Origin of the sequence: Methylobacterium terricola (assembly GCF_006151805.1) — a bacterium.
GTDB classification, from domain to species: Bacteria; Pseudomonadota; Alphaproteobacteria; order Rhizobiales; family Beijerinckiaceae; genus Methylobacterium; species Methylobacterium terricola.
This window is the reverse complement of record NZ_VDDA01000024.1, coordinates 1-56,840: the sequence shown is the minus strand read 5'-3', so window position 1 is coordinate 56,840 and position 56,840 is coordinate 1. Positions and strand designations below refer to the sequence as shown.

The 56,840-nt window shown below is 68.7% G+C and carries 53 protein-coding genes and 2 pseudogenes; 17 read left to right on the top strand and 38 right to left on the bottom strand.

Annotated features, from left to right (window positions below; translation table 11 throughout):
* Nucleotides 1-657: 657 nt before the first annotated feature.
* A pseudogene (locus tag FF100_RS38700) lies at nt 658-1,035 on the top strand (transposase domain-containing protein); the annotation flags it as partial.
* Between the two features lie 172 nt (nt 1,036-1,207).
* Here the strand turns inward: FF100_RS38700 and FF100_RS29700 are convergent.
* The 9 genes from FF100_RS29700 to FF100_RS29660 form a co-directional block, all read right to left on the bottom strand.
* Nucleotides 1,208-1,972: an ABC transporter permease gene (locus tag FF100_RS29700; RefSeq protein WP_139039491.1), complete on the bottom strand. Its 765-nt coding sequence runs from the start codon at nt 1,970-1,972 to the stop codon at nt 1,208-1,210.
* On the bottom strand, nt 1,969-2,748 hold the full coding sequence (locus tag FF100_RS29695; protein ID WP_139039489.1) for an ABC transporter ATP-binding protein: 780 nt from the start codon (nt 2,746-2,748) through the stop codon (nt 1,969-1,971). The genes FF100_RS29700 and FF100_RS29695 overlap by 4 nt, the downstream gene beginning before the upstream one ends.
* Nucleotides 2,748-3,728 (bottom strand): ABC transporter substrate-binding protein, encoded by a 981-nt coding sequence (locus FF100_RS29690; protein WP_139039487.1) that lies wholly within the window; start codon nt 3,726-3,728, stop codon nt 2,748-2,750. Before FF100_RS29690 ends, FF100_RS29695 begins: the two co-directional genes overlap by 1 nt.
* Before the next feature lie 329 nt (nt 3,729-4,057).
* Complete coding sequence (locus tag FF100_RS29685; RefSeq protein WP_139039485.1) at nt 4,058-4,564, bottom strand: helix-turn-helix domain-containing protein; 507 nt, start codon at nt 4,562-4,564, stop codon at nt 4,058-4,060.
* A 634-nt stretch (nt 4,565-5,198) separates the two neighbouring features.
* Complete coding sequence (locus tag FF100_RS29680; RefSeq protein WP_139039483.1) at nt 5,199-6,089, bottom strand: cyclase family protein; 891 nt, start codon at nt 6,087-6,089, stop codon at nt 5,199-5,201.
* A gap of 112 nt (nt 6,090-6,201) precedes the next feature.
* Nucleotides 6,202-6,813 carry an SRPBCC family protein gene (locus FF100_RS29675; protein WP_171070385.1) on the bottom strand — a complete coding sequence of 204 codons (612 nt, stop codon included), beginning with the start codon at nt 6,811-6,813 and terminating at the stop codon, nt 6,202-6,204.
* Between the two features lie 76 nt (nt 6,814-6,889).
* Complete coding sequence (locus FF100_RS29670) at nt 6,890-7,732, bottom strand: nitrilase-related carbon-nitrogen hydrolase (protein WP_139039480.1); 843 nt, start codon at nt 7,730-7,732, stop codon at nt 6,890-6,892.
* A gap of 3 nt (nt 7,733-7,735) precedes the next feature.
* A complete protein-coding gene (locus FF100_RS29665) occupies nt 7,736-8,134 on the bottom strand; it encodes a cupin domain-containing protein (RefSeq protein WP_139039478.1) in 399 nt (132 codons plus the stop codon).
* A gap of 3 nt (nt 8,135-8,137) precedes the next feature.
* A complete protein-coding gene (locus FF100_RS29660; protein ID WP_139039476.1) occupies nt 8,138-8,536 on the bottom strand; it encodes a cupin domain-containing protein in 399 nt (132 codons plus the stop codon).
* Nucleotides 8,537-8,645: 109 nt separating this feature from the next.
* On the opposite strand from FF100_RS29660, the gene FF100_RS29655 reads away from it, so the two are divergent.
* On the top strand, nt 8,646-9,278 hold the full coding sequence (locus tag FF100_RS29655) for a helix-turn-helix domain-containing protein (protein ID WP_139039474.1): 633 nt from the start codon (nt 8,646-8,648) through the stop codon (nt 9,276-9,278).
* 53 nt (nt 9,279-9,331) lie between these two features.
* Here FF100_RS29655 and FF100_RS29650 read toward each other — a convergent pair whose 3' ends face one another.
* The 4 genes from FF100_RS29650 to FF100_RS29635 are packed head-to-tail and all read right to left on the bottom strand — an operon-like array spanning nt 9,332 to nt 15,247.
* Nucleotides 9,332-11,602 (bottom strand): xanthine dehydrogenase family protein molybdopterin-binding subunit, encoded by a 2,271-nt coding sequence (locus tag FF100_RS29650; protein WP_139039472.1) that lies wholly within the window; start codon nt 11,600-11,602, stop codon nt 9,332-9,334.
* 2 nt (nt 11,603-11,604) lie between these two features.
* Nucleotides 11,605-12,087, bottom strand: coding sequence for a (2Fe-2S)-binding protein (locus FF100_RS29645; protein WP_139039471.1), 483 nt, complete (start codon nt 12,085-12,087; stop codon nt 11,605-11,607).
* Nucleotides 12,084-14,396 (bottom strand): xanthine dehydrogenase family protein molybdopterin-binding subunit, encoded by a 2,313-nt coding sequence (locus FF100_RS29640; RefSeq protein WP_171070384.1) that lies wholly within the window; start codon nt 14,394-14,396, stop codon nt 12,084-12,086. Before FF100_RS29640 ends, FF100_RS29645 begins: the two co-directional genes overlap by 4 nt.
* A complete protein-coding gene (locus FF100_RS29635; RefSeq protein WP_139039467.1) occupies nt 14,393-15,247 on the bottom strand; it encodes an FAD binding domain-containing protein in 855 nt (284 codons plus the stop codon). The genes FF100_RS29640 and FF100_RS29635 overlap by 4 nt, the downstream gene beginning before the upstream one ends.
* A 391-nt stretch (nt 15,248-15,638) precedes the next feature.
* Here FF100_RS29635 and FF100_RS29630 point away from each other — a divergent pair, with 391 nt between their 5' ends.
* The 5 genes from FF100_RS29630 to FF100_RS29610 all read left to right on the top strand — a co-directional run bounded on the left by FF100_RS29630 (nt 15,639) and on the right by FF100_RS29610 (nt 20,881).
* A complete protein-coding gene (locus tag FF100_RS29630) occupies nt 15,639-16,706 on the top strand; it encodes a BMP family ABC transporter substrate-binding protein (RefSeq protein ID WP_139039465.1) in 1,068 nt (355 codons plus the stop codon).
* A gap of 65 nt (nt 16,707-16,771) precedes the next feature.
* A complete protein-coding gene (locus FF100_RS29625; RefSeq protein ID WP_171070383.1) occupies nt 16,772-18,214 on the top strand; it encodes an ABC transporter ATP-binding protein in 1,443 nt (480 codons plus the stop codon).
* Complete coding sequence (locus tag FF100_RS29620; RefSeq protein ID WP_171070382.1) at nt 18,214-19,281, top strand: ABC transporter permease; 1,068 nt, start codon at nt 18,214-18,216, stop codon at nt 19,279-19,281. Before FF100_RS29625 ends, FF100_RS29620 begins: the two co-directional genes overlap by 1 nt.
* Entirely contained in the window at nt 19,278-20,171 is an 894-nt protein-coding gene (locus tag FF100_RS29615; RefSeq protein WP_139039459.1) for an ABC transporter permease, read from the top strand. Before FF100_RS29620 ends, FF100_RS29615 begins: the two co-directional genes overlap by 4 nt.
* Nucleotides 20,172-20,182: 11 nt before the next feature.
* Entirely contained in the window at nt 20,183-20,881 is a 699-nt protein-coding gene (locus tag FF100_RS29610; protein ID WP_139039457.1) for a cysteine hydrolase family protein, read from the top strand.
* Nucleotides 20,882-21,275: 394 nt separating this feature from the next.
* Here the strand turns inward: FF100_RS29610 and FF100_RS29605 are convergent, their stop codons facing one another.
* The 15 genes from FF100_RS29605 to FF100_RS29535 form a co-directional block, all read right to left on the bottom strand.
* Nucleotides 21,276-23,015, bottom strand: a complete 1,740-nt coding sequence (locus FF100_RS29605; RefSeq protein ID WP_139039455.1) for a thiamine pyrophosphate-binding protein — start codon at nt 23,013-23,015, stop codon at nt 21,276-21,278.
* 131 nt (nt 23,016-23,146) lie between these two features.
* Nucleotides 23,147-23,626, bottom strand: a complete 480-nt coding sequence (locus FF100_RS37370) for a MarR family winged helix-turn-helix transcriptional regulator (protein WP_171070381.1) — start codon at nt 23,624-23,626, stop codon at nt 23,147-23,149.
* A gap of 379 nt (nt 23,627-24,005) precedes the next feature.
* A complete protein-coding gene (locus FF100_RS29595; RefSeq protein ID WP_139039451.1) occupies nt 24,006-25,001 on the bottom strand; it encodes a flavin reductase in 996 nt (331 codons plus the stop codon).
* Between the two features lie 29 nt (nt 25,002-25,030).
* Nucleotides 25,031-25,240 (bottom strand): hypothetical protein, encoded by a 210-nt coding sequence (locus FF100_RS29590; protein WP_139039449.1) that lies wholly within the window; start codon nt 25,238-25,240, stop codon nt 25,031-25,033.
* A gap of 19 nt (nt 25,241-25,259) precedes the next feature.
* Nucleotides 25,260-25,667 carry a DUF4440 domain-containing protein gene (locus FF100_RS29585; RefSeq protein ID WP_139039448.1) on the bottom strand — a complete coding sequence of 136 codons (408 nt, stop codon included), beginning with the start codon at nt 25,665-25,667 and terminating at the stop codon, nt 25,260-25,262.
* A gap of 78 nt (nt 25,668-25,745) precedes the next feature.
* Nucleotides 25,746-26,312, bottom strand: a complete 567-nt coding sequence (locus tag FF100_RS29580) for a nuclear transport factor 2 family protein (protein ID WP_139039446.1) — start codon at nt 26,310-26,312, stop codon at nt 25,746-25,748.
* Between the two features lie 28 nt (nt 26,313-26,340).
* A complete protein-coding gene (locus FF100_RS29575) occupies nt 26,341-27,288 on the bottom strand; it encodes a PDR/VanB family oxidoreductase (protein ID WP_139039443.1) in 948 nt (315 codons plus the stop codon).
* Between the two features lie 121 nt (nt 27,289-27,409).
* Nucleotides 27,410-28,165, bottom strand: a complete 756-nt coding sequence (locus FF100_RS29570) for an SDR family NAD(P)-dependent oxidoreductase (RefSeq protein WP_139039441.1) — start codon at nt 28,163-28,165, stop codon at nt 27,410-27,412.
* Complete coding sequence (locus tag FF100_RS29565; RefSeq protein WP_139039439.1) at nt 28,162-28,653, bottom strand: aromatic-ring-hydroxylating dioxygenase subunit beta; 492 nt, start codon at nt 28,651-28,653, stop codon at nt 28,162-28,164. The genes FF100_RS29570 and FF100_RS29565 overlap by 4 nt, the downstream gene beginning before the upstream one ends.
* A 4-nt stretch (nt 28,654-28,657) precedes the next feature.
* A complete protein-coding gene (locus FF100_RS29560; protein ID WP_139039437.1) occupies nt 28,658-29,929 on the bottom strand; it encodes an aromatic ring-hydroxylating oxygenase subunit alpha in 1,272 nt (423 codons plus the stop codon).
* A gap of 35 nt (nt 29,930-29,964) precedes the next feature.
* A complete protein-coding gene (locus tag FF100_RS29555) occupies nt 29,965-31,149 on the bottom strand; it encodes an acyl-CoA dehydrogenase family protein (protein WP_246102528.1) in 1,185 nt (394 codons plus the stop codon).
* Nucleotides 31,146-32,381: an amidase gene (locus FF100_RS29550; protein ID WP_246102526.1), complete on the bottom strand. Its 1,236-nt coding sequence runs from the start codon at nt 32,379-32,381 to the stop codon at nt 31,146-31,148. The genes FF100_RS29555 and FF100_RS29550 overlap by 4 nt, the downstream gene beginning before the upstream one ends.
* A 127-nt stretch (nt 32,382-32,508) precedes the next feature.
* Nucleotides 32,509-33,270, bottom strand: coding sequence for an ABC transporter ATP-binding protein (locus FF100_RS29545; RefSeq protein WP_139039435.1), 762 nt, complete (start codon nt 33,268-33,270; stop codon nt 32,509-32,511).
* Nucleotides 33,267-36,122 carry a branched-chain amino acid ABC transporter permease/ATP-binding protein gene (locus tag FF100_RS38540; protein ID WP_139039433.1) on the bottom strand — a complete coding sequence of 952 codons (2,856 nt, stop codon included), beginning with the start codon at nt 36,120-36,122 and terminating at the stop codon, nt 33,267-33,269. The genes FF100_RS29545 and FF100_RS38540 overlap by 4 nt, the downstream gene beginning before the upstream one ends.
* Nucleotides 36,123-36,194: 72 nt before the next feature.
* Nucleotides 36,195-37,334: an ABC transporter substrate-binding protein gene (locus tag FF100_RS29535; protein ID WP_139039430.1), complete on the bottom strand. Its 1,140-nt coding sequence runs from the start codon at nt 37,332-37,334 to the stop codon at nt 36,195-36,197.
* A 575-nt stretch (nt 37,335-37,909) separates the two neighbouring features.
* Here FF100_RS29535 and FF100_RS29530 point away from each other — a divergent pair.
* A pseudogene (locus FF100_RS29530) lies at nt 37,910-38,050 on the top strand (IS630 family transposase); the annotation flags it as partial.
* Nucleotides 38,051-38,267: 217 nt separating this feature from the next.
* On the opposite strand, the gene FF100_RS29525 reads toward FF100_RS29530, so the two are convergent.
* Entirely contained in the window at nt 38,268-39,398 is a 1,131-nt protein-coding gene (locus FF100_RS29525; protein ID WP_139039428.1) for an FAD-dependent monooxygenase, read from the bottom strand.
* 358 nt (nt 39,399-39,756) lie between these two features.
* Between FF100_RS29525 and FF100_RS29520 the strand changes: the two genes are divergently transcribed.
* The 5 genes from FF100_RS29520 to FF100_RS29500 all read left to right on the top strand — a co-directional run bounded on the left by FF100_RS29520 (nt 39,757) and on the right by FF100_RS29500 (nt 44,433).
* The gene (locus FF100_RS29520) at nt 39,757-40,722 is read left to right on the top strand and encodes an ABC transporter substrate-binding protein (RefSeq protein ID WP_139039426.1); all 966 of its coding nucleotides are present in this window, start codon (nt 39,757-39,759) and stop codon (nt 40,720-40,722) included.
* Nucleotides 40,723-40,781: 59 nt separating this feature from the next.
* Nucleotides 40,782-41,543: an ABC transporter ATP-binding protein gene (locus FF100_RS29515; protein WP_246102524.1), complete on the top strand. Its 762-nt coding sequence runs from the start codon at nt 40,782-40,784 to the stop codon at nt 41,541-41,543.
* 3 nt (nt 41,544-41,546) lie between these two features.
* Nucleotides 41,547-42,296 (top strand): ABC transporter permease, encoded by a 750-nt coding sequence (locus FF100_RS29510; protein WP_139039423.1) that lies wholly within the window; start codon nt 41,547-41,549, stop codon nt 42,294-42,296.
* 49 nt (nt 42,297-42,345) lie between these two features.
* On the top strand, nt 42,346-42,897 hold the full coding sequence (locus FF100_RS29505) for a MarR family winged helix-turn-helix transcriptional regulator (protein WP_139039421.1): 552 nt from the start codon (nt 42,346-42,348) through the stop codon (nt 42,895-42,897).
* Nucleotides 42,898-43,314: 417 nt separating this feature from the next.
* Nucleotides 43,315-44,433, top strand: coding sequence for a M20/M25/M40 family metallo-hydrolase (locus FF100_RS29500; RefSeq protein WP_139039419.1), 1,119 nt, complete (start codon nt 43,315-43,317; stop codon nt 44,431-44,433).
* A 334-nt stretch (nt 44,434-44,767) separates the two neighbouring features.
* Here the strand turns inward: FF100_RS29500 and FF100_RS29495 are convergent, their stop codons facing one another.
* From FF100_RS29495 to FF100_RS29455, 9 genes are all read right to left on the bottom strand, one after another.
* Nucleotides 44,768-45,628, bottom strand: coding sequence for an ABC transporter permease (locus FF100_RS29495; RefSeq protein ID WP_139039417.1), 861 nt, complete (start codon nt 45,626-45,628; stop codon nt 44,768-44,770).
* Between the two features lie 52 nt (nt 45,629-45,680).
* The gene (locus FF100_RS29490) at nt 45,681-46,724 is read right to left on the bottom strand and encodes an ABC transporter substrate-binding protein (RefSeq protein ID WP_139039415.1); all 1,044 of its coding nucleotides are present in this window, start codon (nt 46,722-46,724) and stop codon (nt 45,681-45,683) included.
* An 89-nt stretch (nt 46,725-46,813) separates the two neighbouring features.
* Entirely contained in the window at nt 46,814-47,851 is a 1,038-nt protein-coding gene (locus FF100_RS29485; RefSeq protein ID WP_139039414.1) for an ABC transporter ATP-binding protein, read from the bottom strand.
* 1 nt (nt 47,852) lies between these two features.
* Entirely contained in the window at nt 47,853-48,689 is an 837-nt protein-coding gene (locus FF100_RS29480; RefSeq protein WP_139039412.1) for an ABC transporter permease, read from the bottom strand.
* Nucleotides 48,686-49,909 carry a metal-dependent hydrolase family protein gene (locus tag FF100_RS29475; RefSeq protein WP_139039410.1) on the bottom strand — a complete coding sequence of 408 codons (1,224 nt, stop codon included), beginning with the start codon at nt 49,907-49,909 and terminating at the stop codon, nt 48,686-48,688. Before FF100_RS29475 ends, FF100_RS29480 begins: the two co-directional genes overlap by 4 nt.
* Nucleotides 49,910-49,972: 63 nt before the next feature.
* Nucleotides 49,973-50,974: a 4-hydroxyproline epimerase gene (locus tag FF100_RS29470; protein ID WP_139039408.1), complete on the bottom strand. Its 1,002-nt coding sequence runs from the start codon at nt 50,972-50,974 to the stop codon at nt 49,973-49,975.
* 154 nt (nt 50,975-51,128) lie between these two features.
* Nucleotides 51,129-51,887 carry an SDR family oxidoreductase gene (locus FF100_RS29465; protein ID WP_139039407.1) on the bottom strand — a complete coding sequence of 253 codons (759 nt, stop codon included), beginning with the start codon at nt 51,885-51,887 and terminating at the stop codon, nt 51,129-51,131.
* Nucleotides 51,888-51,916: 29 nt separating this feature from the next.
* A complete protein-coding gene (locus tag FF100_RS29460) occupies nt 51,917-52,708 on the bottom strand; it encodes an aspartate dehydrogenase (protein WP_139039406.1) in 792 nt (263 codons plus the stop codon).
* Nucleotides 52,708-53,517: an alpha/beta fold hydrolase gene (locus tag FF100_RS29455; protein ID WP_139039405.1), complete on the bottom strand. Its 810-nt coding sequence runs from the start codon at nt 53,515-53,517 to the stop codon at nt 52,708-52,710. Before FF100_RS29455 ends, FF100_RS29460 begins: the two co-directional genes overlap by 1 nt.
* Before the next feature lie 217 nt (nt 53,518-53,734).
* On the opposite strand from FF100_RS29455, the gene FF100_RS29450 reads away from it, so the two are divergent.
* The 4 genes from FF100_RS29450 to dctP form a co-directional block, all read left to right on the top strand.
* A complete protein-coding gene (locus tag FF100_RS29450) occupies nt 53,735-54,397 on the top strand; it encodes a GntR family transcriptional regulator (protein WP_139039403.1) in 663 nt (220 codons plus the stop codon).
* A gap of 7 nt (nt 54,398-54,404) precedes the next feature.
* Complete coding sequence (locus FF100_RS29445; protein WP_139039402.1) at nt 54,405-54,950, top strand: TRAP transporter small permease; 546 nt, start codon at nt 54,405-54,407, stop codon at nt 54,948-54,950.
* 16 nt (nt 54,951-54,966) lie between these two features.
* Complete coding sequence (locus FF100_RS29440) at nt 54,967-56,238, top strand: TRAP transporter large permease (RefSeq protein WP_139039401.1); 1,272 nt, start codon at nt 54,967-54,969, stop codon at nt 56,236-56,238.
* Nucleotides 56,239-56,351: 113 nt separating this feature from the next.
* On the top strand, nt 56,352-56,840 hold a 489-nt coding region (gene dctP / locus FF100_RS29435), incomplete at its 3' end, for a TRAP transporter substrate-binding protein DctP (RefSeq protein WP_171070380.1).

Below are 56,840 nucleotides of genomic sequence, written 5' to 3'. Positions count from 1 at the left end.
CCCCTGACGCATGAAGGCGAGAGCGGTCGCAGCGTATGTCGGCATGGTTAAGGCATCGTAAGAGACGGCCTCGGACGCAAGGGGCCGCACTGGCGAGACGCCCGCCCGCGCGGCGCGTTCCCCGGATCGCGAGGGCCGGCGGCGGCGCGCCGTCCACCACTGATCGCCCGGGCTCCGGTCGACAGGTGGCGATCCGGCGTGAGGATCGGGATCGTTCCGGTTCTGACACCGCTGGCGGATCCTGAACCGCCCCCGGGTTTCCCCGGAGGTTCCACCCTCTGATACCGCAGCGCCGTCGAACGAACGCGGTCGAAGGCGCTGGCTAAGCCCGGACGGGCGTCGGCGCCGATGCGCCGGACGCCTTGGCATCGACGTGTCGATGCCAAGGCGCGAGGGTGTGGAAGGATGGAGCCATCACGAGGCGGACAGCCCCGTTTTCCCCTGAGGTGCGCGAGCGCGCGGTGCGGATGATGCGCGAGCACGGTTCGCGATGGTCGGCGATCCAGTCGATTGCGGCTCAGATCGGCTGTTCGGGTGAGACGCCGAGGAACGGGGTGTACCAGTCCGAGCGTGACCAGGGCGTGCGTTCCGGCCAGATGACGGATGAGCGCGAGCGGGCCAAGGCGCTGGAGCGAGAGGTTCGGCAAGCCAACGAGCTTCGTGCTGGACGCCCTGGAGCAAGCCTTGCCCGAGCGCCGTCCTGTCCAGGGCAGCGGGCTGGTTCACTACTTGGGCCGCGGCTCGCAAGACTTGGCTTGGCGCTACATCGAGCGCTTGGCCGGAGCGGGCATCGGGCTGCCGGTCGGCAGCGTCGGCGACAATGCCATGGTGGAGACGATCAACGGCCTGTTCAAGGCAGGGGCGATTCACCGACGAGGGCCGTGGCGCTCCTTCGAGGCGTTCGGGTATGCCACCCTGGAATGGGTCGGCGGGTCCAACCATCGCCGCATGCTCGCGCCGATCGGCAGCGTCCCTCCCGCCGAAGCCGAAGCGCGCTGTCATGCTCCCGTCGGCGACCCAGCCCTGGCGACCTGACCCACGGCAAACAGCCTCCGAGAAACCCGGGGCGGTTCACCAGGAGGGCCGATCCCACCGCTCTCGACCGCGCACTCAAGGTTGTCGCCGTCGCCACGGAGGTCTCGCAGCCAGACGCGGCGATCGTGGAGGCCGATCGCTTGCCTGCCCCCTGAGGGATGGCACAGGCCAGCTACCGTCCGCTCCAGTGCACGTAGCGGCGCTCGATCCGCGCCGACAGCACGTTCAGCGCGTAGCCGAGCGCACCGGCGGCGAAGATCGCCGCGTACATGCGCGGCATGTCGAAGATCATCTGGTTGTTCATGATCCGCTGGCCGAGGCCGTCGGTTGAACCGATGAACATCTCGGCCACGATGACGATGACGAGCGCGATGGAGATCCCGTTGCGCATCCCGACGAAGGTCTGAGGCAGAGATTCCCAGATCGTGACGTCCCGCATGACCGCCCAGGCGTTCGCACCCATCACGCGGGCGGTGAGTTGTCGCTGCTTGCGGGCGTTCATCACCCCGTAGGCGACGTTGAACAGAATGACGAGCGCCGCCCCGAAGGCGGCGACGGCGATCTTCGTCGCCTCGCCGACCCCGAACAGCACGAGAAAAAGCGGGAACAGCGCTGAGGCCGGGGTGGAGCGGAAGAAGTCGATCAGAAACTCGATCGCGCGATAGACGCGCTCCGATGCCCCGAGGGCGATTCCGAGCGGAACCGCGACCGCGACCGCGACCACGAAGGCCGCGATCGTGCGTAGGACGGTTCGGATCAGGTCGTTCCAGAGCGTGCCCTGCGCCAAGTCCTCAACGAACACCGACAGCGTCCGGACCGGCGACGGCAGCAGCACGGCATCGACCAAGCCGCTGCGCGCGACGAGGTCCCAGGTGAGAACCAGCAGGGCGAGGCCCGTGAGGGGCCGCAGCCGGGCGAGCAGCCTGTGCAGGGTCATCGGCGCACCTCTTCCTGGAAAATCCGCAAGCTTTCCGATTTGACCTGGATGAACTCGGGAGCGATCGTCGTGGCGGCCGTGCGCGGACGCGGCGCGCGGAAGGGGAGCCGTCCCGCGACGCGCGTCGGACGCTTGGTGAGGAGGAGCACCTCGTCCGCCATCGAGACCGCTTCGTCGAGGTCGTGCGAGACGAGCAACGTCGTGACCCTGCGCTCGCCGAGAACCCTCTGAAGGCGGTCGCGCAGAAAAAGCGTGGTTTCGTAGTCGAGGGCGGAGAACGGTTCGTCGAGGAAGAGGATAGACGGCTCGACGACCAGTGCGCGCATGATCGATATCAATTGCTGCTGTCCCCCGGACAGTTCATAAGGATATCGCGCGAGGTCGATGCGGACATCGAAGCTCGCCAGCAATCGCTCCACGCGGGCATCGCGCTCGCCGCGAGAAAGATCCAGGAATTTGAGCGGATAGCGGATGTTGTCGATCGCACGAAGCCACGGGAACACGGCTTCGCGGTAGTTCTGGAAGACGTAGCCGATCACGCTCTCGCGGATAGGCCTGCCGTCGAGGAGGACCGAGCCGGCATCCATGGGCAGGATCCCGGCGATCATGTTGATGAGCGTGCTCTTGCCACATCCGTTCGGTCCGAACACGGACACGAACTGGCCGCGCTCGATGGTCAGGTTGAAGTCACGGTAGAGTTCGATGCCGTGGAAGGACTTCGAGAGATTGCGAACGATGACGTGGGGCGACGCCTCGCAATGGCCCGGAGCCATCATCAAACGGGCTCCATCAGGGTTCTCACGTCGACCTTGCCGCCGACGACACCGATCGACATCCCGAAGTCGACGAAGGCTTGGAAGTCGCGAACCTGATGATCCGTCATCTTCTTGACTTCGACGAAGTAGCTCAGCGGCACGTCTTTCACGATGTCGGGTGGGACATTCATGTCGGAGACCAAGTAGCCGCGGACGCCGTCATCGGACGCAACGTCGGCGAGCGCGCGCGACCAGGCGCGCGCGAAGCGGGACGCGGCCTCGGGACGCGCCTTGAGCAGCCCGGTCGAGACAGCAGCGCCCGCAGCGTAGGCCTCCGCGGCCCGGTTGCCGATGATGTAGGTCGCAATGACGCCTGCTTCGAGGCGCCGCGCCGCCCCTTGCTGGATCAGGCTGGTCGCCACGGGTTCGAGCGTGTAGCCGCCGTCGAAGGCGCCGGACCGCAGGGCGCCGAGATGGTTGCCGAGCTGCATCTCCTGCATCTGATAGTCGGCGCCCTCGCTCAGCCCGACCTTCGCCAGGATCGCCTTGGCGAGGCCGATATTGGCCGGACCGGGCGAGGTGAAGAGCTTGGCGCCCCTGAGATCGGCCAGCGCACGGGCCGGGTGGCCCGGGCGCACGACGAACTGCTCGAAGACGTGGGTGCTGTTCTGGGCGACGAACGAGGTGTACTTGAGAGTGTTCGGCCGGCGGGCGGTGATGTTGGCGCCTTCCAGGGTCACGAGGTTCGACGTCGCGTCGATCGCGCCGGTGACGAGCGCCTGCACGATCAGGGCGGGCGTCCCCATGACGACGGTCTCGCAAGCGAGCCCCTCCTGAGCGAAGTACCCGCGTCTGAGCGCGACGAAGTACGGCAACGCTGCGCCGACCGGAAACACTCCGACTTTAAGCGGCTCAGCGGCGCTGATCGATCGCGCGCGCAGAAGAGCTGGCGCGAAGACGGCTCCAGGGACCAGCCTTGAGACAAAGGTTCTCCGATCCATGTTCGATCTCCGCTCTCGCACCGCATGTCCTGCAGGCCGCCCCGGTGGGACTGCCGCGAGCAGCGGGCCGCTCGATCATCGCGGCTCGAAATATTTGATACAGATAAAAAGCTTTTTGCAATATTGAAATTCGGGCAGTGGTGCGTCGCTCCTGACGCAGAAGCGGGCACGGGGGCGGCGCGCGGTGACACAGGCAGCAAACGGCGACGGCCGGATACGCGCATCGCTGGCCCAGTGGGCTCAATCGCGTTCGAGGTTGATCCAGAGCGTTCACACCATCTGCGTGCCGTGGTTCCAGGTGCGGCAGGGACGGCGCGAGCCGTCGGAGATCACGCCGCCCGCCCCGCGCACGACGCAGCTCCTTCGACCCCGACGGTCGGCTTGCCGTCCAGCACGAAGCCATACGCGACGCCACGATGAGCGACCGGCCGGTTGGCACGGCGCGCATGCGGCCCGTCCTCGTTCAGCGCCACTGCGATGCCGCGCGAGCGGCCCTCGCGGAGCAGGCGCCGGATCGCGTGCCGCGTGGTCCCGATCACCGGCCGCTCGGCCGCGCGCACGACGAGGCGCTCCTCCGGCGCCGGTTCGTTCGCGAGACGATCGGACATGGCCATGTCGAGCGCTTTGGCAACAACCACGAGGGAGCCGAGCGACGCGCGCCCGCGCTCGACCAGGCTCAGCATGGTCGGGCTGAGACCCGAGGCTTCCGCCAGCGCCTGCCGCGTCATCGACCGCGCCCGCCGCACCTCGCGGATGCGCACGCCGATCGCAGCGAGCGCACTCGCCGCAGCATCCGAGACCTCGTCCGCGGGTTTGGGTTGAGCTTCCTGAGCCACCGACCCTTGCCATCCTCTCGAACATCCTGAAATGCCGAAGGCTCGTGGTCGCGCTGCCGAGTGATTGCTGCTTGGCCTCCACCCTCGCCGCGTGCCAAATCTTGGATATCATTCAAATCTGCGCAACGATAGTAAAATTTTCTCCGGAATGCGATGGATCTGCCGCTCTTACGCGGCGATGGCGGCAACCGGTGGCAAGGCGAATCAATCATACCGGGGGCCCAAGATGCTGACGCATCGATGCGATCCCGGTCAGGCCCGAGATCGACGGGGCTAATGAGCCATCTCGAAGTTTCGACATCGGGCCCAGATGTCCGGGATCTTGGGCTTGGCAAAAATCCACGACCGTTGGTCTTACGAGCCGGTCGAGTCGGCGCGCTCAGGCCGCCTCTGCCCAAGGTTGAAGCGAGGCCTTGGGACCGGAGCGTGTCCGATCGCATCCGGCAAGGGAGCAGGCATGCCTTCGGCTGCCGGCACAATGCACGTACATTCGGCATCGAATATCGAATTCGACGCCGCTAATATTTGGTAAGATGTGGCGAAAACGGCGACAGCTTTGTTCAAGATAAGCATGGCAGCCTCCGATATCCGTGCCCGGCCCCGAGCGAGAGGGGAGCCGGGCACGGGCCGATTCTCAGCGGCCGTCCGGCCCACCGCTCATCAGTCCGGCGGCGATGCTGCGCGGGCCAAGGATCGCCTTGGCCGCGTCGCCGACGGCTTCCACGGCTTCATCCATGCCGTCGAAGCAGACGATCCGGCAGGGGCACGCTTCCAGCCCATCGTAGCGCCAGGGAAAGGCTCCGATGATGGAGCGTTTGTTCAGCATCAGTTCGATGTCGCCGCCGACGTTCTCGGCGTGGATCAGCCCCTCCTGGAAGGCGTAGGCGTGGAAGGGGAAGATCTCCTCCGTGACGGCGCGTCCCGAGCGCTTGTGGGTGTAGCTGTAGTCGCCGAAGAACTGATCACACGTCATGCCGACCTTCTGCTCGAAGCGCTTGGCAAGGTCGGGGCGCATGTGCCGGATCGACGTGTTCATGGCATGGTCGCCCGATCCGCAATCGATGCCGAACCACTTGATCTTCTTCTTCAGCATCCACTCGAGCAGTTCGATCTTGCCGCCAGGATGCATGCAGAAATAGCGGACGAGGTCCTGCTGCGGCTTGCCCTCCCAGTAGCGATGCCAGCCGGTATGGAGGATCAGGATGTCGCCCTCCTTGACCTCCACCGGTGCGCTCTCGATCATCTCGGGGGTGATGACGGCCCAGTCATCCATGTGCTGGGACACGTCGACCACGGCGCCCGGCCCCACCAGGAAGTCGAGCGGATAGGACGCCATGTCGCCCATGCCGTCGGTTCCGTGCATGGCGCCGTCGATATGAGTCCCGACGTGAAGCGCCGTATCGATGCGCTGGGCAACGATCTGCTTGGTCTGCAAGTTCTGCGCGTAATACATCTTGTTGCCGGCGTAGCCGACCCAGCCGGGGGTGTGGACGTTCATCAAGTGGGACAGGTCGACGATCTTCACGGAGCGGGTCTCCTTCAGCGTTTCATTCGGTCAAGGCTTCGCCGTCGCGATCCCGAAGGATCGGCGCTCAGCTCGGGAGAGAATGGATCCGAGGGTTGGGGCGGGGGCCGGATCAGACGTTCCGGCCTGCCTGCTCCCGTCGGATTATCGAAACGAACCACGCCTTGAGCGCGGCCAGGATCAGGCCGGGGGCGCTGACCGGGTTGGGTGCCGCGGCGACGGGCGCGGCAGCGGGCGGGCTGGTCTCGGACGCCGCCGGCGTGACCTGGGCGGATGCCGTCGGCGCCAGCTGGGCCTCCGCGTTCTGGACGAAGCTCTGGACGAGGACCCCGGCGACCTCGTTGAAGAGGCTGGTGCGCCCGAACTGGGCGATCGGACCGGAGAGCTGAATATCCGCCTCGACGGTCACCGTCGTCGCGTCGCCTGCCGCCTCGCAGGTGCAGGTCAGGGCAAGCTTGCCGCGGCTCGCGCCCTTGCGGTCGACACCCTTGCCGTTGGCCGTGACCACGTGGGCCGATTCGTCATAGGCCACGGCGGCATCGCCTTCGAAGCTCGCCTGGAACGGTCCCACCTTGGTGGTGACGCGTCCCGCGTGCCGGCCATCCTCCTTCGCCCCCAGGTACTCGGCTCCCGGCACGCAGGCGGCGACCCGAGGAATGTCGTGGAAGAAGGTCCAGACGCTCGGGAGCGGGCGTCCGACGGTGAATGCCTGCGTGATCTTCACGGTGAGTCCCCTTCCTGAATCCTGCTCGCACCAGGCTCGGACGACGCCGGTGTCCTGCACATCCTGCGGGTCGGCTTCAGCGACAGTCCGTGCCGATGCGAAGTCCGTCGACGTCGGTCCGCCGGTCGGCGCGCGGCCTGATCCGCTCGGACCGCTCCTGCGCGAAGTGGACCCGAGCCACGTCCCCATCGGCGACGATCATCGCCTGCGGGTCCGCACCGAGCGGACCCGCCAGGATCGTCCCGAACGGATCGACGACGAGGGACGAGCCGAGGAAGCGTGATCCCGCCTCGCTGCCGGCTTGCGAGGCGCAAGCCACGAAAACCTGGTTTAGGTTGGCCTGAACCACGGCTCCCTGCGCCTGGCCGATCATCGCGCCGGGCGGGAGCTCGGTCCGGTCGAACCCGCCGACCCAGGCCGTCGGGACCGCCGCGATCTCGGCGCCCGCCAAGGCCAGTCCGCGCAGGACCTCGACGAAGCGGAGATCGTAGCAGACGCACAGCCCGATCCGGCCGACCGGCGTCTCCGCCACCGGCAACCCCTTGTCGCCGGGGATGAAGACATCCTTCTCGCGGTCGGACAGGTGGAGTTTGCGGTAGTGGAGCCGCAATCCGTCCGGGCCGACGAGCACCGCGCAATTGTAGAGGCGGTCGCCCTCGCGTTCGCAGAACCCGCCCACGACATGCAGGCCGTGGGCGCGCGCGAGGCCCGACCAGAGATCGAGAGTGGCCCCATCGAGTGGCTCGGCCGCGTCTCGGAGCACGCCGGGCTCGACCGTGTAGCCCGGGACGATGAGTGCCGGCAGGACCACGAGATCGGCGCCGGCCGCCACCGCGTCCTCGATGGCCGCTCGACTGGCGGCCCGGTTCGCCTCGACCTGCGCGATGCGGCCCGTGACCTGCGCGACGGCGATCCGCATGGCTCAGCCTGGCGCTCGCGCATCGGCAGGCAGAGCTCCAACCTTCTTGAGGAGAGGCACGTCGGCCGGGCTGGGCCCACCCACGCTGACGATGCCGACGCCCTTGTCCGCCTTCACGGCGTGCTTCACGCCCACCGGGACATGGACGGCGCAGCCGGCATGGAACGGGAGGCTGATGTCGTTCGTGTAGTCCTGGATCGTTCCCTCGCCTTCGAGGATGAAGATCGTGTCCTCCGACTCGACGTGGACGTGCGGCACGTTCTCCTCGCCCGGTTCCAGCCGCACGTAATTCATGTTCGCGACCCACGCCCCGCTTCCGGGCCAGACGATGAAGCGGGCGTCCTTCGAGATCAGGGGAAGGCGCAGCGAAGGCGTGTCGCGGTGGAAGACTCGAATGGCCATGACCTACCTGGAGGCTCGTAGGGTCGCATAGAGTTCGGGATCCGCCGGGCACGGGCCGCCGAGAATCTTCATCCCGGTCGCCTCGTCCGCCTCGAAACGGTAAGTATCCCCGCGGTCGATATGGACCATCGCGCCCTCGATCAGTGCCGAGGTGACGCCGGCCGCCATATCGGTTACGACCCCGCTGCCCGATATAACGTAATAGACGCTGTCGGACGGGTGACTGAGCGAAACAGTCTTGCCGCATGGGGTCAGAGAGATCAGGTGAAATGTTCTGTAGATTGCGCCGCTTTCCGGCCACAATACGACTTTCGCATTGCCACCGCTCTCGACGATCGGTATCTCCTGGCAGCCGATTGCGCTGTCGATGACGCGGATGGCCCCCGCCGGGTCGGACGTCATATCCGCTGTTCCATTTTGAATTTCACTCAAACGTTTTTTGCATATATGTAAACTTCGTGCAAGCCGGGAACGCTCGCATCGCGGCGGTCGACCCAGAGGAACCAGACGAATGAGAACAGACCCCCCGCAGTGGGAGAGCCAACCGGACGAGCCCGCCGTCGCGACCGCCGCGGAGATCGCGGAGAGTACCGCCGCGACCCTGGCGACGATCGGCCAGCGCATCCGGGAGGCGCGCAATACGCGCAACATGACATTGCAGTCGCTCGCCGCGGCATCCGGCCTGAGCACATCGATGCTCAGCCTCGTGGAGCGCGGCCGGGCCTCGCCGTCCATCGGCTCCCTGATCGTCATCGCGAGCGCGCTCGGGATCACCATGTCGGAACTCGTCGCGAGCGAGCCGACGACGGACGAGAAGCTCGTCGTGCGTGCGGGCGAGCCTCCCGCCATCGAGACCGCCCAGCATGTCATCCGCCGGCTGATGCGGGATGACCGCGCCCGGGGCGTCACCGTGGCCGTGAACGAGTACCAGCCGCGCACGGGCAGCAACGACCGGCCGGTCACCCATTCCGGCTTCGAGTACGGCTACGTGCTGGAAGGCCGCCTCACCGTGGAGGTCGACGGGGCGGTCTACATTCTCAATCCCGGCGACCTGATCTCCTACCTGTCGCAGCGGCCGCACCGGATCTGGAACCACGGCACCACGATCGTGCGGACCCTGTGGTTCAACATCGATAGGCCGTAGGGGGATCGGTCGAGCCCGCGGCCTGCGGCGGGCCCAGATGTCGTCGGGCGATCTCATCGACCCGCCGGTGCGGCCAGGGCTCCATGGAGGAAGTCCGGCGTGATCGGCAGGCGGGATACGAGGCCGGGGCGCCCAAGGGCATCGTCGACGGCCGAAGCGATGGCGGCCCCCACGGCGGTGAGCCCTCCTTCGCCCGCGCCCTTCACGCCGAGGGGGTTGAGGGGGCTCGGCGCATCCTCGCGCAGCAGAACGTCGACGGGCGGCGCCTCGCGGCTCGTCGGCATCAGATAATCCGCGAAGCTGGTCGCCAGAGGCTGCCCGTCCGGGTCGTAGACGAACTCCTCCAGCAGCGCGCCGCCGATCCCCTGCACGGCGGCGCCGACGATCTGGCCCTCCACGAGCATGGGGTTGATGGCCCGCCCGATATCGTAGGCGACGAGATAGCGCTCGACCGAGACGCCGCAGGTCTCGCGATCGATACGGACCTGGGCCACATGCACCCCATAGGGGTAATTCATGTGGCTGGTCTCGAAGAGGCCCTCTCCCGTCAGGCCCTCGGCCGACTGGGAGGCGATGGTGGCAAGGTCGACCGAGGCACCGGTGTCGGGATGGAGGAAGGCGCCGTCGCGGTACGCCAGCACGGCAGGGTCCGCCTGGAGCAGGCGCCCGGCGATCCGGCTGGCCTGCCCGAGGAGGTCTTCCGTCGCGAGCTTGACGGCCGAGCCCGTCATCACCGTCACCCGCGACGCGTAGGCGCCGAAGCCGATCGGGATCTCGCGGGTCTGCCCGTGGACCACCGTCATCCGGTCGATCGGCACCCGCAGCGTCTCGGCGCAAATCTGCGCCATCGCGGTCTCGACGCCTTGGCCGATCGAGCAGGCGCCCGTCACGATCCGGACCGCGCCGTCTCCCGCGACGCTCACACGGGCGAGGTCGCGGGGGCCAAGGCCGCTCTTCTCCACGAAGAAGGCGAGGCCGAGGCCGACCGCCTCTCCCGTCGCCCGCCTCGCGGCGATCTCGTCCTTCAGCGCCGGATAGCCGAGATGGCCGAGAGCCCGCTCCAGGAGGTCATGGTACTTGCCCGAGTCGTAGACGACATGGGTTCCGAGCGCGTCGATGCCCCGGTCGAAAGGCATCGCCGTCTCGGGGATCAGGTTGACCCGACGCACGGCGACGGGATCGAGGCCGAGGCGATGGGCGATGGCGTCGATCAGGCGCTCGCGGGCGAAGGTGGTCTCGTAGCGGCCAGGCGCACGGTAGGTCCCGCTCGGGGTCTTGTTGGTGAGGCGGATATGCCCCTCCACCCGGTAGGCCGGGACGATGTAAGGGCCCGGCAGCAAGGCGGCGGCAAGGTCCGAGACCGTCGCGCCGTGGGTCCGGATATAGGCGCCCTGGTCGGTGAAGAAGCACACGTCGAGGCCGAGGATGAACCCTCGCCCGTCCACCGCCGCCCGCAGCCGGTGGCTTTGGTCGCGGGAATGGTTGGCGGCGATCTGGTGCTCGCGCCGGTCCTCGATCCAGCGGACGGGCCGCCTCAGCCGCAAGGCCGCCGCGCAGGCCAGCACATCCTCCGGGTAGATCTCGCCGCGGATGCCGAAGCCGCCGCCCACATGGCACTCGCTGAGCTGCAGCTTGGCCGGATCGCGGCCGAGCATCCGGGCGATGGCGTCCCGGTTGTAATGAACGACCTTGGCCGCACCGTGCAGCGTGAGCACGTCGTCGTCGCCGAGGATCGCCACCGCCCCGCGCGTCTCCAGGGGGATGCCGGAATGACGCCCGATGGAAACGGCGAGTTCGACCACCGCATGGGCCTGCGCGAAGGCCGCGTCGAGGTCGCCATAGCCCTTGCGCAGGACGGCCGGCTCGGTCCGCAGGGTCGAGGCGCCCGGCGCGAACTCGCCCGGCTCGGCGAGGGGGTCGAGGCATGGCGAGAGGTCGTCGATCTCGCAGAAGACGAGGTCGGCCGCGTCCTCGGCGGCATAGGGATCCGCCGCGAAGACCACCGCCACCGGCTCGCCGACATAGCGCACGAAGTCGCGGGCGAGGACGGGCTGGCGGTAGGGTTCGAGGCCGTCGATCTTCGTCATGCGGAAGTCGATCGGCGGCAGGTCCGCCACGTCGGCGGCGGTCCAGACGGCGAGGACGCCCGGACAGGCGAGGGCGGCGCTCGCATCGATGGCGAGGAGGCGGCCGAACGCGACGGGGGAGCGGACGACCCGCATGGTCACCTGCCCGGGAAAGGCGATGTCCGCCGCGAAGCGGCCGGCACCGGTCAGCAGGGGGCGGTCTTCCAGGCGCTTCAGCGGGCGGCCGATGCTGTGCATGGTCAGCGGCCCGCCCGCATGTCCTTAAGCGCCAGCGACACCGCCTTGGCGATGTTCTGGTAGCCGGTGCAGCGGCACAGGTTGGACGACAGGACCTCCATCATCGCCGCGTCGTCGATCGTCGGGTCGGCCTCGAACGCTCCGGCGACGAGCATCAGGAAGCCTGGCGTGCAGAACCCGCATTGCAGGCCATGCTGCTCCCAGAAATGCCGCTGAAGCGGGTGGAGCTCGTCGCCCTCGGCAAGCCCTTCGACCGTGCGGACCGCCAAGCCCTCCGCCTGGACGGCGAACATCAGGCAGGAGCGGACGGGCTTGCCGTCCACGATGACGGTGCAGGCGCCGCAGACCCCGTGCTCGCAGCCGAGATGCGTACCGGTGAGGCCGCAATCCTCCCGCAGGGCGTCGGCCAGGGATTTCCGGGGCTCGACCGTGACGGAATAGCTGCGCCCGTTGACGTCGAGAGTGGTGGCGAGCCTGTCGGTCATGTCCGGCTGTCCCTGGCGGAGCGGATGGCGGCGCGGATGCGCTCGGGCGTTGCGGGGATCTCGTTGATCTCGATGCCGAAGGGGCTGAGCGCGTCGACGATGGCATTGACGACGGCCGCCGGTGCGCCGATCGTTCCGCCTTCGCCGACGCCCTTCGCGCCGGTCAGGGTGGCGTCCGAGATCGTCTCCATGTGGAGGATCTCGATGGGCGGGATCTCGTGGATCGTCGGCGGCAGGTAGTCGGCGAGCGAGGCCGTCAGCAGGTTGCCGTCGGGATCGTAGACCACCTCTTCATAGAGCGCGTTGGCGATGCCCTGGGCGACTCCGCCGTGGATCTGCCCGTCGACGATCATCGGGTTGATCAGCCGTCCGGCATCCTCGACCACGAGGAACCGCTCGACCCGGACGCCGCCCGTTTCGACGTCCACTTCCACCTGCGCCACGTGGCAGGCGTTGGAGAAGGTGCCGAACGGATCGTAGAAGGCGCTCTGTCGCAGGCCGCCCTCCAGATCCGCGAAGAGATGGCTGCGGTGATGCGCGGCGCGGGCCACCTCCCGGATCGGCGTCGCGCGGTTCGTGCCCCTGACTCGGGCAAAGCCGTCCTCGAGCGCGATCTCGGCCTCGGTCGCCCCCATCATGCGGGCCGCGACGCCCCGCAGCTTGGCCGCGACCTTCGCGGAGGCGAGACGCGAGGCGCCCCCGGCGATGACCATGGAGCGGCTGGCGAAGGTGCCCCAGCCGTAGGGCGTGCGGTCGGTGTCGCCCGAAACCACCTGGACTTGGCCGGGCTCCACGCCGAGTTCGTCGGCCACGAGCTGAGCCAGGGCGGTGCCGAGCCCCTGGCCGTGGGGTGAGGCGCCGATGCGCAGCTCCACATGCCCCGACGGGTCGAGGGAGCATTCGACCTGTTCGTAGCCCGGAACGATCGCCATGCCCCGGGCGGCATAGGCCGGCGTGCCGTAGCCGGTCCGCTCGCTGAAGACCGACAGCCCGAGGCCGAGATGACGCCCTTTGGCGCGCGCCTCGGCCTGGCGAAGCCGGAAGGCGGGCACATCCACGGCCGCGACCGCCGCCTCCATCGCGGCGATGTAGGAGCCCTCGTCATGGACCAGCCCGGTCGGCGAGCGGTGCGGGAAGCGATCGATCAGGTTGCGGCGGCGGATCTCCACCGGATCGAGACCGAGACGCCGGGCGGCGCTCTCCATCAACCGCTCCATGGTCAGGGTGAGCATGGGGCGGGCCACACCGCGATAGGGCGCCATGGTGCAGGTGTTGGTGGTGACGCCGCGCGAGCGTGCTCCGTATTCCGGCACCTTGTAGGGGCCGGGCAACTCCGCGAACGCCATCAGCGGCTCGACCCCGCAGGTGACCGGATAGCAGGAGAAGGCGCCGACATTGCTGCGCAGGTTCGCCTCCAGGCCGAGGAGATGCCCCGTTGCGTCGAAGGCGCCCCGCACCGTGAAGGCTTGGTCGCGGCTATGGGCCGAGGCGAGGAAGTTCTCCCGCCGATCCTCGATCCACGCGACGTCCCGCTTCACGTGACGGGCGAGCCAGACCAGGGCGGCGTATTCCGGGAAGAGGGACATCTTCTGCCCGAAGCCGCCCCCGACGTCGGGAGCGATCACCCGCAGCTCCGCCTCCGGGCAGCCGAGCAGGTCGGCGAGGCCGGTGCGCAGCATGTGCGGCATCTGCACGGAGGCGTGAAGCGTCGTGCGCCCGTCCCGCGTGTCGTACCGGGCGACGCCGCCCCGGGTCTCCATCGGCATGGCCGATTGCCGCCGCGAGCGCAGATCGAGCGCGATGACGGCGGCAGCCTCCGCGAAGGCCGCGTCGAGACCGGGCGTGCGCATCCGCCCCTCGACGAGCACGTTGCCCGGCGCTTCGGGATGGGTCTGGATCGCGCCGGGCCGCAGGGCGGCGTCGAGGTCGACCACCGGATCCTCGGGTTCGATATCGAGGAAGACCCGCTCGGCGAGGTCCTCGGCCGCGGCGGCATCGTCCGCGACCACGAACGCCACGGCCTGGCCGGCGAAGCAGACCCGATCCACCGCCAGGACCGGCTGGCTCACGGCGACGTAGTCCGGGCGCTCGAGGACCGGCCTGATCTGGCCGACATCCGCGAGATCCGCCGCCGTGTAGACGCGCACGCCCTCCGGCGCCTCGATCCCGAGAATGCGCCCCCGCGCCACCGGACTGCGGACGAAGCGGACATGGGCCGCCCCGGGGGCAAGGTCGGCCACGTAGCGCCCGCGTCCACGCAGGAGCGTCGGGTCCTCGAGGCGGGGAAGTGCACGGCCGGTCCAGCTCACGCGGCAGCCTCCGCGAGGGCCCGCGTGACCATGGCGGCGATCAGGTCGCGCCTGTATCCGGACGAGGCATGGATGTCGGCGCCCGGCTCCAAGGCGTGGCTCGCCTCGGCCCCGGCAGCCCGGAACGACGATTCGGTCGCCTCCCGTCCGACGAGCGCCGCCTCGATGCCGGAGAGACGGATCGCCCTGTCGGCGACACCGCCGATACCGAGCTTCGCAGCCCGGATGATGCCGCCTTCGACCTTCAGGGCCGCCAGCGCCATCGCCAGGGCGAAGTCCCCCGCTCGCCGGGAGAATTCCGAGAACCCGCCCTGCCAGCCCGCGTCGAGGAGAGGCAGCCGGATCTCGATGATCAACTCGTCCGGTTCCAGGGCCGTCGTGAATGTGCCTTTGAAGAAGGCGGCGGCCGGGATGAGGCGCTCGCCGCGCAGGTTGCGCACCACGATCTCCGCGTCGAGCACCGTGGCGGCGAGACACCATTCGGACGCCGGATCGGCATGGGCGAGGCTTCCGGCGAAGGTCCCGCGCTGGCGGATCGGGTAATGTGCCACGTGGTCCACGACCCGGCTCAGGAGGCGGCCGAGCGGCCCCTCGACCACTGGCCGGTGGAAGGCGGCGTGACGGGTGAGGGCGCCGATGCGCAGATGGCCGCCCTCGACCCGAAGATAGTCGAGCTCGGCGAGCCGGTTCACGTCGATCAGAACGCCAGGACGAGCGAGGCGGAAATTCATGGCCGCCACGAGGCTCTGACCGCCGGCCAGCACCTTTCCGTCGGCGCCGTGCAGGTCGAGCAGGGCCAACGCGGCGGCCACGTCGGTGGGGCGATGATAGTCGAACGCTGCCGGTTTCATTTTGATGCCGTTAAAATTTGGTCAAGGGATAGGCGCGTTCCGGCCGGCTGTCCAGACGCGTCGCGTTCATTCCAAGCCCGATGATGCGGCAACAAATTTCCTATTTGCACAATTTTTCATCATATAGCTGCCCTTTGCTGCCGCCGTCTCTCGGACGGCACCCGCCTGGCAGAGATGATGCGAACAAATCCGATCTTGAAACAGGTCGTTACGCAGGGCAGCATCCTGCGCAAAGCAAACAACGTCCGTCGGCGCGAGCCCAGGTTTCCGCCCCGGCGACGTGTGAAATGCCGCCGTGACAGGCACCGATGCCGCACTATCGTGCATGGTACCCCTTTGAAAATTTCCACGGGTGTTTTAATCTGATAAAACTCGATCGGGGAGCTTGTTGATGCGGGTTGAAATTTCGGTGGCGGCGCTCCTGTCGCTCGTGGCGTTCCTCTCGCCGGCGCACGCGGAGGAGCCCCTCAAGGCCGGCTTCATCTATGTCGGTCCACGGGCCGATGCCGGATGGACGGCCCGGCACGACGAAGCGCGACGCTGCCTGGAGGCGGCCGGCATCAAGACGACCTTCGTGGAATCGGTCCCCGAGGGTCCCGACGCGGCGCGGATCGAACAGGATCTGCTCGGGCAGGGCTACAAGGCGATCTTTGCCACGGCCTTCGGCTACCAGCCCTTCACGCAGAAGGTCGCCAAGCAGAACCCCGACGCGCATTTCTTCGGCATCGCCCCGACCATCGCGCCGGCGGCCAACATCCAGAACGTCTACGGGAAGCTCTGGGACGGTCGTTACCTCAACGGCATCGTCGCCGGCCGGATGACGAAGACGAACAAGATCGGCTTCGTCGCCGCGCAGCCGATCCCGCCGGTGGTCGCCGGGATCAACGCGTTCACGCTCGGCGTGCACTCGGTCAACCCGAAGGCGACGGTGAGCGTCGTATGGACCCTGTCGTGGTTCGACCCCCCGGCCGAGAAGCAGGCTGCCGTGGCCCTTGTCGAGGCGGGCAACGACGTGATCGCCCAGCACCAGGACACGGCCTCCGCCTTGCAAGGCGCGATCGAGAAGGGAGCCTTCGCCATCGGCTCCGAATCCGACATGTCCGGTATCGGAGGGGACAAGGTGCTGACGGGAACGGTCTGGAACTGGTGCGAGCTCGATAAACGCCTCATCAAGTCCGTACAGGACAAGACCTTCAAGGCCGGCGACTACTACGGTGGGCTCAACGACGGGGTGGTCGGCCTCGCGAAGATCTCGCCGATGGTGCCGGCCGATGTGGCGAAGCTGGTCGAGGAGAAGCGCGCGGCGATCGCCGCTGGCACATTCGACTACTGGAAGGGCCCGCTCAAGGACAACAAGGGCAACGTCGTCGTTCCGGATGGCAAGACCCTCGACCTGTCGGACATTCAGAAGATGCGCTGGCTGTCCGAGGGCGTCTCGGGCGCCGTTCCCCAGAAATGAACGCCACCTTTCCTGTCCCGCCGCAGATGAACGGGATCACGGCTCCCCTGTGCAGCCTTGTCGGTGTGACCAAGAGATTCGGCAAGATCGTCGCCAACGACGACGTGACGTTCTCGGTCATGCCGGGGGAGGTGGTGGCTCTGCTCGGCGAGAACGGCGCCGGCAAGTCCACGGCCATGAACGTTCTGTGCGGCCTCTACCTCCCGGATGCGGGAACGGTCGAGGTCGACGAGCGTCCGCTGGTTCTGGGATCGCCGGCCGCCTCTGTCGCCCGCGGGATCGGGATGGTGCATCAGCAGTTCAAGCTGGTGCTGTCGCTCACCGCCTACGAGAACGTCTCCCTGGCGGTGGACCGGGGCCGCTTCTGGCAGCGCAAGCGCCCCTCCGGCGAGATCGAGCGGCTCATGGCCGAGGTCGGGTTCGAGCTCGACATGGCCAAGCCGGTCTGGCGGATGAGCCTCGCCGAGCGGCAGCAATTGGAAATCCTGCGCGTCCTCGCGCAGGGCGCCCGGATCCTGGTCCTCGACGAGCCGACATCGGTGCTGTCTCCGCTCGAATCGGAGCGCCTGTTCATGCTCGTGCGTCGCATCATCGCCCGCGACCGCGCGGTGATCCTGATCTCGCACAAGCTGTCGGAGATCCGGCAGGTCGCCAGCCGTCTCGTGGTGATGCGCGGCGGGCGCGTCGTGTTCGAGGGCCCGGCCTCCGGCCGGACGTCCGAGGAGATCGCCGGGTTGATCGTGGGCACGCGCAGCGTCTGCGTGAGCCCACGCCCCAGCTCGGCGAAAGGGCCGGACAGGCTCACCGTCGAGAACCTCCGCGTCAAAGGCCATTCGGGCCGGGACAGCGTCCGGGACGTCAGCTTCAGGGTCCAAGGCGGCGAACTCGTCGCCGTCGTCGGCGTCGCCGGCAACGGACAGGCCGAGCTTCTCGATGCGATCGGGGGGCAGAAGGCTCCCTCCGGCGGCCGCATCGTCACGTCCGACGGCCGCAAGGGGCGTCGCTTCGCCTTCGTCCCCGCCCAGCATCTCGGGGTGGCGCTCGCGCCCGGTCTGAGCATCGAGGACAACACGCTTCTCGGCGTCCATCGGCGCAGGCCGTTTTCGGCGTGGATGGCGCGCCGGGACGTGCGTCGCCACTGCCGGACGGTTCAGGACATGTTCGGCGTCGCCGCCGAGCCGGGCTCACCGATCCGGCGCCTGTCGGGCGGCAATCTCCAGCGTATCGTCCTCGGCCGCGAACTGGTCGGCGATCCGGCCCTCGTCGTGGCGAGCTATCCGACCCGCGGCCTCGACATTGCCGCCGCGGCCCAGATCCGGAACGCCCTCATCGCCCGGGCCGCCGCCGGTGCCGCGGTGCTGATGGCGAGCGAGGAACTCGAAGAATGCCTGACGATCGCCACGCGCATCCTGGTGATGAGCGGTGGGCGCGTCGTCCTCGACCGGGAGACCGGTCAAACGAACCTCGACGAGATCGGGCGCTTCATGACGGCGGCGGAGGCTTCGTGATGCGTGTCCGCCTCGAGCCGCGGCTGACGGATCCGAGCCTGCCCGCCTATGCCCTGCGCGTGGCGCTGGGGATCGGCCTCGCCCTCGCGCTCTCGGCCGGCCTGCTCGCCTTGTCCGATCACCCGCCGGCCTCCGTGCTCGATTCCCTCCTCCGGGGTGCCTTCGGCTCCTGGACGGCCGTTCAATCGACCTTGACCAAGGCTGTTCCCATCGGACTCTGCGCGGTCGGGATCGCTCTCGCGTCGCGGGCGAACCTGACGAATATCGGTGCCGAGGGACAATTCTTCTTCGGGGCCTTCGCCGCGACGGGCGTCGGGCTGTCTCTCCCCGAGGAGACATCCCACCCCGTCGCCGTGGCCCTCGTGCTCGGCGCCGGCGTGTTCGGGGGCGCGGCCTGGGCGGCCCTGGCGGCGATCCCGCGGGCGCTCCTCGGCATGAGCGAGATCCTGACGACGCTGATGCTGAACTACATCTGCCTGCTCTGGATCAACTTCCTCGTGCGCGGCCCGTGGGCGGACCCGCTGACCTTCTCCTTTCCCTACTCGCCGCCGATCCTCGATGCGGGGCAGCTCGGCCCCGTCTCCGGCGCGATCCAGGGCGGGTTTCCGTTCCTGCTGATCGCCATCGCTCTGCTCGCGGTCATCGATGCCGGTACGCGCTGGGGCTATGAGTTGCGCGTCGCGGGCGATGCGCCGGAGGCGGCGCGCTACGGCGGCATCAACGCCGCGTGGATCGTGATCTCGGGGCTGTGCGCATCCGGGGCGCTCGCCGGTCTCGCCGGGGCGATCGAGATCTCGGCCACCACCGGCCGGCTCCAGACGGGGCTGTCGCCGGGCTACGGCTTCATGGGCGTCCTGGTCGCCTGGCTCGCGGGCGGACGGCCCCTGCCCATCCTCCTCGTCTCGATCCTCTATGCCGGCCTCCTGAACGGCGGCTTCAGCCTGCAGATCGCCCACATCCCCGGCGCGATCAGCACGATCCTCCAGGCGACGATCCTCGTCTGCATCCTGGGGGCCGGCTCGCTCGCCCGCTATCGCATCCGCCTCGTCCGGAACGCTGCCGCATGACCCTGAGCGATCCCACCCTCCTGTTGCTTGGGGCGGCCCTCGTGTCGGCGACGCCGATCCTCTACGCGGCGCTGGGAGAACTCTTGATCGAGCGGGCCGGCGTCCTGAACCTCGGGATCGAGGGGTCGATGCTGGTTGGTGCGGTGACCGCCTTCATGGTGGCGCACGGGAGCGGATCCAGCCTCGCCGGCATGGTCTGCGCCATCCTGGCGACGGCGGCGTTCGGCGGCGTCTTCGCCGCCCTCGTGGTCGGCTTGCGCCTCAATCAGGTGGTCACGGGCCTCGCCATGACGATCCTCGGATCGGGCCTCTCCGCCTTCCTCGGGCAATCCTATGTCGGGCTGACCCTCGGCGCAGCCGGATCCGCCGCGACGGCGGCGAGCGGCCTCTACGTCGCCGGCGGCCTGGCCTGTGCCGTGCTCGCCGCCCTGTTCCTGCGCTACACCCGCCCCGGCCTGCTCCTGCGGACCCTCGGCGAGAATCCGGCGGCGCTCGACGCCCTCGGCCTGCCGGTCGTGCCGTTGCGCTGCCTCTACGTGATCCTGGGCTCGGGCCTGATCGGGCTCGGCGGGGCGTTCATCTCCGTGGTCCTCACGCCGTCATGGGTCGAGAACATGACCGCTGGCCGGGGCTGGATCGCCCTCGCCCTCGTCATCTTCGCCCGCTGGCGCGCCCTCTGGATCGTCGCCGGAGCCGTCCTGTTCGGCCTGATCGACGCCTATCGCTTCCGAGCCCAGGTCGGCGGCGCGAGTTGGATCGACCCGCACTTCCTCAACATGTTACCCTACGTCGCGACCCTCGTCGTCCTCGGTCTTCAGAGCCGCCGGTCTGCGCAGGGAGCGGGGACGCCCACCCTCCTCGGCGTCGCCTACGACCGCGAGCGTCGATAAGGAGCCAGCCCATGAAGAGCTACATCGATGGCGCGATACGGGATCTCGGTCCGGAATTCGGCGAGTTCTTCGATCGCAGCCGCACCGCGATCGTCTCCATCGACCTGCACCGCGGGCATCTCGAGGATGATCCCCTCTGCCCTTGTCCGGCGCCCCGGGCCAGGGACGTCGTAGCCCCGGTCGATGCCTTCCATGCGGGGGCCCGCGACCTCGGCGTACCGGTGATCCACGTGCGCAGCACCCTCCGGGCAGGTGGCATCGACGACGTCGCCGGCCGCAAGTCGGCGTGGCGCCTCGTCTTCCCCCTCCATGTCGGGGCGATCGGCAATTCCGACGCCCACGCGATCGAGGGCACGCGCTGGACCGAATTCGTCACAGAGGTCGATGAACGCGATCTCGTCGTGTCCGGCAAGAAACGCCTCTCCGCCTTCTACCCGACCGACCTCGATTTCCTGTTGCGCAACATGGGTGTCGGCACCCTCGTCCTCGACGGGTGTCTCGCCGATTGCTGCGTGCTCAACACCGCGTTCGATGCCTCCAATCTCGGCTACCGGGTGGTGGTTTTGCGCGACCTCGTGGCCGGCACCAATCCGCATCTCGAAGATGCGGCGTTGCGGATCATCGCCATGCATGTCGGGCTCGTCACGGACGGGGCCGTCCTGCTGGACGCTTGGCGACAACAGGTCGACCGAACGGTTGCTGGATCATAGGCACGGTCGGTGCGTGCCGGTCCGTCCATAGCCGCGACCGGCGCCGTCCGGCCGACCTGCGGCCATCGGCATCGCGGACCACGCTGCGCAGCGAGGGACGGTCGTTCTCCCGCCCCACCCCACAGCCTGCCGACGCCGGACCTGCGCCGAGACGCCCATGATGCTCCGCGTGCCGCGATCCCGGCCCACGCTGGCCGGCTGGCCCGAACCGCAGGCCGGTGCCGGGCTCGGCGCCCGGAATCGCTCGATCGCGCATGCTCGCGATGCAAGCCTTGGCGCTCCCCAGGCGCAGCCGGTCACTGTTCGATGGCGTCTGCTCACCACCATGCGGCAGGCCGTCGAACGCCATCTCCATGGGGCCATGCCTAACCCATACGCCTCTCATGGTTGGCGGTCAGAGATTGCCTGTTCCGATCACCTGCATGAACCAATCGGCCGCGATGTCCGGATCGACCCGTGCGTCGATCACGAAGACCCCAGGCGCGCCACGCGCGACCCAGGCTGTGAGGGCGGCAAGATCCTCCGGGTTGCGAATCGTAGCCCCCTCGGCCCCGAGCCCTCGGGCCGCGCGGGCGAAATCAGTCTCGGGGAAGCGCACGATGTCCAGATCGTAGCCGTGCTTGAAATGATGAACCTCGGCACTGTACGCCGCATCGTTATAGATCAGGATGCACATCCTGCAATCGAGGCGCACCGCAGTCTCGAGTTCCGCCAGCGACATCAGGAATCCGCCATCACCGGCTGCGAGAACCACAAGGCGCTGGGGGAAGGAGACCGAGGCGCCGATCGCGGCGGCAAGACCAAGGCCGATCGATTGAAACGCGATCGGCATGCACCAGCTCCCGGCATCCGGCACCGAGAGGTGGTGGATCGGCCAGCCCGTGAAATGCCCGCCGTCGAGCACCACGATCCGGTCGGCCGGCAGGATCCGATCCACCGCCTTGGTGAAGGTGCGCGGGTCGATGTAACGTCCATCGCTCCGATCGCCATGGACCAGGTGCCGATGGCTCTTGTCGTGGATCACGGCCGCGACCTCGGGAGTCCGCCAGCGGCCGATCGGGGAGGGGCCGCTGGCTGCGAGGGCCTCAAGGATCCGGTGGGCGGTCTGCGCGGCATCGCCATGGATGCGCAACGCGACCTCGCTGAAGCGGCCGAACCGCTCGGCGCGGGACTCGATCTGAACGATGCGGGCGTCGTCCCGGATGAGGCGGCCCTTCTTCGTCGTCCACATGTTCAGCGAGGCGCCGAAGACGATCACGAGATCGCTCTGCTGGATCAGCTCCGAGGCGGCCGGCGACGCATAACCTCCGGCTATGCCAAGATTCCATGGATGATCCGCGAACATTCCATGGGCCTGGAGGGACGTCGCGAGCAGCCCGTCGACGGCACCCGCCAGCCGATCCAGCAGGCCTTCCGCGTTGGCGACCTCGGCGCCATGACCGGCCAGGATCAAGGGCCGCCGCGCCGTACGAACCATGTCCACGACGGCGAGGATCGCGGCGTCATCCGGCTGCGGCGGCTTTGTGAGGCTGTCGAGCGGAAGCCACGGAGCTGCCTCTGACATCTGCTCCTGGACATCGACCGGGAGGCTGATCACCACGACCTGACGCTCGCGCAAGGCGTGGGCTGCCGCCTTGCGCACGCACACGTAGCTGCTGGATGGCTCGTCGATCTGGATCCAGGAGGCTCCCACCGATCGGACGAGCTCCTCCTGCCGGATGCTGAAGCTCGACGTTCGGTCGCCGATGGGCACGTCGCCGGCCAGGATCACGAGCGGCGTGTCGCTCTTGGCAGCCTCGCCGATCCCCGTGATGGCATTGGTGAGCCCGGGTCCCGCCGTGACACTGACGATCGTCAAGGCGCCGGTCAGTCGCGCTGCCGCATCCGCCATCGTGACGGCACCGCCCTCATGGCGAGCCGATGTGAACGGGATGCCCAGCTCGGTGAGGGCGTGCGTGACCTTGAAGTTCGCTCCGCCGACGAGGCCGAAGCACCGGACAGCCCCGTGGTCGTGGAGCGCCCGTGCGACCTGGCGCCAGACCGGCTGATTGGCCATCGGCTGTGGTGCCAGAGGCAATGCAGGCATGCTCGTTCCCCACGATTCACGGTTGCGGGATCGTTGCGTCGGCAGCATCTAGGGAGTCGCGCAATATTGAGCGAAATCGATAAAATCGCCCACGAGTTTTGCGATGGCTTTGCTTTGTTTGGAAATATTATATATATACTATCATCATATCTGGTATCGTAGATTTATATAATAATGCTTCAAAACGTCAAATTATAGTGTATCTTATTGATTATCGAGTTTAGCAGCTCCAATTCTTTTTTGCTTACACCGTCGAAGGCCCGATCCGACAATCGCGACACTTTTTTTCTGATTTGCTGAATCACATCCCGTCCGGCATCCGTGATCGTCACGATCGTCGTCCGCGCGTCGTCCGGCGACGGTCGCGTCGAGACGAGATCTTGCGCGGTCATCCTTTGGATGATTTTGGCCATGGTGGACATCTTCGTGACCGCAATCTCGGAGATCTCGGTGACGCTGGCGGAGCCTTGGCTCGAGACGATCATCAAGACCCGCCAGCGGGGGACATCCATCCCGATGGGCTTGAGCATCGCGTCGAGCTTTAAATGATAGCGGCCGGTAAGCTGAACAATTCCGAAGAAAGGCCAGCTCCTGATGTCGAAATCGTCACTCTCCGGATCGACATGGATGCGATCCGGTGCGTTATGCTTTGTCGACACTCCAGCTCCCCAACCATCTCCGGGATGTAGGGGCGCGATACCCGACGCGGCACGTGCACGGCGGTTCTGCTTGGCGACCCTGTCCGGGTATTGCGTCTGACCGATGCCCCGTGCGACCTCACGTGGGCGTAGGTCTGAATCGATTGATGTGTCAACCGCGTCCCCTGCCCAGGCCGCGGGGCGCCAGAGGCCGCGCCGGTGCCAGGCATGGGGGCAGGCCCGGGGGCCGTCGACGGGCGACGGGACGAGGCGCCGGGTCCCATTCATCGCGGAAGTCCGTTCAGGCAGGTCCAACATCGCACGTCTGCTCAGGATCATGGTCGAGGTTTCGGTTCGGCCGCTTGCCCGTCTCCGAGGCGGCTGGTGTTCCGCTCGGTCTTCAGGCGGAGTCCGCGCATTCCCGGCCGCCGCGCCGCAGCACCATGCCGGTCGCGAGCGCGCCGATACGGCCGCCGAGGGCGTCCGCCGCCGTGGCGTCACCGGTCTCCGGCCAGCGATGGGCGGAGTTGACCAGGCCGATGATCGCGTGAGCGGCCACCGCCGGATCGGCTACGTCGAAGTCTCCCGACGTCGTGCCGTCGGCGAGAAGGCCCATGAGCTTGCCTTCGACACCCCGCTTGAGCCGGTTGATGGCGTCGAGGCTCTGCGTCGGGGCGACGGCCTCCCGGTCGAAGAACTCGCGCACGATCCCGCGCGAACGCGCGCTGATCTGCGAGAACTGTCGGATGAAGTCGTCGAGCTGCTGCGCCGGGGGGACGCGTTTCGCCACGGCAGCGTCGATCGCGGCGTCGATCCGGCCGATCACCTGCTCGTAGGCGCGGAAGTCGTGATCATCGGCCCGGACGAGACTCGCCCAGGTCCCGTCCATGAAGAGGAGCGGGGTCGCCGCCGGCACCGCCAGGACGTCCTCCACCTGCCCGACGAACAGGACGTGGGAGCTGAGGTCGATCGCCTGCACGACGCGGCAGTCGAAGGCGGCGGCGGCGTCGAGGAGCACCGGCGAGCCGGTCGCGCGGCGGCCCCAGCGGCCCTCGGTGAAGCGCTCCTCTCCCGTCACGCCGTCGGCGCCGGCGAACCGGCGCGCCAGGCCGGCCTGATCGTGGCGGAGGACGTTCACCGCGAAGACGCCCGCGCCGGCGATCGCCGGGCAGGAGGCGTTGCTGCGGTTCACCGCAAGGCCGAGCTGCGGCGGCTCCGCCGTCAGCGACATGACCGCCGTCGCCGTCATGCCGGCCCGGGCGCCTCCGTGGAGCGTGGTCGCGATGGTCACGGCGGCGGCGAGCTGGCGCATGCCGGCGCGGAACTCCGCCGGGGAGACGGGCGTGGACACGGCGTCCCTCTGGAAGGCCGTGACGGGGCTGGATTCATCGATCATCGGAGTGCTCCTGGCGGCGGGGCCGAACGTCACTCGAAGTCGGGATCGTCCCGGGCCGGGAGCGGGACGGCGACCTGCATGAAATCCGCCTCCGCCAGACCCATGGCCCGCTCCGGATCGGTGATGTCGGCGATCCGGATCATCGGCCTGCCGTAGGGATCGGCCCACTTCTGGACGACGCGGACCTGAAAGTCCTGATAGGCATAGCAGCCCCACATCTGTGCTTCCGCGTCCGGCATCGTCGGGTCCCCCGGTCCGTCACGCTTCCATGGTCTCGTGCAGGGACATCCAGACGGGTGTCGCACGATCCGGCCGATCGAGGAGAAGAGCGGTCGACCGGCGGAGGTTGTCCACCTCGCCGAAGGTCTGCCGCTCGCGGTAGGTGACGAGGGCGGAGCGCGTGTCGGTGAACCGCACCACGACATCGGTGATCGTCATGACGAGGCCCGGCCGCGTGCCGCGCAGACCGGGAAAGGCGCGCGCGAAGGTCTCGAACGGGAGAAGGCCGCCGGCTGGCGTCGTCATGGTGAAGCGCTCGTCGAAATGGGCGAGCACGGGAGCGGGATCGTCGGATCCCTCGGCCCGGAACCACGCCTGGAGCAGGCGGTGCAGGGCGTCGATCTCGGCGGCGGCGCGCGCGGGAAAAGGCAGGGGAGGGGCGGTCATGATCGGGTTCCGAAGGCGTGAGGAGGAAGGGGCGGCGCTCCGCGGCGGCCAGGCGCGGTGCCGCGCCCGGCAGGACGATCAGGGACGCATCAGGACGGAAATCTGCGGATGAACGACCCCGTGCGCCGTGGGAAGCGGCGTCACGAAGACGTTCTCGGTTCGTGTCCGCGTGATCTTCCACGCCCCGTCGATGCGGCGGAACGCGTTGTTGAGGCGGCTCGAGCGCAGGAGCGCCGAACCGTCGGAGAAGATCCAGGGCTGGCAATGCACCCACTGGCCGTCGGCCTCGTCGCCGGACACGTGGATCTGTTCCGACGTAAGGTAATGGACGTTCAGCACCAGCGCCGGATCGCGCTTCCCGCTCCAGAAGCTGCGGAAATGGGCCCGGATGGCGTCGTGGCCGACCGCGCGGCCGAACTGACCGTCGTAATAGGTCCCAACGCCCTCCCAGACCGCGTCCGGCGCGTAGAGCGCCATGATGCGCGCGATGCGCTCCTCGTCGTCGTCGACGCCGAATTCCGGGCAGGGCGTGTCGCAGAGGAACATGTAGCGGGCCTGGATGCGCCGGATCTCGGCCTCGGCCTCCAGGACGGCGACGCGCTGCGACAGCTCGGCCAGCCGTGCCGGAAGATCATCGATAGTCATGGGGTGCATCCTTCCGTCGCGGGCTCAATCAGAGCTCGATGACCAGCTGCGGCGTCTTCGCGCGCGAGCAGCAGAGCAGCATCTGGTCGTTGGCTTGCTTCTCCTCGTCGGTCAGGTACGTGTCGCGGTGGTCAGGGATGCCGTCGAGGACGGTGCAGAGGCAGGTCCCGCAGACGCCGTTCTCGCACGAGACCTCGACCGTGATGCCGGCCTCGGCGAGTGCCTTCACGATCGACAGGCCGCTCGGAACCGTGACGGTCCTGTCGCCGACCACCACCTCGAAGGCGTCGCCGGTCGCGTCGATCTCGGCCTTGAAATCCTCGCGATGAAGCCGGTCCTCGGCGAAACCGGCCCGGCGGGCTCCGGCGACCACCCAATCCATGAAGCCGGTCGGGCCGCAGACGTAGAGATGGGTTCCGGGCGCGACGGGAGACAGGCTGGCCAGATCGAGACGCCGGTCGGCCGGGCCGTCGTCGACATGGAGATGCGTCCGCGCGGCGAAGGCGGGTTCGGCCAACTCGGTCAGGAAGGCGGCCCGGGCCCGGTCGCGGGCGCAGTAATGCAGCTCGAACGAACGCCCGGCGGCGAGGAGCGCGTGCGCCATCGACAGAAGCGGCGTGATGCCGATGCCGCCGCCGATCAGCACCGTGTGCGCCGCCTCCAGCACCAGCGGGAAATGGTTGCGCGGCCGGCCGACCAGGACGCTCTCGCCGACCCGGAAGGTGCGGTGGATGGCCGCCGAACCGCCGCGCGAGGCCGGATCCAGCAGGATGCCGAGCCGGTAGCGCCGGCGCTCGGCCGGGTTGCCTGCCAGGGAATACTGCCGGACGAGACCGGTCCCGACATGGACATCGACATGCGCCCCCGCCTCGTAGGCCGGCAGATCGGCGCCGCCCGGATCCGCGAGATCGATGATGACGACGTCCGCCTGCGTCTCCCTGCGGACGATGCGAAGGTTCATGACGTCCTGGGTCACGACGAAAGCTCCTCAGCATCATCCGCCGAAGCGGTCATCGGTTCGGCGAAACAATGACGCGACAACAAGAACCTCAGCGGAGATGCATGGCGCGGCTCCGCTTCGCCCGGGTGGCCCGGCCTCAGCGCATGAACAGGCCGCCATTCAGGTCGATCGTCGCCCCGTTGGCGAAGGCCGCCCGCGGCGAGGCGAGCTGGACGATCATCTCGCCGACGAAGCCGGGATCGCCGATGTCGCCGACCGGGATCGCCTTCTTCAGCTCGGCGAGCCGCTCCGGCGGGACGGTCCGGTGCACCACCGGCAGGTCCAGCGGCCCGGGCGCGACCGCGTTGACCGTCACCCCGTGGGGTCCGAGGTCGCGGGCGAAGACCTTGGTCAGGGTGACGATCGCCCCCTTCGAGGCGGCATAATGCGCGCCGGTGGCGGTGCCGCCGTTCTGGCCGGCCAGCGAGGCGAGGTTGATGATCCGCCCGTAGCCGCGATCGCGGAAATGGGCGCCGAAGACCTGGCAGCCGAAGAAGGTGCCGCGCAGGTTCACGGCGATCACCGCATCGAATTCGTCCCCGGTGATGTCCATGACCGGCCGGGCGGCGGTCAGGGCGGCGTTGTTCACCAGGACCTCGACACCGCCCCAGCGCGACGCGAGGTCGGTGCAGGCCTGCTCGAAATCGCCCTTGAGGCGCACGTCGAGCCGCAGCGGGTGGGCGGTGTCCCCCGAGGGATCGAGGCGGGAGGCGGTCTCCCGTGCGGCGTCGAGATCGAGATCCGCGAGGGCGACCGCGTAGCCGGCCCGGTGCAGGCACCCGGCCACCACCGCGCCGAGACCGTTCCCGGCCCCGGTCACCAGGGCGACGGAGCGTTGAACGGCCGCGCTCACAGGATGTAGCTCACGCCGGTGATCGCGTCGGACGCGTTGATGAGGCGCACGACCTTCCGGGCGATGCGCAGGCCGTCCGGCGTCCGCACCAGCACGAAGGTGATGTCGGCCGTGTGCATCCGTTCGCGTTCGCGCCGATACTCCGTGAGGATCTGCGCGCAGCGCAGCTCGCACCGCCCTGCCTCCGAGGACAGGATGCGGAAGCGCGAGAGCAGGCGGACCGTCCGCGCCACCGGCGAGGCCGAGACGGACTGGCCGCTGCGCAGGCGCTCGACCCGCTTGGCGCGCATCGCGGCGTCGTCGTAGGCGATGTTGAGGGTGTTCTCGAAGTCGTCGCCCGCGGGCTCCGCCGGCACGACGTAGATCGCATCCGGTGTCCACAGCGCGAGCCACGGATCGTAATCGGCACTGTCGAGAAGGTCGGCCTCGAGCCAGGCGACCTCCATGGCGTCCTGGAGCGAGATGGCGGTCCGGGTGGTCGCATCCATGGCGTCAGGCCTCCATCATCCGCTTCCACTGGGCGTAGGCGGCGCGCATGCCGGTCTCGGCGCTGACGTCGCTGCGCTTGCGGCCCTCAGCCCCGACCTCCTCGTGGCTGAGGCCGCGATGCAGCATGATCGGCATGCCGGCGGCCCCTTGGGCGCCGTGCTGGACGCGGTCCCAGACCTCGGCATCGTCCGGGCTGCCGAAGCCCATCGGCCCCTGGAAGAACTCGTGGATGCGCAGGCGCGCGCGGTTCGCCGCCGCGGGTCCGCCCTCCATGCCGAGGGCGGCGTGGCGAACCTCCGTCTCGTCGACCGCGATCGGTTGCAGGACGCGGAAGAAGGCGGCCGAGCAGCCGAGATTGGGAAACAGGTTCAGGTTGAAGCCGCACCCGCCGACCGCGCGGACGATCCGGCGCACCTGCTCCTCGGGATGGCTCTGCCGAAGCTCCTCGGCCAGGGCCGCGAACTTCTCGGGGATCGGCGCGTCCAGGTTCTCCTCGAGATCGACGAGTTCCGGCATCATCACCATGACGCTGTGGCCGTTGCCGAGATCCTCGACGAAGCCGCCCTTGTTCATGATGTCCCACGAATCCTCGGTCTCCCGGTCGGCGGCCGACAGGAACGACTTGTGGACGAGCGGAAAGTGGTAGGCGTCGGTGGTGTTCTCCAGCTGGATCTTCCAGTTGCCGGGGAAACGGAATTTGTGCTCGCCCATCGTCTTGATCGGGAAGCCGGCGCCCTGCTTCATGAACAGGTCGATCCACGTCTTCGCCGGGCCGAGAAAATCGGAGAGCGGTTGGATCTCGCGGGAGAAGGTCGCGAAGATGAGGCCGTGATACTCCTCGACGCGGAGCGACAGGAGGGGGAACTCGGCCTTGTTCAGGCTGTCGTCGTAGCCCTTCTCATAGGGAACGCCGCGCAGGGAGCCGTCGAGGGCGTAAGCCCATCCGTGATAGGGGCAGACGAAGCTGTTGGTCTTGCCCTTACGGACCTCGCACAGGGTCGCGGCCCGGTGGCGGCACCGGTTGACGTGGACGTGGACCACCCCCTTGCGGTCGCGCACCACGATCACCGGCTGAAGGCCGACCTGGGCCATCTTGAAGTCGCCGCCCTTCGGGATCTCGCTCGCATGCGCGACCCAGACCCAGGTGTTCTCGAAGATCCGGCTCATCTCGGCCGCGAAGAGGGCGGGATCCGTGTAGAGCGTGGAACCGGCCCGGTCCTCACCGACCAGGGCGCCGGCATCGAGCACCGGCGTGACGGGAAAGGCGACAGTCATCGTCGTTGATCCTCAGCGGGGGCGGGGCGGGAGGGTCACGGGAAACCGGGCGTGGTCGGCAGGCCGAGCAGGACGCGGCCGGCGCTCATCAGGGTGCCCTCGCCGAGGAAGGCGTGCTGAGCCACGACGAGGCTGTCGCAGAGCGCCCGCGACAGGCGGTGGCCGTTGTAGATCGCGGTCGTTCCCGCCAGCGCGAAGGCGGCCCGCGATTCGTCCGCCCCCGTGCGGGCCGCATGGGTCGCCGCGAGGCGCAAGGTCGCGACCGCCTCGTTCGAGGGGCGGTCACCCGCGAGCACGGTCTGCCAGGCCGCCTCGGTCGCCTCGTAGAAGAAGGCCCGGGCGGAGCGCAGGGCCGCCTCGGCCTTGGCGACCTCGATCTGGACGTGGGCGCGGTCGGCCATGCGCGGGGCTCCGGTGAGCGAGGCCCGGCCCCCCGCCATCGCGGCGACCTCGCTCAGCGCCGAGCGGGCGATCCCCAAGCCCACCACCGCCAGCACCTGGGCGGCGAAGGCCATGGTCGGGTAGCGGTAGACCGCAGCGTCGACGGAGGGGGCGCCGCCGCGGATCAGCGTCCAGTCCTCGGGCACGAACACGTCCCGGACGACGAGATCGTGGCTGCCGGTCCCCTGCAGGCCGACCACGTCCCAGTCCGGGACGATCTCGACCTGGGCGGCCGGCATCACCGCGACCCGCGGCAGGCCGCCGGTCGTGTCGCCCTCGACGGTGATGCCGACGCCGATATGAGTGGCACCGGTCGCGCCGCTGCCGAACTTCCAGCGCCCGTTCACGACGAAGCCGCCCTCGACCTTGCGGGCCGGCTGGAGCGGGAACAAGCCTCCGGCGAAGACGATGTCGGGGCCGTCGGCGTAGAGGGTCTCGAGGGTTGGCTCGGGCAGGGCCGCCAGGTAGGTGGCCGAGACGCCGAAGCTCGCGACCCAGCCGGCGGAGCCGTCGGCCTCGGCGATGGCCTCGATCATCCGGCAGAACTCGGCCGGGCTCCGTTCGTCGCCCCCGAAGCGGCGCGCGACCATCGCCCGGTAGAGGCCGAGCGCCTTCAGACGCTCGATCACGTCGGGAGCGATCTGGCGGGCGGCCATGAACTCCTCGCGCCGCTCGGCGAGCACGCGCACCAGATCCGGCAGGCCGGCCTCGAACCGCCCCGGGGGTGCGGTGCCGAGTGGCATGGCGGGCAGCCGCGCCGTGTCGAAGGCGTAGGTCACTCTCCCCTCCTCGAGGCTCTGATCCGGCAAGGCTCCGACCCGGCCTGCGCATCGCGAAGGGCGGCCTCGATCCGCGCCGCGACGGCGCAGAGATCCGCATCGCCATTCGTCGGACCGACCAGCTGAAGGCCGACCGGACCGGCGGCCGCGCCGCGAACCGGGAGGGACAGGGCGGGGTGACCGCTCAGGTTGAACGGACGGACGAGGCGGGTGCTCTCGCGCGCAGCCTTCGCGTCGTCGGCGCGGTCGAGGGTGAGCGGCAGGTCGGGCAGGGTCGGGAGCGCGAGAGCGTCGCAGCCTGCGAGCGCGCGGTCGACCTCGGCGCGGAAGCGGAGCCTGACCGCTTCCGCCGCAGCGACCTGCTCCGGCTGGATGGACAGGGAGTGGCGCAGGCGCGTCTCGATGTCGGGGCCGAGCCGGCCGGATTCGAGCAGATGCCCGAAGCTCCGGGCCATCTCGGCGTTCATGATCGTCAGGCCGGCCTCGTAGGCGGCCTCGAGGCCCGGCAGCGACACCGGCACGATCTCCGCCCCGCAGGAATCGAGGCAAGAATCGAGGCAAGAATCGAAAGCGGAGCGGACCTGCGCGGCGACCGGCGGGCTCGCCCCGCCCTCCACCCAGCCGAGGCGCAGGCGCGCCGGCGCCGCGGCGGGCACGAAGGTCGGATCGAGGATCGCCATGGCCTGGATGATGGCGGCGACGCTGCGGCCGAGCGGCCCGACGCAATCGAGGGAACTCTCCGCCGGCGTCAGGCCCCGGCGGCTCAGGCGGCCGAAGCTAGGCTTGAGGCCGACCACCCCGCAGCAGGCCGCCGGGATGCGGATCGACCCGCCCGTGTCGGTGCCGAGGGAGAAATCGACCAGGCCGGCGGCCACGACGGTCGCGGATCCGCTCGACGATCCCCCCGGCACGCAATCCGGGAAATCCGGGTTCGGCGGCGTGCCGGCCCAGGCGTTGATGCCGGTCACCCCGAAGGCGAGCTCATGCATCCGCAGCTTGCCGACGATCCGGCAATCGGCGGCCAGCAGCGCCTCGACCACCGCCGCGTGACGGGCGGCCGGCGCGGAATCCGCCAAGGCGCGGGATCCCGCCCGGGTCGGATGGCCGGCGACATCGATCACGTCCTTGATCGCGACGACCGGTCCGGCGCCGCCGAGCGCGAGCGGCGCGCAGAGATGGAGCGCCAGGGCGTCCCGATCCGCCGAGGCGGAGTGTTCCGGACCTATTTCCACGACCTGCCTCCATCGAGCGCGACGAGCGACCAAGGCGTCACAGTCTGATACCCGATTTCACTGGAAAATTCAATCGAAAAGTACAGGATCTTCGATCCCGGGCCGCCCCGGGACCACGACGTTCCCGTCAGCCGCCGGAGCGGGTCCCGAGATAGGTCTGGATCACCCTGGGATCGCTCGCGATGTCCCGCGCCGGCCCGGCCGCGACGATCCGGCCGGATTCCATCACGCAGGCCGTGTCGGCGATCGCCAGGGCGGCGCGGGCGTTCTGTTCGACGAGGAGGCAGGCGATGCCGCGATCCCGCAGGCCGGCGACGGTCGCGAGGACGTCGCGGGTCACGAGCGGCGCGAGGCCGAGGCTGGGCTCGTCGAGCATCAGGAGCTTAGGCGCCGCCATGAGGGCCCGCCCCATCGCGAGCATCTGCCGCTCGCCGCCGGAGAGCGTTCCGGCCGCCTGCTCCCTGCGCTCGTGCAGGCGGGGGAACAGGGCGAAGATCTCGGACAGGCTCGCGGCGAGCGTGCGGTCGCCGCGGCGATAGCGGTCGAAGGCGCCGAGACGCAGGTTGTCCTCGACCGACAGGCTGGTGAAGAGTTCCCGCTTCTCGGGGATGAGGGCGACCCCGCGCCGCACGAGCGCGCCGACCTCGGGACCGTTGCCCAGGGTCTCGCCGAACACCGTCATGGTGCCGGACAGAGGGAGCAGGCCCATCAGGCCGGCGAGCAGCGTCGTCTTGCCGGCGCCGTTCGGTCCGATGATCGCGACGATCTCGCCCTCGCGGATCGTCAGCGACACGTCCCGGACCGCCTCGACCCGGCCGTAGGCGACGCGGACGTCGCGGACCTCCAGGACGGTCTTGCGGGGCGGGGCGGGGAAGGCCGCGACGGTCATGCGGCGGCTCCGAGATAGGCCTCGATGACGGCCGGGTCGCGCTGGATCGACGAGGGATCGCCCTCGGCGAGCTTCACGCCGAATTGGATGACGAGGACCCGGTCGGCGATGCCCATGAGGAAATCCATGTCGTGCTCGACGAGGAGGATGCCCATCCCCTCCGACCGGAGCTGAACCAGCAGGTCCGCGAGGGCCTGCTTCTCCAGGTGGCGCAGGCCGGCCGCCGGCTCGTCGAGGAGCAGGAGGCAGGGATCGCTGGCGAGCGCCCGGGCGATCTCGAGCAGGCGCTGCTGGCCCAGCGACAGGCTTCCGGCGCTCCGCATCGCGAGGTGACCGAGGCCGACCCGATCGAGCTGGCGTTGGGCCTCGGCGACGATCCGCGCCTCCTCGCCCCGGTCCAGGCGCAGGGCCGCGCGGACCAGCCCGCCGCGGCCGCGGGCATGGGCGCCGAGCGCCACGTTGTCGAGCACCGACATGTCGGGAAGGATGCGGACGTGCTGGAAGGTGCGTCCCATGCCGCCGAGCGCCAGGGCCCGCAGGGACAATCCGCTCCGCCCGCGGAACTCGACCGTGCCGGAGGTCGGCGGGGTGATGCCGGAGACGATGTCGAACAGGGTGCTCTTGCCGGCCCCGTTCGGACCGATCAGCGCCAGGATCTCGCCCGCCTGCACGTCGAGGCTGATGTCGCGGTTGGCCAGCAGGGCGCCGAACGCCTTGTGGATCCCGCGCACCGCCAGCACCGTCTCGCCCGAGGCCGGCTTGTCGCGGGCCGCGAGCGCCGGGGTGCCGGGGGCGGCCGGGCGGGCGCCGGGAGGCCGCAGCCGCAGCAGGGCGGCCAGGGCCGGCCAGATCCCGTGCGGCAGTCGTTGCAGCATCAGGATGGCCGCGAGCCCGAACACGATGACCTCGAAATCACCCTGCGCCCCGAAGATCCGCGGCAGCACCGACTGGAGCCACTGGTTGCCCATCACCACGATCGCGGCCCCCGCCACCGCGCCGACGAGGCTGCCGGCGCCGCCGATCACCGCCATGAACAGGTAGTTGATGCCCTGGGTGATCGAGAACGGCGACGGGTTCAGGAAGCGCTGGAAATGGGCATAGAGCCAGCCCGCGAGCCCGGCGAGCAGGCAGGCGACGACGAAGCTCGCGATCTTCATCGCGCGGGTATCGACGCCGACGCTCTCGGCCATCACCAGGCCGGACCTCAGGGCACGGATCGCGCGGCCGGGCCGGGAATCGAGCAGGTTGCGCAGGGCGAGCAATCCGCCGAGGACGACGAGCCAGATGACGGCGTAGAACGGCCTCGGACCCTGGAGCGGATGACCGAAGAGGGTCAATCCGGGCACGTTGGCCATGCCGGACTGGCCGCCGGTCACCTCCAGGGTGCCGAACAGGGCGTGGGCGACGAGGCCGAGCGCGAGGGTCGCGAGCGGCAGGTAGTGGCCCGACAGCCGAGCCGTCAGCAGGCCGGCGGCGAGCGCCAGCAGGCCGGAGGCTGCGAGCACCGCCGGCAGGGTGAGCCAGGGCGACAGGCCGTAGGCCGAGGACAGGTAGCCGGTGGTGTAGGCGCCGAGCCCGACATAGGCCGCCTGGGCGAACGAGGTCAGTCCGGCGATTCCGGTGAGCAGCACGAGGCCGAGCGCCACGATCGCCGCGAGGCCGACATAGTCGAGGATGGCGAGGGAATAGTCGGACAGGACGACGGGGGCCACGGCGATTCCGGCGACGAAGGCGACAACCAGCGCCCGCTGCGCCCAGGCCTGCCGCCGCATCGCCTCCGGGCTGTCATCGAGGACGAAGGCCGGCGCGGCGTCGTGGTCGTCCTCGAGCAGGCGGCCCTGGCGGAGGGTGCGGACCAGCAGGATCGGCACCACCAGGCCGAAGACGATCACTTCCTTGTAGGCGCTGGCGAAGAACGAGGCGTAGCTCTCCAGGAGGCCGACCAGCACCGCCCCGAGGGCCGCGAGGGGGTAGCTCGCGAGACCGCCGAGGATCGCCCCTACGAAACCCTTCAGCCCGAGGAGGAAGCCGGTGTCGTAGAGCATCGTGGTCGAGGAGGCGGCGATGACCCCTGACAGCGCTCCGACGATCCCGGCGATCAGGAAGCACAGCCGGCCGGCGAGCGGGGCCGAGATCCCCATCAGCCGTGCGCCGATCGGGTTGATCGCCGCCGCCCGCATCGCCTTGCCGTAGAGCGTGTTGCGGGACGCCAGGGAGAGCGCGCCGATCAGGAGAACCGTCACGGCCAGCGTCATCACGGTCTGGCCGGTGACCGGGACGTCGAGGAGGGTGACGCGCAGGTCGAGGAGCGGGGCCGAGCGCACGCCCCCGGGCCCGAACAGCGCCAGGGCGACGCCGACCAGCACGAGATGGAGCGCCACCGACACGATCAGCAGGGTGAGGACCGAGGCCTCCGCCAGGGGCTGGTAGACCAGCCGGTAGAGCAGCGGACCCAAAGCCGCCACCAGGGCGACCGCCAGGACGGCGTTGACGGCGAGCGGGAACCCGGCCGTGGGCAGCACGACGCTGCCGAGGGCGAGGCCGAGGGGCAAAGCGGCCTGGCGCAGGCCCGCCCGCAGGGCCGGTACCGGACGTCCGCGGCGCAGGCCGGCGAATGCCTCCACCGCGAGGCAGGCCATCGCGAGGAGCCCGACGAAGCCCCCGGTGACGCCGCCAGTCCCTTCCTGAAGCCCGAGATAGGTCAGCGCCCCGAAGGCGACGAACTCGCCGAGCGGGATGAAGATCACCCGCGTCACGGAAAACACCAGAACGATCGCCAGCGCCAGAAGCGCATAGATGGCGCCGTTGGCGAGTCCGTCCTGTGCGAGGTAGAGAGCGACGAATGTGGTCAAGGTCTCGACTCCGGACAGGCTACGAGACGGTTCGACGCGGGTGGTTTCCGGGACCGTGACCGGAACGGGGGCCTATTTCAGCAGCGTCCACTTCCCGTTCTTGACCACGATCGGCACGACGCTGCGGGCGTCGAAGCCGCTATGGTCCTCGGGCGTCATGTTGTAGACGCCCTGGGCGCCGACGAGGTCGCGGGTGCTCTCGATCGCGTCGCGCAATGCCGCCCGGAATTCGGGCGTGCCGGGAGTGGCCTTGGCGGCGGCGATCGGGACGGCCCGCTCCAGCAGCAGGCCGGCATCGAACACGTTGGCGCCGAAGGTCCCCGGCTCGGTGCCGTACTTCGCCTTGTAGAGGCCGATATAGCTGAGGGCGACGCGCTTCGCCGGGACGTCGTCACCCAGTTCGTCGAGGACCAGCATCGGGCTCGCCGCGAGCAGCGTCCCCTCGACCTTCTTGCCGCCGAGCTTCAGGAATTCCGGCGTGGCCGCGCCGTGCGTCTGGACGAGCCGGCCGCGATAGCCCTGATCGACCAGGGTGACCTCCGGCAGGATCGTCGCGGCGCCGGCGGTCCCGATCAGCACCGCGTCGGGATTGGCCGAGAGGATCCGCAGCGCCTGGCCGGTGACCGAGGTGTCGGTGCGGGCGTAGCGCTCGCTCGCGACGATCTTGATGCCCGTCTTCTCGGCGGCGATCCGCGCGGCCTTCTCGAAGTTCTCCCCGAGGGGATCGCTGGTGCCGATGAAGGCGACGGTCTTGGTCCCGCTCCGCTTCAGCTCGCCGAACAGGGCGTTCATGACGAGGTCGTCGTTCTGGGTGGTTTTGAAGACCCACCGGCGCTGGGCATCCATCGGCAGCACCACCGCCGTGCTGCCGACCGGCGCCAGCAGCGGCGTCTTCGCCTCGGCGATGAACGGCAATACCGCCATCGCGCCCGGCGTGCCGGACGGCCCGATGATCGCATCGACCTTGTCCTCGATCAGCAGCCTCTGGACGTTCTTGACCGACTGCGTCGGATCGCTGGCGTCGTCGAGGAAGACGTAAGCGACGTCGAGCGATCCGATCTTGCGGGGCAGGATCTCGACGGTGTTCTTCTGCTGGATCCCGACCACCGATACCGGCCCGGTCGAGGACGAGATCACCCCGACCTTGACCTGTGCGCTTGCCCCGAACGCCGTCACGGTGAGCGCGGCTGCCACGAGAATTCGCGCGATCATGGTGTCCTCCGATGCGGCGGCACGCCAGCCAAGCCGCAGGTCGCCGACTTGACGCTTCCAAGGGATGGCCGAACCGACCATATTTCGTGGGAATATTCCACGTATTTTGCGAGCTTTGCGATATATTCATGCGGTGTGCCCAAGGGTTCGGCGATATAGGGCTGCTTGGCCTGCGATCTGGGCAATGTTGGTGGACCTTGGGCTCGATGCGCCTCGGTTCCGCCTCGGCGAGCCAGTCCCGGTTCGGCATGGGCCGCGAGGCGGTTGCGGAGGCGCCCGGCCGCCTCGCCCGGTCCCGGGCGCTCTCCGCCTTCGAGGGCATCCACCGCCTTCTCTCCGGCCACGGGACCGAGAGCCGCGTCGCCGCGATGGCGGAGGTCGCCGGCCTGATCGAGACGACCGCCGGGCTCGGCCTGTCGCCGCGTCTGATCGACCTCGGCGGCGGCATGCCGATCCGCTGCGTCGATTCCGACGCCTACGCGCAAGCCTTGCGCGGCCGGCAACCGGAGCATTACCAGAACGACCGGGTCCCGGCGGAGTTCTACCCCTCCGGCAGCCCCCTGCGAGTCTCAGGCATGGCTCAGACGGTCTGCGTGATCCCGAGTGCCGCCGGCCTGGCGCACCTGTCCGCCATCGTCGCCGATCGGGCGCAGCCCCTCACAGATATCCAGCGCGCCCGCATCGTCCTGCTCCCGGCCGAACGCCTCTGCGTCCTCGGCTTGGTATCCACCTTCCTTCACGGTTCAGGATGCCCGACGAACCTGCGTTCGGCGTGGATCGGTTTGGCGGGTGAGGACCAGCCCCACCCAGCCAGCACGGATCAGGCGGGCTCTCTCCGTGACCGACGAGGTCGCGGGCGATCATCGGCTCGCGTGCAAGGAGCGGCATGGGACGACCCGTCAGCCGATGGGAGCACGAGAGCCGGTACGAGGCTCATGCAGCGCGATCGACGGGCGCGGCGAAGGGATCGTAGCCGAAGAACCAGTCGGTCTCCCCCGGCACTCTCAGCCAGGAATTTTCGGCCGAGATCCGCTGAACGTCTCCGACGCGCGGAATGCGGATGGCGGCGTAGCGGGCGAAGGCCTGCTCCGGCTCATCGAAGGTCGTGATGGCCCGAGCCAGGACGGCCGCATCCTCGATGGCCATCGCGCCGCCGGCGGCCATGAACGGGCGCACCGCGTGGCAGGCATCGCCCATCAGCACCGTCCGCCCGCTGCTCCACACGTCCCGGCGCGGCCGGTCGCAGATCGGCAGCAAGCTGACATTCTCCGTTGCCATCAACAGCTGCCGCAACTCCGGGTGGGCTGTCGGAAACGCATCCAGGAAGGTGTCGCGCGAACCGGGAGCCGGTGGCGTGTCGGCATCCCAGCGATCGTCGGGAATCGCGGCCATGACGTAGCACTCGTCGCGCCGCTCCGTCATGAAGTAGGCCAGGACATGGCGATCCTCGCCCCACCACTTGGTGCAGTCGCGCATCGGCACGCCCGGGGCCCGAGCCCTCGGAAAGACCGCCCGGATGGCGACCTTGCCGACGTAGCGTGGCGGCTCGTGGCCGAGGATCGCCTCGCGCACCACCGACCGGATGCCATCCGCCCCGATGACGATGTCGGCCTCTGCGACGAGCCCGTCGGCAAAGGACAGCCGCACCCCATCGCCGGTCTCGTCCAGGCCGAGCAGCCGGTGGCCGAAGCGAACCGTCCGCGGTGCGAGCCGCGAGAGCAGCAACCGGTGCAGATCCGCCCGATGGATGTTCACGAAGGCCCCCCCGAACCGGGCCTCGGCGGCCGCGTCGAACGGCATGTCGTTGAGGACGGTCCCCGTCGCGACATCCCGGCTCACGAAGGCATCGGGCCGGATGCCGGTCTGGACCAGCGCCTCCTCGAGCCCGAGGCGCCGCAGGACCTTGGCGGTGCTCGCCCCCAGGATGATGCCGGCGCCGATGCGCCAGAACTCGCTCGCCTGTTCGAAGACGGTGACGGCGAAGCCGTCCCGCTGCAACAGGCCCGCGACGGTCAAGCCTCCCAGGCCGGCACCGATGACGGCAACTCTCGTCATGTGGTCCATGGACGCTCGCGATCGATTGTTCGATGTAGAATGATCTGATTGATCTCCGCGCCTTTCGACCGTGTGTCAAGCGGGTCCGTTGTCCGCTTGGCTGGGCCGGCACGGGCCATGCTGGCCAATCGAATGCGCAATATGTTTCGTGACGATGCGCCGACAGTACCGATGATCAAAATACCAGCAAGATGCCATCATCATGATCGCTGTAACGGGCGCCTTGCTCATCATACGGCCAGGTCCGTCGTTGACCGACCGGCAACGCCTCGGATAGCGTCATTTCATTCGCTAAAGAATGAAATGACGCCGGGCCGACACGAGGCGTGAAGCCGGCTTTCCGCTCGCTTGAGAGGGTTCCCGACCTATGAAGCTCAGCGCTGTCGTCCCAGGCCTCGTTGCCGGGTTTCTCGCCTGGCTGCCTTCCGCCCAGGCGGCGGATGTCACCCTGGTGACCGATTTCGGCTTCAATGGCCGGCATTCCTACTTCTACGTTGCCCTGGACAAGGGATATTACCGCCAAGAAAATCTTGATGTGACGATCCTGCGAGGTCAGGGGTCGGCCGACGCCATCAAGAAAGTTGCGTCCGGGGCCGCCACGATCGGCTTTGCCGATGCCGGTGCCGTGGTGCTGGCACGGGGCAACGACAAGATACCGGTCAAGATGGTGGCGGTGGTTTACGCAACGCCGCCGCAGGCGATCATGACGCTTGCATCGAGCCAGATCCGCACGCCCAAGGATCTCGAGGGCAAGACGATCGCCGATACGCCGTCGAGTTCGGTGCGGTTGCTGTTCCCCGCCTATGCCGAGGCGGCAGGCATCGATGGGGCCAAGGTGACCTGGGTCAACGCGGACAGCGCCGCTCTGCCTTCGGTGCTGGCGACCCGCCGGGCGGAGGGCATCGGGCAATTCACGGTGGGCGAGCCGTTGATCGCGAAGGCAACGGCGCCTCAGGCCGTGACGGTCCTCGCCTACAAGGATGCCGGCCTGAACTTCTACGGCAACGGCCTCGTCGCCAGCGAGTCGACATTGGCGAGCCGGCCGGACCAGGTGCGGGGCTTCGTGCGGGCCACCTTGCGCGGCATGCGGGATGCGTTCGCGGACCCCGCGGGCGCCGCGGCGATCATGAGCAAGCATCACAAGCAGATCGATCCCACGGTCATCGAAGCCGAGACGCGCCTGGTGAAGGATCTGGCGGTCCAGCCCGGCATGCCGCTCGGCAAGATCGACCCCGCGCGCATGGAACAGACCGTGCGCGTGGTGAGCAAGTACTTCACCCTCGCCACGCCCGTGACGCCAGCGGAGGTCGCAGCGGAGGGTTTCGTCGAGTGATGGCTTCTACCCACGGGCAGGCGGCCGGTGCGGCGGCGTCAGGACCTCGCTCCGTCCCGGTGATCGCGCTCGAGGGCCTCACCAAGACGTTTCCCGGAGCGGACGGCCGGCCGGTCCACGCCCTGGGTCCCGTGGACCTGCGCATCCTCCCCGGGGAGTTCGTGGCGCTGGTCGGCCCGTCCGGTTGCGGCAAGTCCACGCTGCTGCGCCTCATCGCCGGGCTGGAGGCGGCGAGTGGCGGGACGCGGCAGCGCTACGGCACCCCGTTCGAGGCCCCCTCCCACGAGGTCGGCATCATCTTCCAGGACCATGTCCTGTTTCCCTGGGCCACCGTCCTGGAGAACGTGCTGCTGCCTGCCGATATCCTCCATCTGCCGCGACGAGTGGCGGACGAGCGTGCGCGCAAGCTCCTCGCCCTGACCGGACTCTCGGACTTTGCCGGCCACAAGCCGCAGATGCTGTCGGGGGGAATGAAGCAGCGGGCCGCCTTCTGCCGGGCGATGCTGGCCGATCCGCGCTTCCTGCTCCTGGACGAGCCGTTCGGCGCCCTCGACGCGCTCACCCGGGAGGAATTGTCCCTGGAGCTCTCGCGCCTCTGGGGTGAGCTCGGGCGCACGGCCTTCATGATCACGCACGATATCGACGAAGCCATCCTGCTCGGCGACCGCGTCCTCGTCATGTCGCCCCGTCCCGGCCGCATCGTGGCCGACATCGCCGTGGACCTGCCGCGGCCCCGCTCGGTCGACACGGCGGCGCATCCGCGATTCCAGGCCATCAAGCAGCAGATCCGGCGCCTCATCTTCGAACGGCGGAGCACCTGACCCATGAACGCGCGTCATGCCGGCCGCCTGCTGACGCCGGCGGTTTACGCGGTCTGCCTGATCGCGTGGGAAGGTCTCGTGCACGGGTTCGCCATTCCGTCGTGGCTCCTGCCCGCCCCGTCGCAGATCATGGCCGCCGCCCTTGCCTGGGGCCCGGAACTGGCGGCGAACGCCTTCGTGACCCTGCGGGAGACGCTGGCCGGGTTCCTGCTGGCGCTCGCCCTGTCGCTGCCGCTCGCCGGCCTCATCGCCTTCAACGCGCTGGCCCGCCGAAGCCTCTACCCCTTGCTGCTCGGCTTGCAATCGGTGCCGAAGGTCGCGCTTGCCCCGCTGATGACGGTGTGGTTCGGCTTCTCGGAATGGCCGAAGATCCTGATCGTCGTCCTGGTCTGCTTCTTCCCGATCCTCGTGAACGTCGTGGCAGGACTGGACAGCGTACCGTCGGCCATGCTGGACCTCATGCGGTCGCTCGGAGCCCCGCAGCACATGGTCCTGCGCCGGTTGCGCATTCCTGCGGCGCTGCCCGCTCTCTTCACCGGCTGCAAGGTCGCCATCACGTTCGCGGTGATCGGCGCGGTGATTGCCGAGTTCGTGTCGGCCCAGAGCGGCCTGGGTTACCTGATCATGATCACGACGTCGCAATCGCAGACGCCGGTCGCCTTCGCGGCCATCCTCGTCCTGACCGGCATCAGCGTGGCACTCTTTTATGCCATAGAATTTCTGGAGAAGCGTTTCGTCACGTGGAAGGTTTAACGAAATCCTGAACCGCTGTCGCGTAAAAGGGGAGGAGAGGACGCAGAGCATGACGAAATCACAGGCCGGCAAGTCCTCAGGTCGCGCGTCGGCCGATCGCGCAGCGCGACGCCGCGTGGACGACATCGTCCAACAGTGGCGCACCGAGCGCCCGGATATCGATCCGGTTCCGGCTCAGATTTACGGATTGATAGGACGTATCCACATTCAATCGACGGCATTCATCGATGAAATTTTAGCACCTTACCAACTTGTACGAGGTACTTTCGATGTGCTGACGGCGTTGCGGAGAGCTGGCGCACCGTACAGCCTGACGCCGAAAGCTCTTGCCGAATCGCTACTCCTGAGCGGCGCAGGCCTGAACAGCCGCATCAACCGACTTGAGGACATCCGCTACATTGCTCGGCTGCCCGAGCCGGCGGATCGGCGGACGGTCCGCATCCAACTGACCACGGCAGGGGAGTCCGTCATCAATGACGTGATTCCACAGGTCTTCGAAGCACAGTGGCGGCGACTGCGCGCCCTCGACGACGATTCGATGGGCCGACTCGTGACGGAGCTGTCTCGGCTCGCAGATGCGATCGACGCTATAAAATCGTAGAACTACAAAATAATCACCCATGATATTCCTTATTTACGCATATATACATTCATATTTGAATTTTAGCGGCCATTGACTATGAAAGGCACCAGGAAATAAACAAATCAGCGTGGCCGCTCTGGGGCGGCTCCCGACCTCTCTCCGGCATGCGAATGGTCTGGTGCTGGCTGTCTGATCTGCCATGAAAGACGGAGACTGGCCGAGCGCGGAAGGACGGCTTCAAGACCCTCGCGTCTTGGCATCGACAGGTCGATGCCAAGGCGTTCGGCGCATCGGCGTCGACGCCCGTTCGGGCTTGCCTTGCGCCGTCGAACGGATCCGTTCGACGGCGCGGCGGTATAAAAGCGAGTGTGTGGGAAGCGGATATGGGACCGCATCCTGGCTATGATCTTGGTGCTTTTCTCCTGAGGTTGTGCGATGTCGTCCCCTCTCTCTGAAGTCATTGCCCTCGCCTCGCGGCTGATCACGCTCGACACACGCAGCAGTCGCAGCAATCGTGTGCTCGCCGATATGATCGTCGGCGAGCTGCCGGAATTTGCGATCGAGCGGCTGGACTTCACGGACCCGGACGGCATCGAGAAAACCGCGCTCGTCGCCTTGCGCGGCGAAGCCGGCGGCTGCCTCGCCTTCTCGGCGCACATGGACACGGTGCCGCCGGTCGGATGGACGCGCGAACCGTTCCAACCCATCATCCAGGACGGTCGGCTTTACGGTCTCGGAAGTTGCGACATGAAAGGGCCGATGGCCGCGGCCATCGTCGCCGCTCGCAGCCTGCCCGCCGACCGCGCCGCAATGCTGCTGCTGACCTGCGACGAGGAGACGACCAAGGCGGGTGCGCGGCGCATCGTCGCCGAGAGCCGGATGCTCAAGGCTCATCCACCGGCCGGCATCCTCGTCGTTGAACCGACGAATCTGCGTCCCCTGCGCGGGCATCGCTCCGACGTGCAGTTCACCGCGACCGCCCGGGGCGTCCAGGCTCATTCCTCGACCGCGGATGGACTGAATGCCAACATCGCCTTGATCCCGTTCCTGTCCGAGATGCGAGACATCTACCTCACCCTGCGGGGCGATCCGCGGTTCCAGGATCCGAGCTACACGCCGCCCTGGTGCGACCTCAACATCATCGTCGACAACCACGGTACGGCGACCAACATAACACCGGCGCTGGCGACCTGCCGGATGAAGTTCCGGTACTCGAAGGCGATCGATCCGTCGTGGGTCATCGAGCGTGTCGAGGCGGCCGCGTGCCGTCACGGCCTGGACCTCGTCGTTCGTCAGGAGGGCACACCGCCCGAACTGGCCGTGGGCCATCCCCTGGTGCGGTTGGCTGCGGCCGTCACCGCAGTGTCTCCGGATGTGGGCGCATTCGGCAGCGACGCCTCGCAATTCGCCACGGTGGCGCCGACGCTGATCCTCGGTCCGGGCTCGATGGAGCAGGCGCACAAGCCGGAGGAATTCATCGATCTGGAGCCGCTCGAACGATCGATCGCGATCTTTCAGAAGCTGGCCGTCGAGCTGCCCCTGGCTGCCGGGTGATACGATGTCCAGGACGATCCCTTCCGGACATCGTATCCACGAGCCCGCGCGGCGCTTGAGCGAAGCCGCTTTCCGCGTACGGGGGAGGTGAGCGCGTCGGCCCGCACCCTCGATAGCGCGGAGTTGTGCGACCGCCGGGCCAGAACCGGACGGACACTCCGTCTACCAAGGCGGTTCGCGGGGCAACCGGCCGCCCAGTCATCCCCTCGCGCCTTGGCATCGACCCGTCGATGCCAAGGCGTCCGGCGCATCAGCGCCGGCGCCGTCAACTCCGGCCGGGAGAACCCGAACTCTGTCGAGCCGCGGCGAAGTTCGGACACGCCCCTGCGCGGCGTTACGCACCGGCGTGGGTCCGCGCGAGGGTGAAGCTGACGGTCGCGGTCAGGATGAGGGTGATGGCCGTGAGCGTGAACGCGAGCGCCGCCCCCAACGGCCAATTGGATTGCTGCAAGACCTGGTCGGCGACCGAGGGGGCCATCATCTGGAACGTTGGCCCCCCGAGAAGCACGGGCGTGGCGTAGGCGTTCATGGCCAGGATGAAGGACAGCAGGCCTGCCGCCACGACCCCGGGCATCGCCAGCGGCAGCGTCACCAGCCGCCATGTCGTAAAGGGCGTTGCACCAAGGCTCTGAGCGGCATCGACGGCGGATTTCTCGGTGCCTTCGAGGACACTTTGCAAGGTCAGCACGACGTAGGGCAGGTTGACCGACACGATGCCGGCGCAGACCGCGCCCCACGTATACATGAAGGCGGCGGGCTCCGAGACGATGCCGAGGCGCAGCAGGATCCAGTTCAGGAGTCCCTTTTGCCCCAGTGCCACCATCCAGCCCGCCGCCCGTACGGCGTTGCCGACGAAGAGCGGCAGGATCACCAGCAGGAGCAGCGCCGTCTTCCAGCGAGCCGGCGCCCTCGCGATGGCGCTGGCAACCGGGAAGCCCACGACGAGGCAGATCGCGGTGGCCGTGAAGGCCATCGTGACCGTCGTAACGGCGATTCTCCGATAGTAAGGATCGGAGATGATCTTGACGTAGTTCCCGAACGTCAACGCCTCGACCATGAACTGGCCCGGCTCGAACCGGTTCAGGCTGTAGCGCGCCATCAGGAGAAGCGGAAGGACGAGGCCCGCGACGACGATCACCGTCGCGGGCGCGAGCAGGGTCGCGAAGCGCCTCTGCTCGGTCGTGGCCGCGCTCATCGCGCGCCCGCCGCGGGAGCGGGGCCGCGCGCCGGGGCAGGGGAGCGTCGGATCAAGACTTGAACTCCTTGGTCCACCATTCCTGGAGCGACGCGTCCGTCTTCAGCAAATAATCCTGGTCCTGCTTGGCGAACGAGGATTGGAGATCGGCTGGCAGCGACACCTGTTTGGCGAGGGCGGGCGCGAGGGTGACGTTGTCGACCGTCGGCGCGTAACCCATGGTCCGGGCGAATGCTTCCTGCGACGTCGGCTCCAGGATCGCGTTCAGATAGGCGAAGGCGGCGTCCTTGTTGCGGGCGTTCTTCGGCACGACCATGTCGGAGATGTAGAGGACGACACCCTCTTTGGGGTAGGCGATCTCGACCGGGATGCCGGCTTTCTGCCAGGCGACGCCGCGGGCAAGCCACATGATGCAGATCGCGCATTCCTCGGTCTTGAGGGCCTGTGCCATGGCCTCGTTGGTCGGGTAGATCTTGACGCCTCTCTTCTTCAGTTCGAGCAGCTTGGCTTTGCCGGGCTCGTAATTCGTCATCGAGCCACCCGCGATCATGGCCGCGGATTCGATGGTCGTCTGGTATTGGAGGTCGATCAAGCCGACCTTTCCGGCGTATTCCGGTTTCCACAGATCGGCATAAGAGGTCGGCTTCTCAGGGATGAGCTTCGGATTGTAGAGAATCACCCGCCCCGTGTAGATATGCGGGGCTGCGTATTTGCTCTTCAGGAATGGCTGGACATGCTGGAGGTTCGGGACCTTGCCCTCGTCGAGCTCCTCGAGCGCGCCGTTGGAGTACATCTCGAACGAGCCCGAGGCCGTCAGGGCGGCGACGTCCATCGAGCCGCGCGGGAGGCGGCGCTCGGCCATGAGCTTGGTCTTGCGCACGGTGTCGGTGGCGGTGTCGTAGACCACGTTGACGCCCATCGGCGTCATCAACGGCACGGCGACGTTCTGTTGCAGGAGGTTCTGGTAGTCGCCGCCCCAGGTGCCGACCACGATCTGCCCCGAGGGCGCGGCACGAACGGTCCGCGGACAGACGATCCCGGCAGCGGCTGCGCCGGCCAGCAGGCCGAAGGCGCGGCGGTTGAGGTGTGCGCTCATGACGGTGTTCCCCTCTCTCATGCGGATTCCTTCGGATCGCTTCGCGATGCGGAAACCGGCTTCGCTCAAGCGCCGCGCGGGCTGGTGATTCAGGAGCCGGTCCGCATGCCGACGCCGGCGGTCGGCGCGACATGGGCCGTCAGGATCTGGCCCTGCCGCCAGTGCTCGCCCGCGTCCGGGGCGACCACGGACAGCCGCTCTCCTCCGGCCAGGCGCAATTCCAGTTCCCATCCGGCCCCGAGATAGGTCGCGGTCTCGACGGTGGCCGCCAGCCCGTCCGCGCCGGCCGGCCGAAGGCCGACAGCCTCGGGCCGGATCATCAGGGTGTCGGCGCCCTCCGCCAGATCGGCCACCGGCAGCCGCAGGCCCGACGCGGTGACGAAGATCCCGCGCTCCGCCCGGCCGGCGTAGAAATTCGCGCGCCCGACGAAGGACGCCACGAAGCGGTCCGCCGGACGACGGTAGATCTCGGACGGCGTGCCGACCTGGCGGACCTGCCCCTTCTCCATCACGGCAAGCCGGTCGGCCACGCTCATCGCCTCGTCCTGGTCATGCGTGACCATGATCGTGGTGATGCCGAGCTCGGTCTGGAGGCGGCGCAGCTCACCGCGCACGTCGTGGCGCAGCTGGGCGTCGAGGTTGGAGAGGGGCTCGTCGAGCAGCAGCACGTCGGGCTCGATCACGATGGCGCGGGCGATGGCGACACGCTGCTGCTGCCCGCCGGACATCGCCCGGGGATAGCGGCCGCCGAAGCCGTCGAGCTTGACGCGGGAGAGCGCGGTCGCGACGCGGGTCCGGATCGCCGCCTCGCCCACGCGGCGACGCCGGAGGCCGAAGGCGACGTTCTCCTCCACCGTCAGGTGGGGGAACAAGGCGTAGTTCTGGAAGACGAGGCCGATGTTGCGCCGGTAGGGGGGCTCGTGCGTCACGTCGCGCGCGCCGATCCGCACGCATCCCTCGCTCGGGGCCACGAAGCCGGCGATCATCCGCAGGGTCGTGGTCTTGCCGCAGCCCGACGGCCCGAGCAGCACCAGGAACTCGCCGTCCCGCACGTCGAGGGTGACGCCGTCGACCGCCGAGACCGCGTTGTATCGCTTGGCGAGGCTCTCGATCCGGATGCCGGCCACGTCAGACCACCTTTCCGAGGTTCGTGATACGGCTCGTCGCCACGAGCGCGGCACCGATGAGGACGATCTGGGCGACCGAGACGGCCGCGATCGTGGGATCGATCTTCCACTGGAGGTACTGGAGGATCGCGATCGGCAGGGTCGTCTGGCCCGGGGCCACCAGGAACAGCGACACCTCGATGTTGCCGAACGAGACCACGAACCCGAACACCGCCGCCGCGACGAGACCCGGCCAGATCATCGGCAGCGTCACCGTGAGGGCGGTCACGAGCGGCGAGGCGCCGAGGCTCAAGGCCGCCTCCTCGACCGACCGGTTCACCCCGACGAGGTTCGCCGTCACGAGGCGCACGCACCAGGGAACCGTCAGGAGGAGGTGGGCGACGACGATCCCCCAGGCCGAGCCCGCGAGGGGAAGGCCCGTCTCGATCTCGACCTGGACCAGGAAGACGTAGATGGATGCGCCGATCACGATGCCTGGCACGATCAGGGGCGACATCAGGAGCTGGAGGACCGCCTCGCGACCGGGAAAGCGGCCGCGGGCCAGCGCGAAGCTCGCCGGCACCGTCACCAGGAGGCCGAGGGTCGTCGCGACCGCGGCCACCCAGAGGCTCGTCACGAAGCCGCTGCGAAGCTGGTCCTGGTTCCAGGCCACGCCGTACCAGCGCAGCGAATAGCCCTCCGGCGGCACGACCATGATCTCGCCCGCCATGAACGACAGCCAGACCACGAGGGCGAGCGGCATCGCGATGTAGGCCAGGACCAGGGCCGTCGCCGCACGCAAGGCCGCCCGGGCGAGGATCTCGACCGGGCGGCGCCCGAGGATCGTCTCCCCGCTCATGGGAACGCCTTCTTGTAGAAGCAGCCCCCCTTCATGATGCCCGGGATGCGCTCGCCCTGGCCGTCGAGGATGCCGATCTCGGCGAGCGGGTTGCCGTCCACGACGATGAGGTCGGCATAGGCGCCGGCCTCCAGCGTCCCGATCGCGCCCTCGAGGCGGCACAGGCGGGCGGCGATCGGGCCGGCGGAGGCGAGGATCTCGGCCGCCGGCAGGACGCGCGCCCGGATCGTGAACTCCAGGGACTGGTATTTCTGCAATCCGCCGAGGAGGTCCGAGCCGTAGGCCATCGGCAGCCCGGCCTCGCGCATGATGGCGAGCGATTCCATGCCGCCGCGGCGCACGGTCTCGATCTTGGCGATCGATTCCGCCCCGAGGCCGAGCGCCTCGCCCTCCATGGCGAGCCCCTCGTAGGCGACCAGCGTCGGGCAGGCGATGCAGCCCGCCTCGGCCGCCAGCCTCGCGGTCTCGGCCTGGATGAGGTTGCAATGCTCGAGCGAGTGGACGCCGCACGCGACCGCCCGGCGGATCGCCCGGTCCGTGTAGAGGTGCGCCGACACGTAGGTGCCGGCGTTCTCCGCCTCCTCGACCGCCGCCCGGATCTCGTCGCGGGAATAGCCGAGGGCGTGGATCGGGTCGTTCGGCGAGGCGACGCCGCCATTCGCCATGATCTTGATCAGGTCCGCGCCGGCGCGGATCTCCTCGCGGGCGGCGCGGCGCACGGCATCGACCCCGTCGGCGATGCGGCCGAGGGCGCCGAGGCGGTCGTCGAAGGTGCCGCGGTTGTCGGAGCGGGGGCGAAAGTCGGTGTGGCCGCCGGTCTGGCCCAGCGCCTTGCCGGAGATCACCAGGCGGGGACCGTCGATCAACCCCAGCTCGACGGCCCGCTTGAGGCCGTGATCGGCGCCGCCGACGTCGCGCACGGTCGTGAAGCCCCGCATCAGCATGGCGTTCATGAGCCGTGCGGCGCGCAGGGCCACGAGCGAGGAGGGCTCGGCGGCGTTCTCGCCGATGTTCACGCTGGCCGCGGTCACGTGGACATGGGCGTCGACGAGGCCGGCCATCAGGGTGCGGCCGGCAAGGTCGATCCGCGTGGCCGACGGGCTGGAGAGGCCGGGGCCGACCTCCTTGATGCGGTCGCCCTCGACGAGCACATCGCAGTTCCGGTCGAGCTCGGATGCGCCGGCACGCAGGACGGATCCGCCGGTCAGCAGGAACGACATTGCCACCTCACTTGCCCGCTTCTCTCGGCGATCTCACGCGTGCCGATGGGGGTTGCACCGCGCTCACGCGACGACGAAGCCGTGCGCGAAGGGGTCGCGGTCGTCGATGAAGATCGTGTTGATCCCGGTCATGCGCGCCCAGCCGGCGACGGACGGGACGATCGCGGGTCTGCCGCCGGCCGCCGCCGTCGCCTCGACCCGGCCCTTGAACAGGGAGCCGATGATCGACTCGTGGACGAAGTCGTCGCCCACCTTCAGCCTGCCTTTGGCGACGAGCTGAGCCATCCGGGCGGAGGTCCCGGTGCCGCAGGGCGAGCGGTCGATCGCCTTCTCGCCGTAGAAGACCGCGTTGCGGGCATGCGCCTCGGGAGCCCTCGGCCGACCGGTCCAGAGGATGTGGCTGAGGCCGCGGATCTGGTCGTGCTCGGGGTGGACGAACTCGTACTTCGCGTTGAGCGCGGCCCGCAGCTTCGGGCTCCAGGCGATCAGCGCCCCGGCGCTGTGGTCGTCCAGGTCCCGGAAGGACTTCTGCGGCTCGACGATGGCGTAGAAGTTGCCCCCGTAGGCCACGTCGACGACGACTTCGCCCAGGCCCTCGACCGTCGCCGTCAGCCCTTCGGCGAACAGGAAGCTCGGCACGTTGGTGAGCCTGACCTCCTCGACGAAGCGGCCCTCCTGCACGTAGGTCACATCGACCTTGCCCGCCGGCGCATCGATCGCGAGCCGGCCGGGGGTGCGCGGGACGACGAGGCCGTTCTCCACCGCCATCGTGATCGTCCCGATGGTGCCGTGCCCGCACATCGGCAGGCACCCCGAGGTCTCGATGAAGAGCACGGCCACGTCGCAATCGGGGCGCGTCGAGGGATAGAGGATCGAGCCCGACATCATGTCGTGGCCGCGCGGCTCGAACATCAGGCCGGTGCGGATCCAGTCGAACTCGCGCAGGAAGTGGGCGCGCTTCTCCAGCATGGTGGCCCCCTCCAGGCGGGGACCGCCGCCGGACACCAGGCGGACCGGGTTGCCGCAAGTGTGGCCATCGAAGCAGGAGAACGTATGCGTGGCCATCGGGGAAATCCTGAGTCTCTTCGTAGCGAAAACGGTGCCAGGTCGATCGCACGATCTTGGCGCGCGACGTCCGGGTCGGACAACCCGGCGCCGCTTCCTCCGCGGGCCGCCCGCGGGGCTGCCGGCTCCCCGAGGGGGCGGACCCGCCGCCCGATCAGCGGGCCGTCCACCCGCCATCGACCACCAGCATGGTGCCGGTGCAGAACGAGGAATCGTCGCTTGCCAGGAACAGGATGGCCTTGGCGACCTCGATCGGCTGACCGAGCCGCTCCATCGCCTGGCGCATCTCGAGACCGCGCCGCAATTCGGGCCCGTCCGGACCCGCGAGGATCTGCGCGAAGTAGGGCGACTCGATCGTGCCCGGCGCCACGCAGTTCACGCGGACCTTCGCGCCGACGTGATCCAGCGCGACCGCCCGGGTCAGCGCCGCCACCGCTCCCTTGGAGGCCACGTAGGCGGCACGGTTGAGGATGCCGACCGTGGCCACCGCCGAGGCGGTGTTGACGATGACGCCGCCGCCCTGCCGCTCCATGACCTGCACGGCGTGCTTGCAGCCGAAGAACACGCCCTTGACGTTGACCGCCATCAGCGCGTCCCAGTCGGCCTCGCTGGTGTCGACGACGGTGCCGGCGATCCCGTAGCCGGCGTTGTTGACCAGGATGTCGAGGCGGCCGTGCCGGCCAGCGGTCGCCCCGATCAGGGCGGCGACCTCGGCCTCCCGCGCCACGTCGACGGTCGCCGCCTCGGCCCGGGCGCCGCGGGCGGTCAGCTCGGCCGCCACGCGCTCGGCGGCGGCCGCGTCCCTGTCGGCCACGATGACCACGGCGCCCTCGTCCGCGAACAGCCTGGCGGCCTCGTGGCCGATCCCGGAGCCGCCCCCCGTGATGATCGCGATTCGACCGTCGAGCTTCATGGCGGATCCTTTCCGGGGAGCGAGGGGCGTCACAGCATGACCACGGTGGAGAAGTGCTGCTCGACCGCCGCGAGCAGCGCACGGCTCACGATCCCCGAGGTCTTCGGGTTGTCCGGCGAGGGCCGGTTGGCGACCACGAGGTCGAGCTCGCCGAGATCGCTCGTCGCCCGGATCGCGTGGGTGTTGCCCCGCGCGGCGGGATCCGCGACGACGCGGACCTCGGTCTCCTCGAAGCCGGCGCCGGCAAGGGCGAGGGTCGCGGCGACGTTGAGGTTGGCCGGGTAGCGGGCGGCGGCCGCGCGGGCGTTTCCCTGAAACAGGGTGAGCGCCGCGTCCGGTGCGGCGTCCGGGCCGAGGCGGGCGAGCTCGTCCGCCCAGGCGGCGGTCGGCTTGCGCGACTCGTAGCGGACCCGAAGGTTCGGCGCGCCCCTCATCGCCCGCACGTAGTCGAGCCCGGCGAGGGCCCCGGACGGCAGGTAGAGGCGCGTCCCGGCGGCCTGCGCCGTCGCGACGAGGGCATGGCGCAAGGCGTCGTCGTGCAGCGCGCCGACCGAGGACAGGAGCAGGGGCACGCCGAGCCCGAGGACCGCCGCGCCCCATTCGCGCACGGCGCCCGCGCCGGCCGCCTCGACCACCAGGGCGGGGGCGAAGCGGGCGAGCGCACCGACGTCGGGCAGGACCGCGCAGGCGGGATCGACCGCCGCGGCGCTCGCGGAGCCCGGCCGCAGCACGACCGCGAGGGCGTAGCCGTCCCGGGACGCCAGCGCCGTCGCGAGATCCCGGCCGATCGCCCCATGCCCGATGATCGCGACGCGGCGCATCAGGGGAGGGACCCGGTAAAGGCGAGCAGGTCGCGGGTGAAGTCGGGCGTGCGGGTGACCGGGAAGAAGTGGCCGCCATCCTCGTACCGTACGATCCGCGGGTCCGGCGGAAGCGCGGCAGCGAGATCCTCCTGCAGGAAGGCCGGCACGATCAGGTCGTCCCGCGCACCCAGCACCAGGACCGGGCATCGGATCGCCGCGACGGAGGCCGAGCCGTCGAAGGCGAGCAGGGCGTCGATGCGCTCCCGCACGACCCTACGCGCCTCCTCGGCGGTCGGGGCGTGCGCGGTCGCGGCCTCGAAGGCGGCCCAGTGGGCATCGAGCCACGACGGCGCGTAGCCCATCATGGCGCCGGTGGCTGCGTAGGCGACCGGATCGAGGTCGAGGATGCGGCGTCGCGCACCGAACAGGGCCTCCATGTAGCGGGAAGGCTTCAGCCACGTCGCGCTGAGCACGAGGCCGCGCAGGCGGTCGGGGGCGAGGCGGGCCAGCGCCTGCCCGATCGCGCCGCCGGTCGAGTGCCCGACGAACACGGCCGTCGCGATGCCGAGGGCGTCCATGACGGCGAGGCAGTCGCGCGCGAGCCGATCGATGTCGCAGGGCGCGGTCCCGCGGCCGCTCGCCCCGATCCCACGCTGGTCGAAGCGGGTGACGCGGTGGGCGAGGGCGAGGGCGGGCAGGCAGGGGGCCCAGAACCCGGCGGTGCCGCCGAGGCCGGAGACCAGCAGCAGGTCCGGTCCCTGCCCGTCCTGGCGGACGGCGAGCCGGGCGCCGTCGGAGGTGTCGACAGATGTCGCGCCTGAAGTCATCGAGACCCTCCCGCTACCAGGCGGCCACGCCGCCATCGACGGCGCAGGCGGGGACGATGCAGGTCACTTCCGGCGCCTGCCATCCTCGTCCTGGATACAATATCCATATTCTCACGGATCCACGGCGCCAAGGGCTTCGGCTGCCTCACCTTTCAGCAGCGATGGCCCGCGATTTCAGCTTGCTGTGGGTCAGAACGGTTGAATATCGTATTCAATCATGCAGATCGGACGCCAATCACTCATAGACCAGATCGTCGGCGAGATCCGCCGCCGGATCGTGTCCGGCGAATTGCCGGACGGAACGCCGCTGCGGCAGGAGAAGCTGGCGGCCGAACTCGGCGTCTCGCGGGTGCCGCTGCGCGAGGCGATCCGGCAGCTCGAGGCCGAGGGCCTCGTCGAATCGGAGGTCCACAAGGGCACGGTGGTCTCGTCCCTGTCGCCCGCCGAGATCGAGGAACTGTTCGAGATCCGGTCGGAACTCGAGACGTGGCTGTTCGGGCTGGCGATCCCGCGGATGACCGAGAGCCACTTCCAGGCTGCGGAGGCCGTCATCGCCGAGGCCAGCGCGACCAGCACGATCGAGACGTGGGGCGACCTCAACTGGCGCTTCCATCACGCCCTCTACGCGGCGAGCGAGCGGCGCATCGCCCTCCGGCTCCTCAAGACGGTGCACGACAACGCCAACCGCTACGTCAACCTGCAACTCGCGGTCGCGGCCGACGTCGAGCACGAACTCCTCGACCACCGTCGCCTCGTCGCCTTCGCCCGACTGGGGGACGTGGCGGGGGGCGTCGGGCTGCTGCGCACCCATATCGGCCGCGTCGCCGAGAACCTGCTCGCGTCGATCGGGCGCGGGCGTGCCGTCGCCGGCGCGGCGTGAGGCTCCCGTGGCGGCCCTCTTCTTCCTCCGCGCGGTCGACGGCATGAACGCCGTCCTGCGCCACCTCGTCGGCGCCATGCTGGGCGTCATGGTGCTGATCGTCGGGTTGCAGATCGTCGTGCGCTTCGTCCTGCCGCGGCTCGGGATCGTGCTCTCGGTCCCGTGGTCGGAGGAGCTGGCCCGCTACCTGATGGTCTGGTGCATCTTCACCGGCGCCGCCGTCGCGGCGCGGTCCGGCGCCCTCATCGCCGTCGACACCCTGCCGGATTCGCTGCCGCGGCGCGCCGGCGACCTCGTGCGGCTCGGGGCGCTGCTCGTCACGATCGGTTTCTTCCTCGGCCTCGTCTGGCTCGGCGCGCGCTGGGTCGCGTTCGGCCAGACCGAGACCTCGACGGTCCTGAACATCCCGATGGCCTGGGTCTACCTGTCGCTGCCCGTCGGCTCGGCGCTGGCGATCGTCAACATCGCGGCCTTCATCGTCGAGCGCCGCGTCACCGCGAAGACGTCCCTGGCGGTCGCGCCGGAGGACAATCCCGAAGCTTCGCTGATCTGACCAGGGAGACGCGCGGATGGCCCTCCTTCTCGGCTGGATGACGGTCCTCCTCGCGATCGCGGTGCCGATCTTCGCGGTCATGGGCCTCTGCGCGATCGTGGGGCTGCGGGCGAGGGGCCTCGATCTCATCAGCGTGCCGCAGAACGTCTTCGAGGCGCTCGACACGTTCGCGCTCCTGGCGATCCCGTTCTACGTGCTGGCCGGCAACATCATGAAGGCCGGCGGCATCTCCGACCGCCTGATCGCGTTCGCGACGGCGTTGCTCGGCTGGATGCGCGGGGGCGTGGGCAGCGCCGCGATCCTGACCTGCATGTTCTTCTCCACCATCACCGGATCGTCCTCGGCGACCACCGCGGCGGTGGGCTCGACCATGATCCCGGCGATGGAGCGCAAGGGCTACCCGAAGAACTTCGCGGCGGCCTCGGTCGCAGTCGGCGGCGAGCTCGGCGCGATCCTGCCCCCGTCCCTGCCGCTCGTCATCTACGGCCTCGTCGTCAACGTCTCGATCGGCAGCCTCTTCATCGCCGGCATCCTGCCGGGGATCCTGATCGCGCTGAGCCTCATCCTGACGATCTGCGCGATGGCGAGGCTCCAGGATTTCGATGCCACCCAGCGCGTGCCCGTCGGTGCCTGGGCGCGCAACCTCGTCAGGGTCACCCGGGAGGCGGCCTTCGCCATCGTGATGCCGGTGATCATCCTCGGCGGCATCTACTCGGGCGTGTTCACGGCGACCGAGGCCTCGGTGGTCGCCGTCGTCTACGGCTTCCTCGTCAGCCGCTTCGTCTACCGGGCGATCACGCTGCGCGACGTGGTGCGGATCCTGAACGAGTCCGCCGTGATGACCGGCATGGTGATGCTGATCGTCGCCTTCGCGGCTCTGTTCGGCTACGCGCTCACCGTCAACCAGATCCCGCAGCATCTCGGCACGCTGATCGGGCAGGTGACGAGCGGACCGGTCGGCTTCCTGCTCCTCGTCAACGTCCTGCTGTTCGTCGTCGGCACCTTCATGGAGGCGCTGGCCACGATCCTCATCCTCGGCCCGATCCTCGCGCCCGTGGCGCAGAGCTACGGGATCGACCCGGTGCATCTCGGCATCGTCTTCATCGTCAACGTGGCGACCGGCATGGTGACGCCGCCCGTCGCCATCAACCTCACCATCGCGAGCCAGGTCTCCGGCGTCCCGATGGACGCCATGACGAAGCCGCTCCTCGTCTTCCTCGCCGTCCTGACGGTCGACGTCCTCGTCATCAGCTATGTCCCGGCCTTCTCCCTGGTGCTGCTGCGATGAGCGCGCCCGAGCGGAAAGCGGTCCGCCGTCCGACACCATTCTGCTTGGGACCGGACGGCGACGTCCGGCGTCCCCTTCATGCGGACCGGTTCCGCCGAACGAGGAGCAAGACGATGACGTGGTCCCGCCTCCCGGCCTTCGCGGCCGCCGCATGGCTGTGCGCGACGGCACCGGTCCTGGCACAGGCGGTCGAGCTCAACCTCGGCCACGTGCTGACCACGGCGAGCCATTATCACGCCGCCGCCGTCAAGCTCGCCGAGGTCGCGGCCGCCAAGTCGAACGGCCAGATCAAGATCACCATCTTCCCCGGCGCCCAGCTCGGCGGAGAGGTGAAGATGATCCAGTCGGCCCGCACCGGCACCCAGGACATCGTCGTCACCGGCGAACCGCCGGTCGAGAACACGTTGAAGGAGTACACGGTCTTCTCCTTCCCCTATCTGTTCAGCAGCGTGGACCAGGCCAACGGCGTCCTGCAGGGTCCGATCGGTCGCGAGATGCTCGACCTGCTGCCGCGCTACAACATGGTCGGTCTCGGCTTCATCTCGGCGCTCGAGCGCAACATCTTCACGAACGGCAAGACGATCGGTTCCGCCGCCGACATG

What these genes read in the sequence shown, in the direction of transcription:
- FF100_RS29580 (WP_139039446.1), bottom strand. Translation starts at nt 26,312, where the DNA reads ATGACTATCGATGATCTTCCGGCACGGCTGGCCGAGCTGTCGCAGCGC.
- FF100_RS29535 (WP_139039430.1), bottom strand. Translation starts at nt 37,334, where the DNA reads ATGATCGCGCGAATTCTCGTGGCAGCCGCGCTCACCGTGACGGCGTTC.
- FF100_RS29460 (WP_139039406.1), bottom strand. Translation starts at nt 52,708, where the DNA reads ATGCGCCGCGTCGCGATCATCGGGCATGGGGCGATCGGCCGGGATCTC.
- FF100_RS29560 (WP_139039437.1), bottom strand. Translation starts at nt 29,929, where the DNA reads ATGACTGTCGCCTTTCCCGTCACGCCGGTGCTCGATGCCGGCGCCCTG.
- FF100_RS29665 (WP_139039478.1), bottom strand. Translation starts at nt 8,134, where the DNA reads ATGGCCATTCGAGTCTTCCACCGCGACACGCCTTCGCTGCGCCTTCCC.
- FF100_RS29670 (WP_139039480.1), bottom strand. Translation starts at nt 7,732, where the DNA reads ATGCGGATCGCCGTCGCGCAGGTCACGGGCCGCATCGCGCAGGTCGAG.
- FF100_RS29525 (WP_139039428.1), bottom strand. Translation starts at nt 39,398, where the DNA reads ATGGACCACATGACGAGAGTTGCCGTCATCGGTGCCGGCCTGGGAGGC.
- FF100_RS29660 (WP_139039476.1), bottom strand. Translation starts at nt 8,536, where the DNA reads ATGACGTCCGACCCGGCGGGGGCCATCCGCGTCATCGACAGCGCAATC.
- FF100_RS29565 (WP_139039439.1), bottom strand. Translation starts at nt 28,653, where the DNA reads ATGGATGCGACCACCCGGACCGCCATCTCGCTCCAGGACGCCATGGAG.
- FF100_RS29495 (WP_139039417.1), bottom strand. Translation starts at nt 45,628, where the DNA reads ATGAGCGCGGCCACGACCGAGCAGAGGCGCTTCGCGACCCTGCTCGCG.
- FF100_RS29545 (WP_139039435.1), bottom strand. Translation starts at nt 33,270, where the DNA reads ATGACCGTCGCGGCCTTCCCCGCCCCGCCCCGCAAGACCGTCCTGGAG.
- FF100_RS29510 (WP_139039423.1), top strand. Translation starts at nt 41,547, where the DNA reads ATGAACGCGCGTCATGCCGGCCGCCTGCTGACGCCGGCGGTTTACGCG.
- FF100_RS29650 (WP_139039472.1), bottom strand. Translation starts at nt 11,602, where the DNA reads ATGCACAGCATCGGCCGCCCGCTGAAGCGCCTGGAAGACCGCCCCCTG.
- FF100_RS29520 (WP_139039426.1), top strand. Translation starts at nt 39,757, where the DNA reads ATGAAGCTCAGCGCTGTCGTCCCAGGCCTCGTTGCCGGGTTTCTCGCC.
- FF100_RS29585 (WP_139039448.1), bottom strand. Translation starts at nt 25,667, where the DNA reads ATGACCGCCCCTCCCCTGCCTTTTCCCGCGCGCGCCGCCGCCGAGATC.
- FF100_RS29590 (WP_139039449.1), bottom strand. Translation starts at nt 25,240, where the DNA reads ATGCCGGACGCGGAAGCACAGATGTGGGGCTGCTATGCCTATCAGGAC.
- FF100_RS29595 (WP_139039451.1), bottom strand. Translation starts at nt 25,001, where the DNA reads ATGATCGATGAATCCAGCCCCGTCACGGCCTTCCAGAGGGACGCCGTG.
- FF100_RS29490 (WP_139039415.1), bottom strand. Translation starts at nt 46,724, where the DNA reads ATGAGCGCACACCTCAACCGCCGCGCCTTCGGCCTGCTGGCCGGCGCA.
- FF100_RS29455 (WP_139039405.1), bottom strand. Translation starts at nt 53,517, where the DNA reads ATGACTTCAGGCGCGACATCTGTCGACACCTCCGACGGCGCCCGGCTC.
- FF100_RS29505 (WP_139039421.1), top strand. Translation starts at nt 42,346, where the DNA reads ATGACGAAATCACAGGCCGGCAAGTCCTCAGGTCGCGCGTCGGCCGAT.
- FF100_RS29480 (WP_139039412.1), bottom strand. Translation starts at nt 48,689, where the DNA reads ATGAGCGGGGAGACGATCCTCGGGCGCCGCCCGGTCGAGATCCTCGCC.
- FF100_RS29620 (WP_171070382.1), top strand. Translation starts at nt 18,214, where the DNA reads ATGCGTGTCCGCCTCGAGCCGCGGCTGACGGATCCGAGCCTGCCCGCC.
- FF100_RS29440 (WP_139039401.1), top strand. Translation starts at nt 54,967, where the DNA reads ATGGCCCTCCTTCTCGGCTGGATGACGGTCCTCCTCGCGATCGCGGTG.
- FF100_RS29615 (WP_139039459.1), top strand. Translation starts at nt 19,278, where the DNA reads ATGACCCTGAGCGATCCCACCCTCCTGTTGCTTGGGGCGGCCCTCGTG.
- FF100_RS29635 (WP_139039467.1), bottom strand. Translation starts at nt 15,247, where the DNA reads ATGAAACCGGCAGCGTTCGACTATCATCGCCCCACCGACGTGGCCGCC.
- FF100_RS29475 (WP_139039410.1), bottom strand. Translation starts at nt 49,909, where the DNA reads ATGTCGTTCCTGCTGACCGGCGGATCCGTCCTGCGTGCCGGCGCATCC.
- FF100_RS29630 (WP_139039465.1), top strand. Translation starts at nt 15,639, where the DNA reads ATGCGGGTTGAAATTTCGGTGGCGGCGCTCCTGTCGCTCGTGGCGTTC.
- FF100_RS29465 (WP_139039407.1), bottom strand. Translation starts at nt 51,887, where the DNA reads ATGAAGCTCGACGGTCGAATCGCGATCATCACGGGGGGCGGCTCCGGG.
- FF100_RS29655 (WP_139039474.1), top strand. Translation starts at nt 8,646, where the DNA reads ATGAGAACAGACCCCCCGCAGTGGGAGAGCCAACCGGACGAGCCCGCC.
- FF100_RS29450 (WP_139039403.1), top strand. Translation starts at nt 53,735, where the DNA reads ATGCAGATCGGACGCCAATCACTCATAGACCAGATCGTCGGCGAGATC.
- FF100_RS29605 (WP_139039455.1), bottom strand. Translation starts at nt 23,015, where the DNA reads ATGCTGCCGACGCAACGATCCCGCAACCGTGAATCGTGGGGAACGAGC.
- FF100_RS29645 (WP_139039471.1), bottom strand. Translation starts at nt 12,087, where the DNA reads ATGACCGACAGGCTCGCCACCACTCTCGACGTCAACGGGCGCAGCTAT.
- FF100_RS29695 (WP_139039489.1), bottom strand. Translation starts at nt 2,748, where the DNA reads ATGATGGCTCCGGGCCATTGCGAGGCGTCGCCCCACGTCATCGTTCGC.
- FF100_RS29690 (WP_139039487.1), bottom strand. Translation starts at nt 3,728, where the DNA reads ATGGATCGGAGAACCTTTGTCTCAAGGCTGGTCCCTGGAGCCGTCTTC.
- FF100_RS29610 (WP_139039457.1), top strand. Translation starts at nt 20,183, where the DNA reads ATGAAGAGCTACATCGATGGCGCGATACGGGATCTCGGTCCGGAATTC.
- FF100_RS29470 (WP_139039408.1), bottom strand. Translation starts at nt 50,974, where the DNA reads ATGGCCACGCATACGTTCTCCTGCTTCGATGGCCACACTTGCGGCAAC.
- FF100_RS29700 (WP_139039491.1), bottom strand. Translation starts at nt 1,972, where the DNA reads ATGACCCTGCACAGGCTGCTCGCCCGGCTGCGGCCCCTCACGGGCCTC.
- FF100_RS29500 (WP_139039419.1), top strand. Translation starts at nt 43,315, where the DNA reads ATGTCGTCCCCTCTCTCTGAAGTCATTGCCCTCGCCTCGCGGCTGATC.